Below are 56075 nucleotides of genomic sequence, written 5' to 3'. Positions count from 1 at the left end.
CCCGGGCCGAGCTGGACGCCGCCACGGCGGCCATGAACAGCCGCTTTAGCTAATGGCCTCAGCCGCGGCCACTTGCCTATCTGTGGTAAGTGGCCGCGGCTACTGGTACTAGGTCGGCATCAAGGCTCCAATGCACCGGCCAGGCTGCTGGTGGCCGCTTCGGGCGCCGACTCCGTGCGCGTTTTGGGCAGGCACTCGGGGTAGTGCTGCTGCACGAAGGCCACCAGTTTTTCGCGCACTTCGCAGCGCAGCTCCCACAGGTTGCCGGAGTTGGCGGCGCTGACGAGGGCCCGCAGTTCCAGTGTGCGCTCCTTCGAGTCGGTGACGTGCAGCACGCACACGCGCTTGTCCCAGTACTTGGAGGCCTCGGCAATGCGCTGCAGTTCCTGCCGTACGGCGTCGACGGGGATGGTATAATCGGTGTAAATCAGGGCCGTGCCCAGCAGCTGCGAGGTGGTGCGCGTCCAGTTCTGGAAGGGCTTCTCGATGAAGTAGTTCAGGGGCAGCACCAGGCGCCGCTCGTCCCAGAGGCGCAGCACCACGTAGGTGAAGGTAATTTCCTCCACGCGGCCCCATTCGCCCTCCACCACCAGCACGTCGTCGATGCGGATGGGCTGGGTAAAGGCTAGTTGAAAGCCAGCCAGCAGGTTGCTGATGGAGCGCTGCGCGGCAAAGCCCACGATGACGCTCACAATGCCGGCCGAGGTAAGCAGCCCGGTGCCGATTTTGCGCACCGTGGCAAAGCCCATCAGAATAAGCGCTCCGGCCAGGAAAATGATCAGCGATACGACGAACTTGCGCACGAACTGCAGCTGCGTGTACAGCTTGCGCACCCGCAGGTTGTCGGCTTCGGTGAGCTGGTAATGCTGCCGAATGAGGTCTTCCGCCACGTTGACGACCCGCACCAGGCACCAGGCAAACGTGCTGATGAGCGCCGCTTCCGTTATCCGCCGCAGCACCTCGAAGGGCTTCGGGGCCAGCGGGGCCAGCGGCAGCATAAACGAAAGCACCAGCACGGGCAGGAAGTACGTGCTCGGCTGGCTCAGCCAGCGCGCCACCGAGGCCGTCACCAGCGACTCGGTGTGGCGGCTGTGCACGCGCAGCAGCGCAAAGACGAGCCACTTCAGAAGCAGGCCCACTGCGAGGCCGCCCAGCACCACGCCGGCCGTTTCGAGGGCAATGGAAAGTTGGTAGGGGAGGTCCAGGCCAAGGTCGGACATAGCAATGCAGCGCCGGCAGCCCTGTGCCCGGCCGCCTGCCTCCTCTACCCCGGGCCGCGGGCAAAGGTTGTATCCGGCGCCGTGCCAGCTGGCCGTGTGCCGGCGCCGGGCTGGTTCGCATGGCTATGTGGCTGGATAATGACTGGTTCTCACATCAACATGTGAATCAACGCGTTTGGTATACGCGGTACCTTTGCACAGTTGATGCGGCGTGCGGCTAATGGCCTGGCGTTGCGCCCTTTTGCTTACTGCCATTCGCGTTATGCCCTATCCCGGACAAGCCCTCGAAAACCCCGTAACGGGTCAAACCATTTACTTCATGACCACCGCCCGGCAAAGTGCCGGCACCGAGCTGGTGCTGGAATCGAGTTACCGGGCCTGGGGGCCGGAGCCGCTGCCGCACTTTCACCCGCAGCAGGAGGAGCTGTTTGAGGTGCTGCAGGGCGAGCTGATGGTGCGCCTCGACGGGCAGCTGCGCACGCTGCAGCGCGGCGAGCGGCTGCGCATCGGGCCAGGACAGGTACACGCCATGTGGAACGGCAGCCCGACCCGCGCCGTGGTGCGCTGGAGTACGCGCCCGGCCCTGCGCACCGAGGAGTTTCTGGAAACGCTGTTTTCGCTGGCGCAATCCGGCCTGGTCACGGCGGAGGGCACGCCGGGCTGGCTGCAAACCTCGCTGCTGCTGCACGAGTACGCGGCCGAATTTCGGTTGGCAAAACCTCCGCGCTGGCTGCAGCAAACCATATTTGCCTTCCTGCGTCCGCTGGCCCGGCTCATCGGGCTGAAGGCCGTGTACGGCCCCCGAATGCAGCCCGCGCCGCTAGCTGCGACAAGACGCCGTTAGCGGCTCAGCACCTGCTGGCTGTGCACCACGTGGCCGCCGTGCGCGGCCAGGTCGGCCTTGGCCTGCTCGAAGCCCTCGGGCGAAATGGCCCGGGTAGCATCCTCGATCAGGTAGGTATCGAAGCCTTCCTGCTGGGCGTCTTTGGCCGTGAAGTACACGCAGTAGTCGGCGGCCAGGCCGGCCACGTACACCTGCGTCACGCCGCGGCCGCGCAGGTAGTCGGCTAGGCCGGTGGCTTTGCGGTGGCCGTTGTCGAAGAGGCCGCTGTAGCTGTCGATGTCGGGGCTGGTGCCCTTGCGGAACACCGCTTCGATGCGGTGCTGATCAAGGGCTGGGTGCAGCTCGGCGCCGGGTGTGCCCTGCACGCAGTGGTCGGGCCAGAGTACCTGGTCGAGGCCTTCCAGATCAATGTGCTCGAACAGCTGACGGCCGGGGTGGCTGCTGGCAAAGCTCAGGTGGCCGGCCGGGTGCCAGTCCTGGGTAGCCACCACCAGATCGAACTGCGGCTGCAGGCGGTTGACCAGCGCAATGATCTGGTCGCCCTCGGGCACTGCCAGCGCCCCGCCCGGGACAAAGTCGTTTTGGATATCAATCAGCAGCAGCGCTTTCATTAGGAGCAGTTGGTAGGTGGTAGTGGGTAGGAGGTGAGCCGGGGCAAAAGTAACGTCCGGGGCACCGTGGGGCTTTAGGAGTTGGTGCCAAACGGAAAGGTGCGCAGCAGCTCCCAGGGGCCACCGCAGTAGGCCCACAGCCGCAGGCCCGTGCCCGTGGCCGCAAACGGCACAAATTCGGCCTGGAGCTGCTGGTGTAGCGCCCGGGCCTGTTCGGGGGATACTTTGTTTTGCACCGTTACGTGCGGGCGGCGGCGCTGCTGGTCCTGCGGCGTGAGGTGCGGCAGCCAGTGGGCCTGCAACTCGCGGTGCAGCGCTTCGGTGGCGGGGCTGCTGAGGGCGTAGGCCACGCCGCGGCCCAGAAACTGCAGGCCCGTGACGTCCAGCGGTATGGGTGCCTGCGCGCGGCTGCGGGCCGTCAGGTAAGCCTCAATGTCGTCCAGCTCAGCCCCCGGCAAGTGGTGAAACAGCGTGAGGTGCGCGGCGAGGTAGTTGCGCTCGGGCGGAAAATGCGCCTGCCGCAAAGCGTCGAAAAAAGCCTGCGCCGCGTCGTCGAGCTGCAGGGTAAGAATCAAAGGGGCCTCGATGCCGGGCATAGGGCAGCTGGGGAGCGGAGGAAGCGGCGCGGCCACCCGCGGCCGGCACCCGTCGCGCTTTCAGTACTGCCAAGGGGCCGCTAATGTTTTCGCCCGTGGCCGGCCGGCTCAGGGCGCCGCCGGCTGAAAAGCTGGTTTACGGGGCTGGGTTAAACACTTCGGCCAGCAGCTGCCAGCCGGTTTTGCCGCGCTGCCACAGGTGCACGTAGCTGCCACGGGCGGCTGCGGCGTCGGTGTTCTGGTAGGTGCCGTAGGTGTAAGCCAACTCGCCCGAGCGGGCCACGCGGCCCCCGGCGGGCAGAAAGCGGCGCGGGGCTTCCGCGCTCAGCTGTTGCCGAATGGCCTCGGCCGTGGTCAGCGGCAGCGCGCCTTCGCGCAGCAGGCGGGCCTGCGGGTGCAGCCGCGCCGCATAAGCGCCGGGCAGGCCTTGGGCTGTGGCGTCGGCCGTGAGCTGTTCATCCAGGGCGGTGGCGGCCGGTGCGGCTACCTTGCTCACCACGCCCGCGGCGGGGTAAACAACCTGCGCGGGTGGCTCGACCACGGCCGGCAGGGGGTGGCTGATGCCGTTATCGAGCAGCCAGCGGTAGCGGCCGTCGGGCTGCCGGGCCCAGATGGTAAAAAACTGCCCGTACGCTACGCGTTTGCCCTCGGGCGTCTGAATAAACCACGGCCCGGTGCTGTAGCCCAGCTCGCCCGAGGCGGCTGCACCGGCCACGGCCGGGCCCCAGTGCAGGGCCGGTTCGGCGGCAGTGGGGGCCGGCCGGGCGCTCCACACGGTGTGCGCCAGCGCCGGCTGGGCCTGGCTGAACACAATGGCTGAATCGGCCATGGTGGCCAAAAAAGCAGCTTTGGTGCCCTGCATAAGCGCTGCCTGGGCAAACGCCCGCTCGGCCGCCACAATGGCTTCGACGGCCGCGCGGGGTGCCGGGGAGGAAGTGCGCTGGGCAAAAGCGCCGGCAGTCAGCGCGCAAAGCGAAACGGTCAGAAGGCGGGTAGCGGGCAGGAACATAAGCTGGCTGGTAGTCATCTGGGTAAGCGGGGAACGAGGGCTGGAGCCCGCGCTACAGAGGGCCTCAAGGTGCGGATTTGGCACTCCGGATACAACGACATGATGATGTGAGTAAGTCTGTGTTTAGCTCTGATTAGCTAGGAGTTATATGGTTGATTGTCAGTGGTAAATAATCCAGTAAATAAGCTTCGGTAAGGACCTTGCAGCGTGCGGCGGGTGTTATCAACCCGATGACCGACCAGCTGTTATTGCCCATCCTGAATAGCCCGACAATCACTGCGCCCGATGCGCCGCGCACGCACGCTGCCAAGCTGTGGCTGCCCAAACGGGTGGTCTTCACGCCCGATGCGCTGGACGAGCCTTTCGGCCAGCAGATTCTGGAGCGCGTGACGGCCCACGACCTGGAGGTGGAAATCCTGAAAAGCAACCGCCTCACCGGCCTGCGCGGCGACGATGCCCGCGACACTTACCGCCGCGCCAAAAGCACGCTGGCCGTGGTGAAAGCCCCGCCGAGCGCGCTACGCCTGCAGCCCACCCCACCTTCGGCCGACTGGCAGATGAACCTCGCCGAGGGCTGCCCGGCTCACTGCCAGTACTGCTACCTGGCCGGCTCGCTCAGCGGCCCGCCCGTGGTGAAAGTATTTGCCAACCTGCCTACGCTGCTGCAGAACACGGCCGCCTACGAGCAGCCCGGCCGGCTCACCTCGTTTGAGGTCAGCTGCTACACCGATGTGCTCGGCATCGAGCACCTGACGGGCAGCCTGGCCGAGTGCATCCGCTACTTCGGCGAGCAGGAAGGGGCGCGGCTGCGTTTCGTCTCCAAGTACAACCACGTCGATTCGCTGCTGGCCTTGCCGCACCAGGGACACACCCGTGCCCGCGTCAGCCTCAATGCCGAGCCCGTCGCCCGCAAGCTCGAAGCCGGTACGGCCTCCATCGAAGCCCGGCTGCAGGCGCTGCGCCAGTTGGCGCTGCCCGTGGCGCAGGGTGGGGGCGGCTACCCCGTGGGCGTGGTGCTGGCGCCCATCATGCCCATCCCCGGCTGGCAGCAGGAGTACCGCACGCTGCTCGACCGCGTGCAGGCCGCGCTGGACTTTCCTTGTGACCTCACGGTGGAATTCATCAGTCACCGCTTCACGCCCGGCTCCAAGGACGTGCTGCTGCAGTGGTACCCCAATACCTCGCTCGACCTCGACGAGGCGGCCCGCGCCGTGAAGCGCAATAAGTTCGGCGGCCTGAAGTACGTATACCCGCCCGATGAAATGCGCGCGATGAAGCAGTTCTTCTACGCCGAGTGGCAGCAGCGCTTTCCGCAGGCGCCGATTCTGTATTGGACGTAAGCCGGAGTAGCATCAGCCAGCGCCGGTTTCGCTCCTGGCGAAGTGAAACCGGCGCCCGGAATCGGGCCGGCTTGCAGCCCGCGTAACTTGCTGAGTAGGCAGTAACGGATGCAGTTTGGCAACCTGCTTTATTTTCGGTGCCAATTTAGCCGCAGGCGCGACCGGCGCCAGCTTCTTCTTCCATGCAAGCCATCATCTTCTGCGGCATTCAGGCCACGGGCAAGTCCACCTTTTACAAGGAGCGCCTGTTCAATTCCCACATCCGCATCAGCCTTGATCTGCTCAAGACCCGCAACCGTGAGCAGCGCCTGTTGCAACTCTGCCTTGACACCCAGGCTAAATTCGCCGTCGACAACACCAACCCCACGGCCGCCGAGCGGGCCCGCTACATTGCCGCGGCCAAGTCGGCGGGCTACGAGGTGGTGGGCTATTACTTCCAGTCGGTGCCGCGGGCGGCGCTGCTGCGCAACCGGCAGCGGCCCGTGGCCGAGCAGGTGCCCGACAAAGGCATTTTTGGCGCGGCTGGGCGGCTGGAGCTGCCGCGCTACGCCGAGGGCTTCGATCAGCTGTACTACGTGCGCATCGGCGAGGGCGGAGAATTCAGCGTGGAGCCGTGGCAGGACGAGCAGCCGAGCCCGCCGCCCGCTTCACCGGTTTCCAGCGCAGACTAAGCCGCACCGCTGCGTAGCTTGCCGGCATGAAATTCAACGACCTGGATGCCCGCCTGCGGGTGTTCGAAACGGCACACGACCACTGCGCCCTGCCGGGCCTGTACCTGGTGGCCCGGCTGGATGGCCGCGGCTTCACCCGCCTGACCAAGGAAGTGTATTCCTTCGAAGCGCCGTTTGACGAGCGGGTGCGCGACATGATGGTGGCCACCGTGCGCCACCTGATGCATTGCGGCTTCCGGGTACGGTACGGCTACACCCAGAGCGACGAAATTTCTTTGCTGCTGGACCTGACTGAAGATGCCTTCGGCCGGAAGCTGCGCAAGCTGATTTCGGTGCTGGCGGGCGAGGCCTCGGCCGCCTTTTCGCTGCAGCTCGGCGGCGTGGCCTGCTTCGACTGCCGCATCGCGCAGCTGCCTGGCCCCGACTACGTGGTGGACTACTTCCGGTGGCGGCAGGAAGATGCCCACCGCAATTCGCTCAACGCCCACTGCTACTGGTTGCTGCGCCGCGCAGGCGTAGCGCCGGCGGCAGCGCACGCTCAGATCAAACACCTGAGCACCGGGGCCAAACACGAGCTGCTGATGCAGCGCGGCATCAACTACCACGACTTGCCCGCGTGGCAAAAGCGCGGCACTGGCGTGTACTGGGGCCAGGAAGTACGCACCGGTTACGACCCCATTCGGCAGCAGGCGGTGCAAGCCACGCGGCGGGACCTGCAGGTGGATTATGAGCTGCCGTTGGGGGCGGAGTACGAGGCCCTGGTGCGGCAGTGGCTACAGCCCACGGGCACCACGAGCTAGCGACGCGGCCGTGTATTTTGCAGTATGAAATCCGTCGTCGACAAACTCCAGATCAAGCCTGGCGCCGTAGTCGGCCTGCTGGGCCTGCCCGCCGATTTGCAGCCCGTCTTGGCCGAGCTGTGGGAACGGGCCACCGTGGAAGCTGCCCTGGCCCCCGCAGTACCCGTTACCACCGTACTGGCCTTTGCTACCAGGCAGCAGGAAATAGCTGATGTGGCCGCGCAGCTTGGCCACGCCCCCGGCGACGTAGCCGTGTGGGTGGCTTATCCCAAAGGCTCCTCGAAGAAATACCGCTGCGAGTTCAACCGCGACACCGGCTGGGCTGCGCTGGGCGCAGCCGGCTTCGAGCCCGTTAGTCAGGTCGCCATCGACGAAGACTGGTCGGCGCTGCGCTTTCGGCGCGTGGAATACATCAAGAAGATGACGCGCAAAGGCGCTATTTCAGCCGGCGGGCAGGCGCGCATTGCACCGGAATGATTGGTAAAGGATTATGCAGGACTACCAGGAAGTAACAGACGTACGAGAGTTCTTCAGCCCTTATCCTTACTGGAGTTGCAGCGTGTTCGGATTCGAATACCGACCTACTGAGCAAGTTTTTCAGCTTGTGGGCACGCTGTTGGATTTCAACGTAGAGCGTGGCTGTCGGAAGTTTGTTGATATCCAATTTACCGGTGTAGAATGCTTTCACAAGTCAGTGCCTAAGGGCTACCACAGCCCCTATGCAGCCTCGCCTCACCGCTATGAGCAGCAGCCAGATGAGCGCATGGTGGAAGTGCACGACGCCAGTACCACGACTCAGAAGGGAAAATTCAAGACCGTACTTGAAATGACGTACCTGATGGGCAACATCACTCTGGTGTACGAGCGTGTATTCATCAAAGTCAAAATCGGGCGGGGTGTGAAGACGCAGCCAGACCAGTGGGATTATTTCGATGTGGCTACCGGGCAGCGGTTTGATTTCTACCGGCCCTTCGCCGGGTAACGGGCGGAAGAGGTCAGACGCGTATTTTCGGCCCACCATCCACCCGTTTTGCCCGCCTATGGCCCAGCCGTACTCCCTGCTCTTCTGCCATGCCGCCCAGGTGCTCACCCTGGCCGGCGGCCCCACCGACCGCCCCCTGCGCGGGGTTGACCTCACTGAGTGGCAGGTCATCGAGCACGGCTACGTGGCCTGCCTTGGCGAGACCATCGTGGCCGTGGGGCCCATGAGCGAACTGGACGCCGGCCGCATCGGGCCCGCCACGCGGGTGGTGGATGTATCGGGGCGGGTGCTGATGCCGGGCCTGGTGGAGTGCCACACGCACCTGGTGTTCGGCGGCAACCGTGCCGACGAGTTCCAGCGCAAGCTACAGGGCGAGTCCTACCTCGATATTCTGGCCTCGGGCGGCGGCATTCTGAGCACCGTGCGCCGCACCCGCGCCGCCTCCGACGACGAGCTGCTCGCCAGTGCCCTGCACCACCTGGAGGGCTTCCGCCGCTACGGCGTCACCACCCTCGAAGCCAAGAGCGGCTACGGTCTCGACGCCGCCACCGAGCTGCGGCTGCTGCGCATAGCCCGGCAGGCCGGCGAGCAACAGGCCGTGCGGGTGGTGCCCACCTTCCTCGGCGCGCACGTGCCCGGCCCTGAGTACAAAGGCCGGCCCGCGGAGTACCTGCAGATGCTGGCCGCGGAAGTGCTGCCGGCGCTCAACCCCGCGGAAGTACCGTTCGTGGATATTTTCTGCGAGGAAGGGGCGTTTTCAGTCGAGGAGTCGCGAGGCTACCTGCAACGGGCGCACGAAAGGGGCTTCGGGCTGAAAATTCACGCCGAGCAGCTCCACGACCTGGGCGGCTGCCGGATGGCCGCCGAGCTGGGGGCCCTCAGCGTCGACCATTGTGACTACCTCACGCCCGAGGGCGCGGCTGCGGTGGCCCAGGCCAGTGGGGGGCGTACGGTGGCCGTGCTGCTGCCGCTGGTGCCACTGTTTCTGCGCCAGGAGAAATACGCCCCCGGCCGCGCCTTCATCGAGGCTGGCCTGCCCGTGGCCTTGAGCACGGACTTCAACCCCGGTTCGTGCCCCAGCAAAAACCTGTGGCTGGCCCTACAGGTGGCTTGTCTGAAAATGGGCCTTACACCCCGCGAGGCGCTGGCCGCCGTCACGCTCAATGCCGCTTGGGCCATCGGCCAGCAAGCTACCTGTGGCTCGCTGGAGCCCGGCAAGCGCGCCGACGTACTGGTGCTGCAAGTGCCGGACTACTGCCAGCTGCCTTACTGGCTCGGCGAAAACCCCGTGGCGCAGGTCTTCATCGGTGGAGCTGAGCAGCCAGCTTAGAGCCTATCCGGCAAGTGGCACCGACTGCAACAGGCGGTCAGGTCGAGCTGGTCGTGGCATATCGCGTGTTTATTCAGATAGTAATCAACCCGTTCAACGAACAGCAGAGCCCCCGAGCGAGATGTCTCGATAAGCTCGACATGACGTTCTGCACATGTCGAATAGGCGCTTAGAGCGTGTTGAGAATTTTTAGTTTAGGTCATGCTGAGCTTGCCGAAGCATGACGTTCTGGAGGTAGTTTCAGCAAAATCCAAATACGCTCTTAGACAAAAAAGAACCGGCCAGCCCCGAGGTGGAGCTGGCCGGTACTGCTAATGCTGTACGATAAGCGGAATAGCTATAAACCACGGATGTCGGCTACGATATCGGCCTCGTTGGCCTCCGTCGGGGTAAGCGTAAGAGTTTGGTTCTGAGCAATGGTCAGGCTCTGCTTGCCGTAGTACAGGCGGCCGTTGTCGGTGCGCAGCGTCAGCACTTTGACGCGCGCGCCCACCGGGACCCGGGCGGCCGTGAACGTGCTGCTGCCATTGACGCCGCAGACTTTCATCACCGCGTTCAGGTCCTCGAACACGATAAAAACCCCCGTGTTGTCGATGGTCACGTTGCTGCCCGCCACCGTCACCGCCAGTGGCGTGGCCGTTTGAATGGTGGCAAACCGGTCGCAGTTGATCCAGCCCTCGCCCGAGTTTAGCAGGGTGCCGGGCACGGAGCCCGCAAACCCTTGCTGGCCGTTGGAGCTGAGGGTGGAGGAAGGCACCGGTACCCAGCCAAAGCAGGCCGTGCCGCTGCCGCCCCCCACGAATAGCTGCATGCCCTGCGCGCTGTTGAGCATGGCCGGCGGCACCGTTGAAAACGTCACGCGGGTGGTGTCGTTGATGCGCAGCGGCACGTTGTCCTGCGTGGCCAGCAGCTGAAACTCACCCGCCGATTCGAGCAGTTGCCCGTTGGTGTCGACGGTGGGCATGGCGCTCAGCACCATGTCGCCCTTGCCCATGATTTCGCGGACGGCCATTTTAATCGGGCTGGTCGACAAGGGGCGGTTGTCGGAGCGCACGAAGTTGCTCGGGGTAAAGGCAAACCGGTTGCCCTTGGCCGTCGTGACGGTCTGCCCCGAGCCCGGCGTCAGGCTGAATTGCTGGCTGATGGCGCCGTATTGGGTAGCAAAAGCGGTTAGCGTGGCGGGCGGAGGCGTGACGGTGCCACCGCCGTCGGGCGTGCACACAACCAGATCAGCTTTGCAGCCCAGCAGGCTAACGGCAAGTAAAGCAGGTAGAAAATACTTCTTCATGATGGGAGCTGAGCGTTACCGTTTGGCACTGGCCGCGCCTGGGCGCGGCTTGTCTTTCAGGTTGAAGGAGAGGCCCGTCTGCAGCCCTACCGACCAGGGGCGGCGCTCCACCAGCCCGGCAGCCGGGTCGGTGAGCGAGTTGAGCTGGTACTGCAGCGTGGGGCGGAGCAGCAGGCGCACATCCGGGTTGAGGTAGTACTCCAGGTAGCCGCCAGCCGTGGCCGCCACCGCCCAGGTGCGGTAGCCTTCGTCGGATGCCGGGGCGTCGCTCTGCAGGCAGTTGCAGGCCGTGCCCGTGGTGGTACGGCCCCCGGCGTAGGCGCCCAGCGAGGCGCCGGCCAGCCAGCCCACCGAGTAGCGGTGATTGGCCGCCAGCTGGTACTGCACCTGCACAGGCATGGTGATGAAGCGGTACACGTCGCGCTGATCCACTTTCACCACGCCGTCGCCTTTCTGCACCTGGTAGAGGTAGCGGGTGGCGTAGTCGGTGTAGCCCAGGCCCAGCGACACTTTCAGGCGCTTGTTCAGGGCGTAGGCCAGCCCCACATGCGCGGAGTAGCCCAGGGCAGGGCGTTCCAGGCTGGCCAGCTGCCGCTGCGCCAGCGTGCCCCCGCCCGACAGCTGCCGGTAGGAGAGGGCCGACCCGACCAGCACGTTAGCCGTCAGGTTTTTGAGGATGCGGGCCCGCCGCGTGGGGCGCGGGGCGCGGTTGCGCTTGGACCGGCGCACCTCCGGCTCTTCGGGCTCGGGGCGGGCCACGGCCGGCGCTACGGGCTCCAGCGCTTCGCCGGAGGGCCTGATGCGGCCGGCGCGTGCTGCGCGGCCCGTGCGGCTCCAGGCCGCCGTTGCTTCGCCGTCGGCCGAGGCCGCGCTGGCTGCTACCGCGCCACGGAGCATCTGCCGGCGGCTGCGGCGCAGGCCCGAGCGGGACTCGGCCGCATCGGCCGCAGCTGTAGCGGCCAGCGCCGAGCGGCTGGCGCGGCGCTTAGCCCGCGCCGAGGCGGAAGTGGCTTTCGACAACGAGCCTGCGCTTGCGCGGGCTGCTCCGGAGAGGGAAGCCGCATCCGCTGCCGAGTGCATAGCCGCCGTGCTGTTGTGCGAGCGGCCCGAGCGAGCCGCGAGGCGCCGCAGGCGAGCCGCCGACGAACCCGACCTGGCAGCGGCCGTGCGGCTAACCGCCGTGGATGCGTTTGCGGTCCGTGTGAATTCGGCCCGTCCGTAAGCTGATTCCTTGGTAGTAGCGCGGCGACCAGCAGTTGCAGCTGAAGCTGTGCTGGTAGCGACGTCACTTCCCCCGGCGGCGGTTGCGCCGCTCCGCCTGGCAGCATCAGCCGCTGAGGTGCCAGCGGCACTGCCGGTGCCGGCGGAGCTACCGAAGCCAGCGCGGCCCGCGGCGGACGCCCCGCCAGCGTTGCGGCTGGTGCCAGACAGACCGTGAGCTGCCAGCCCGGCGCCCGGCTGCGACGTCGGGCGCAGGTAGAGCCAGCTGCCGAGGCTCAGCACGCCCAGCAGGAGTACTGCCGCGGCCGCGCTCAGGTAAAAAAGCGGGCGACGGTCCTTTTTTTGCTGCGGCAGCTGACGCTGAATGTTGGCCCAGGCGTCGTCGGGCGGTGCCGCGCCAAAGTCGTGGAGCTTGTTGTGCAGCTCGCGCAGAAAGTCGTCGGAGTCGAAATCAGTCATGGTCGTTAGGCTATTTTGTTAGTGGCCATCAACCGCTCCCCCAGCAGGTGGCGGGCGCGGGACAACTGGGATTTGCTGGTGCCCTCGGAGATGCCCAGCAGGTCGGCTATTTCGGCGTGGGAGTAGCCTTCCACGGCGTACAGGTTCAGCACGGTGCGGTAGCCCAGCGGCAGCGTCTGCATCAGGCTCACCACGTCGTTGGCCGAAAGCTGGTCGAGCGGCGTGCCGTCGGGATGGGCCTGCTCGGTGGCTTCCTCATAGTCCACATGCGGGCCGCGCAGGCGGCGCTGGTGGTAGGCGTTGATGGCGGTGGTCACGGCAATGCGTCGCGCCCAGGCCTCAAAAGGGCCCTGCCCCGCGTATTGGTGCAGGTTGGTGAAGATCTTCACGAAGGCGTTCTGCAGCGCGTCTTCGGCTTCGTCCCGGGTCGGGCAATAACGCAGGCATACCCCCATCAGTCGGTAAGACAGATGCTCGTATAGTTGGCGTTGGGCCGCCGGCTGGCCGCGGCGGCAGCCGGCTAATATCTCGTCGAGTTGCGGCATAGCGTACTAATTAGACGGCGAGGGGAAAGCGTACACTCCGGAATAAAACAGCCTTCTGCACCCATGACCGGGCGGCCCCGGGGTGGGTTGCGCGGGGTATAAAAAATAGTGTGAAGTTGTCCGCGGGTCGGCCTTGAGCACACCTTTGACCCCGAAACATGCGGCGAAAATCACGAAATACCTAGCTTCGCTGCGCCAGCTTTTGGTGCCGGCCGTTTACCCTGCTTTTTCCATGACGCTACCCATCTACCAGGTCGACGCCTTTACCGATAAAGTATTTGCCGGCAACCCCGCCGCCGTGTGCCCGCTGGCCGAGTGGCTGCCTGCCGACACCATGCAGGCCATTGCTGCCGAAAATAATCTTGCCGAAACCGCCTTCTTCGTGCCCCGCGCCGGCACCGCGGCCGAGTACGAGTTGCGCTGGTTTACGCCCGCCGTGGAGGTGGCCCTGTGCGGGCACGCCACGCTGGCCACCGCCCACGTGTTGTTTCGCCACCTGGGCGCCACGGTCGAGGTGCTCACATTTCACTCGCAAAGCGGCCCGCTGCACGTGCGGCAGCAGCCCGGTGGCCTGCTCACCCTCGACTTTCCGGCCCAGCCGCCGCAGCCGCTCACCCAGCACCCCGACGGCCTGCTCGACGGCCTGCGCGCTACGCCCCTGAGCATCCTGGCCGGCCCTGATCTGGTGGCCGTATTCGATACCGAAGCCGAAGTACTGGCTCTTCGTCCCAGCATGACGCACCTGGCCAAGGTGGAATACCGCGGCGTCATTGCCACGGCGCCCGGCGCGGGCGGCGTCGATTTTGTGTCGCGCTGGTTCGGGCCCCGCGTGGGCGTGCCCGAAGACCCGGTTACCGGCTCGGGCCACACGCAACTGGTGCCGTACTGGGCCGCGCGCCTCGGCAAAACGCAGCTGCATGCCCGTCAGGTATCGGCCCGCGGCGGCGACTTGTGGTGCGAGCTGCACGGCGAGCGGGTGCTCATCAGCGGCTACGCCGTAACCTACCTGCGCGGCGAAATAGAGCTGCCCTCCTGGAACTGACGCGCTTCCTGGTGCTGGAGCCGCAGGGCCCGCGGGCCGAAAAGTACCTGCCGCGCCTGGACCGGCTCATGCAGGCCGGTACCGAAAAACCGGCGAGAAAAACATCAACATCAGCCGACAGACGCTGGACGACGCCAAAAAAGGCAAGGGCGCCGACAACTTCGCCCAGACCCAGATGCTGCTCTCGATGATGGCCGCCCTGGACTACGACGACAAAAACAAGGACAAAACGCCCACGGCCCGCATGGCCGAAAAGTTTAACGACCTCATCGGCAGCCTTGCCGAGCAGGGCAGCGGCAGCCACAAAGGCTTCGTGTGGGAGTATTACGTGCCCTACTTCCTCGAAATGAAGCGCAAGGATTTCGTGCCCGCCTTCACCTATCTCATCCGCGCGGCCCACACCGATCAGCCCGACGTGCAGCGGTGGCTGCAGGCGCACACGGCGCAGGTGGAGGGGTTTCAGGAGTGGTCGAAGAATTACGCGTGGCCTAAATAGCACTGTTCGATGGAGTCAGCACAAAGTCAGGAGAATACGGAGGGCATTGTGCCCGAACACAAGGGCGACGAGCAGGCTGTGAAAAACCTGCGCCACGCCACGGAAGCACAGATTCTGGCAAACCGCGACGAATTGTTATCCTGGACCCAGGACGGCAACTGGCCCGTCGCCTACGGGGTAGGGAAGGCGCTGGCAAAGCACCTGCCTGCTATCAGGGAGGATGTTCTTCGCATTCTGCGTGGGTCCGATGGTCTCTGGAAATACTTTTTCATGGGGCTCGTCATCGGCAGGGCCCGCGTAAGCAGCATTGACGAGGAAATACGGCAGGAGCTGCGCCGCATTGCCCGGCAACCCACGCCCAACGAGCAGGCCGAAGAAGCCGACCAACGGGCGCAAAGCTTATTGGAAGAGTTAGGGTTCTGAAGCAGCCGTGAGGCCGCTTACGCGGCCGGCTTCTTGCGGGCGGCTACGGCCTTTTTGCCGGCCACCGGCGCAGCCATCTTATCGGGGTTGTCGGCCAGGAACTTGCCCCAGCTCTTGCCGCCGGCTTTCACGTTGTTGCCCTTCTGGTGGTGGTGGCACATGGCCACGGCCAGGGCATCGGTGGCGTCGAAAAACTTGGGGGCGTCCTCCGCGGGCAGGTTCAGCGTCTGGCGCAGCATGCTGGCTACTTGTTCCTTGGAGGCCGCGCCGGTGCCCGTCACCGACTGCTTTACCTTCGTCGGGGCGTATTCCACGTAGGGAATCTGGCGCGAAAGGCAGGCGGCAATGGCCACGCCCTGCGCCCGGCCGAGCTTGAGCATGCTCTGCACGTTGGCCCCGTAAAAGGGTGCTTCGATGGCCAGCTCGTCGGGGAGGAACTCCTCGATGAGCTCGATCATGCGGTCGAAGATCTTCTTTAATTTTACCGCGTGATTGGACCCAAACGCCTTGAGATTGATGACGTCGTAGCGCAGCACCTGCACGCGCTGCCCGGTGACCTCAATAACGGCGTAGCCCATGATCTGGGTGCCGGGGTCGACGCCCATGATAATCTTGGGCAGGTCCAGGGAAGCGGGGGAGGGGAAAACGGCCATCTACCACAAAGTTACGCAACGAAACCCCGGCACGCCCCAAAAACTCGGCGGCGCGACCTGCGCCCCTGGGTCGTGCTGGGCAAAGTGGCTGTCACGCTGCTCACGCTGGCTTTGCTCTGGCAATCGGTAGTAGCCGATGCCGCCACGGCCGCCGCCTGGCGCGGGCTCATCACCGATGCTGAGCGCACGCCGGCCTTGCTGGCCCTGCTGCTCGTGCCCGTAAACTGGGCTCTGGAAGCGGCCAAGTGGTGGCGCCTGGCGCGGCACCTGGAGCCCGTGTCGTTCGGCCGCAGCTTTCGGGCGGTGCTCACCGGCCTCACGCTCGGCTTCGTGACGCCCAACCGCGTGGGCGACTACGCCGGGCGGCTGCTGGAGCTGAAAAACCGCCGACCCGAAGCCTTAGGCGCCGTATTTTTGGGCCGTTACTGCCAGCTGGTTATTACCCTGCTGGCCGGGTCGGCCGGGGTGCTGTACTTCGTGACGCGCTACCTCGGGCCGCAGTATCCGCTGGTGGCCGCCGGCCTGGGCCTGACGGCCGTGCTCGGCAACCTATTGCTGCTCCTGCCGCTCTACCGCAGCCGCTACCTGCTGGCGGCCGTGCTGCAGTGGCGGCCGTTGCGGCGTTTTCAGCGCTACACCGCCAACCTGCCCCACTACCCGGCTTCGGTGCTGACGCAGGTGCTACTGCTCTCGGGGCTGCGCTACGGGGTCTTCACGGCGCAGTTTGGTCTGCTGCTGTGGGCCTACGGTGCCCACGCGCCGCTGGGGGCCGCGCTGGCCGCCATTGCGGGTACCTTCCTGCTGAAGTCCTTGGTGCCTTCGCTCAATGCCCTCACCGATGTCGGGGCCCGGGAGCTGTCGGCTACGCACCTGTTCGGGCTGCTGGGGCTGCCGGTGCTGCCGGTGCTGTCGGCCAGCCTGAGTTTGTGGGTGCTCAATATTGCCCTGCCCAGCGCCGCGGGGCTGCTGTTCGTGCTGCGCCTGAAGGTGCTGCGGCGCGGGCGTAAGCGCAAACAGGCCGCATGAGTGCAGCTGGCTGGCTGGCGGCCGTTGCGTGCGTACCGGCGCTGATCTACGCAGTGATATTCACGCGCTACGCCCAGGCCTGGCGGCGGCTCCCGGCCGCATCGGGAAGGCCCGGTCAGCCAACGCTGCCGGGCAATGCGCCGCAGGTTGCCGTGCTGATTGCGGCCCGCAACGAAGCCGCCACGCTGCCGCAGCTGCTGGCCGATTTGCAGCGGCAGAGCTGGCTGCAAACGGGTGGGCAGTTCGAGGTTATCGTCGTGGATGATCATTCCACGGATGCTACGCCCGAGCTGGTGCGCACCGCTGCCCAGAGTAGCTCTTACCCGCTGCGTCTGCTGCCGTTGGTCGAGCTGCCGGGGCAGCGCACCGGCAAAAAAGCCGCTATCGAGGCCGCCCTGGCCGCTACGCAGGCGCCGTGGGTAGTCTGCACCGATGCTGATTGCCGGGTGGCCGAAGGTTGGCTGGCGGCCTACAGTGCTTATCTGAATCAGCCCGACGTGCACTTTATCAGCGGGCCGGTGCTGCTGACGGGCACCGGGTTGCTGGCCGAACTGCAAAGTTTGGAGTTGGCCGCCCTGGTGGGAACCGGCGCGGCCAGCATTGCGCTGCGGATTCCCACCATGTGCAACGGTGCCAACCTGGCCTACCGCCGCGCCACTTTTGCCGCCGTGGGTGGTTTCCAGGGCAATGCGCACGTACCCAGCGGCGACGACGAGTTTCTGCTCCACAAAATAGCGGCGCGGCACCCCGGCGGCATCCGGTTTCTGTGCGAAGCCGCCGCCGTGGTGCAAACAGCTGCGCAGCCTACCCTTGGGGCTTTGCTGCAGCAGCGGGTGCGCTGGGCCAGCAAGTGGCGACACTACCAAAGCCCGGCTTCGCGCCGCCTGGCCCTGGTGGTACTCGGTGCCAACGTGGCCTTGTGGTTACTGATGCTGATACTTCTTTGGCAGCCGGTCCTGTGGCCGTGGGCTGCGGCTGGGTGGGCGCTGAAGCTCGGCGCCGATGTGCTGTTTCTGGCGCCGGTACTACGGTTTTTTCGGCGCCGCCGGTGGCTGATGTGGGTGCCGCTGCTACAACTGGTGTACCCGCCGTACGCCCTGGCAGTGGGGCTGCTGGGCCTGCGCGGCAGTTACCGCTGGAAGGACCGCCAAGTAGTGCAAAAACCGCAGAATTAGCTTGGCTCATAACGGCGCGAGGGGTACTTTTTGGCCGATTTCATTAGTGCCATTCAATCCCGCTTCGCCATGTCCCGTAATGCCCTGACGCTGGTATTTCCAGCTGCTGTTGCCCTGCTCGTCTGCAGCCTTGTCGTCTTGTTCCTGACGGCTACCGGCCTTGAGTCGGGGCCAGTAGTAGCCGCTGAACAAGAGCCCGTCCCGAGTGAACAGTTGCTCGATTCGACCCAGCTGGCCCACTCGCCGCAAGCCGATTCGTTGCACCTGGCTTCTCTGAACCTGACGCCCGCCGATGCGGAAGCCGTTGCGGCCGGCGACGCCCTGTTCAAAAGCAACTGCGCCCAGTGCCACGCCGTCAACGACGTAGTGATAGGGCCGGCCTTGGCGGGCCTTGAGAAGCGCCGCCCGCTGCCGTGGATTATCAAGTGGGTGAAGAACTCCAGCAAAGTGGTAGCCAGCGGCGACGAGTACGCGGTGAAGCTCTTCAACCAGTATCAGAAGCAGCAGATGCCCAGCTTCGCGCTCAGCGACCAGGAAATTGAGAGCATCGTCCAATACGTCCGCGCGCAGGAAGGGCGTCCTGACGGACCAGCTATGTACGCGCCGGCCGTAGCCGCTGCGGATTAAACCCGCCGGGGGATGGTAAAGGGCTTCGCATTCCTGCCCCGCCGATGATACCTTTGCCCATCATCCGCTGAGCCTTCCGCCGTGACCGACGCCGAATTCGATATCCTCGACGAACTGTACTTCGTCACTTCCTTCCCCGACCTGCAGCAGCGCACCGGCCTGACGGCCCCCGAGCTGGAGCAACAGCTGCGCGGCCTGCTGGAGCAGGGCCTCGTGCGCTGCTTCTGGCCCGACCCCGACACGGAGCTGGCTTACGAGCCCACCTCGTTCGGCGCCCTGCGCCAGGACTGCTTTTTCCTGGCCACGAAGGAAGGCCTGTTGCAACACAACACGCGCTAATGGCCGCGCCCACCGTTGCGGCCGCACCCACTGCGGCGCCCGTGCGCACCCCCGGCTACTACGTGCGCCGGCGGCTGCTGCGCAACCAGCCCGCCATGGCCGGGGCGCTGTTTATTGCCCTGTGCGCCCTGGTAGCCATTCTGGGCTACCTCGTGCTGCCCGACAGCACCCCCGATGCCAACAACAGCCTGGTGCAGTTGCAGAAGCAGCCGCCGGGCTTTCGGGCCACCATTCTGCGCCTCGCTATGCCCGACTCGGCGGGCGAAGAAGCCGGCAACCTGGGCCGCCGCTGGTTGGGCGGTAGCCCGGCGCAGTTTGCCGAAGTGCCCATCGGGGGCTGGCACGTGGTGGGGGATACGCTCGTGGCGCAGCCCTTTCAGGCCCCCGGCGCCCTGCCCGAGGCCGAGCGGCGCTACGCATTGTCGCAGGTAACGGGGCACGCCGGCCCGGCCGCCGCGCTGCGCGCCGAAATCGAGCAAAACCACCTCGTGCAGCGCACCTACTGGCTGGGCACCGACAAAGCCGGCCGCGACGAGCTGAGCCGTCTGCTGCTGGGCACCCGCATTTCCCTCGGCATTGGCCTGGTCGCGGTGCTCATCTCGCTGGCCATCGGCGTGGCCGTGGGGGCTATAGCGGGCTACGCCGGTGGCTGGCTCGACTCCCTGCTGCTGGGCGTGATGACGGTAGTATGGAGTATTCCGGGCATTATGCTGGTCATTGCTATTTCGCTGGCATTCGGCTCCAAAGGCGTGTGGACCAGCTTCGTAGCCGTGGGCCTGACTATGTGGGTCGACGTAGCGCGGGTGGTGCGCGGGCAACTGCTGAGCCTGCGGGAGAAAACCTTCGTGGAGGCCGGCCGCGTATTGGGCTTACCGACGAGCCGCTTGCTGGTGCGCCACCTGCTCCCCAATCTGCTCGGTCCGCTCATTGTCATTGCCACCAGCAACTTCGCCGCCGCCATCCTGCTCGAAGCCGGCCTGAGCTTCCTCGGGCTGGGCGTGCAGCCGCCGGCTCCCTCGTGGGGCCTGATGGTGAACGAAGGGTTCCAACTTCTGGGCACCCAGGCCGGTTTGTGGCTTACGCTGCTGCCGGGCGCGGCTATTAGCCTGCTGGTGCTTAGCTTTAACCTGCTCGGCAACGGCCTGCGCGACGCTTACGACCCTAAAACGCCCCTTCAGTGAGGTCAGTTGAGGAGTTAGTGAGGGAGGAGTTTATGAGTTACGTTCTGCCTCAGAAACCTCCTTTTCAATAACTCTTAAACTTCTGCCCTCGCTAACTCAGACCCTGCCCCTATGGCCCATTCGCTGCCCCCGCTCACCCAAGAGGAGCACCTTCTGCTGAAGCTGAAGGAGCGGGAGCTTGCCGCCTTGCTGGAAATTACCCAGTCCATCAACGGCGAGCCCAGTGACGAGAACCTCTACAAGATTTTCCAGTTTACCCTGCTCGGGCAGCTCGGCGTGCGGCAGCTGGCCGTGTACGTGGCCGAAGACGGCCAATGGCGCTGCCCAGTAGCTTTCGGGCCCGGCATGCCCGATTTCCGCGGCATCACCCTGCCCGAGCAACTGCAACGCTTCCCCCCGGAGCACCCCGTCGACGTGGCCGACCTGGAGCTGGGCAGCCCCTGGCAGCACTTTGCCTCGGTGCTGCCCGTGCGCCAGAGCGACCAGCTGCTCGGCCTCGTGTTCATCGGGTTGCCGCACCAGAACTACACCGGCACCATGGAGGCCCGCCGCGAAGCCGTCACGTTCATCGAGTCGCTGAGCCAGATTCTGCTCGGCGCGGTGTCGTCGCGGCGGCTGGTGCGCCAGCAGGTGCAGGCCGCCGCCGTGCGCAAGGAGATTGAAATTGCCCAGGAAGTGCAGGCCATGCTCTTCCCCAACAAGCTGCCCAACGACGCGCACGTGGCCGTGCACGCCACCTACGTGCCGCACACGGCCGTCGGCGGCGACTTCTACGACGTGGTGGCCATCGATAAGGAACGCTTCCTGTTCTGCGTGGCCGACGTATCGGGCAAGGGCGTGGGCGCCTCGCTGCTCATGTCGAACTTCCAGGCCGGGCTGCGCACGCTGCTGCGCCAACAGGCCAACTTGGCCACGGTGGTAAGCGAGCTGAACAACCTCATCTTCCGCAACTCCGGCGGCGACCGGTTTATCACGGCTTTCTTCGGCGTGTACGACCGCAGCACCCGGCAGCTGGAGTACGTCAACGCCGGCCACAACGACCCGCTGCTGCTTCCTGACGTGGGGCAGGGCCCGGTGCAGGCCCTCAAAACGGGTACCATCATGCTCGGCGTGATGGAAGATCTGCCCATGCTGAAAGTGGGCCGCCTGGAAGTGCCCGCCCACAGCCTGCTGCTCAACTACACTGACGGCCTGACGGAAGTGTTCAACGAAGCCGGCGACGAGTTTGGCGAGGAAGGCGTGCTGCGCACGATGCAGGAACAGCGCTATCTGCCGCTGCCCAAGCTGCACGAGGAGTTGCTGCGCCGCATCACGGCCTTCAACGTCAAAGGCACGCACTACGCCGACGACATCACCATCCTGACCTGCCGCTTCCGGTGAAAAAACGCGTGGTGCTGGCCTGTGGCTTGCTGGGCTGTGCGCTATCTGGCCAGGCGCAGGAGCCTGGCGGGCCCATGCCCGGCATGGCGGCTTTCGACAGCGCTTATCAGGTAGGAGGCATCCGCTTCGGTACGGAACCAGCGCCGAACCGGGGGCTACGGCCCACCGGCTCGGGGGTGGGCAAGCGCTGGAAAACCACCAAGCTCTACCAACAGGGCCAAGACACGCTGATAGCCGGCGCCCCTACGCGGCCCACGTACTGGGTGCGCAACGGCCGCTTTATCGGCATCACCTGCGACTACGACCGCCGCATCAGCCCCGAACTGCTCCTGGCGGCTCTCACAAAGCAGTTTGGTCCGCCGCGCGCCGGGGATGGGGCGGGCAGCTACTATTGGCTGGGCCGGCGCACGTACGTGCTCCTCGAGCCTCTGTATCCCAAAGGCTCCGCGGTGCACATGGCCAGCCTCGATATGCTCAACGAGCAGGTTATGGAAACGCGCGTGCGGCAGGAAGCCCGGACTACCCTGGGCTGGAAACCCGATGCTACTGGTCTGCCACGGCAACTACCAACGCAGCACTAGCAGCAACTACTGACGGAAACGGCGCAGCAGCTTACCGCGCTGGGTGTAGATGGCGTCTACTTGGAAATAGGGAATAGCCTCGCAGGAGTACATCAAGCCTCGCTCACCCACGTTCACGTCGTCGCCGAAGTGGCCGCGCACCACAATGGTATCCTCCGCCGGGAGGCCCAGGCGTGAGTAGTAGCGGTGAAAGGCCACGGTGTCGTTGTAGCGGCCGACAGGGTAGGGCACCAGCAGTGTTTCGCCCTTGAACAGCCAACGCGCCAGCGCGTTAGGGTGCTCGATACGGTGCATCTGGTACGCCTCGTAGAATTCGTCGCAGCCCCACTGCGAAGGCCAGCTGATGGTCACGCGCGTGCCGGCCGTTACACGGGCTTGCACGGCATCTACCGCGGCCTGGCCTAGCCCGAACAGTACCACTAGCAGGAGCAAAATCAACGGTATAGCCAGCAGGCACCCGAAGGCTTTCAACAGGCGCTTGGAAAGCTCGAGTAGGCGGGCCATAAGCATACCAGCTTGAGATTGGCAAGGCGGCCTTTAAGCCGCCACCAAAGGCACCCCGGCCTGCGGAGCGGGAGCAGCTTCGTCGAGCCAGTCCTTGCACCGGATCAGCACTGCCAGCCCAATGAAGAAGAACGAGCCGATTTTGTCGACTTCGATGAGCTCGTTCAGCGTCAGGTGAAAGATGATGACCACCAACGACAGCGTGACGGCCAGCACCACCCGGCGAATACGGGGCTGGGCCGCGGACCGGTGGTAGAGCCGCTCGGCCACCAGCAGGGTCACGCAGACCAACAGCGCAAACAAGGCAAAACCCGGCACGCCCTGCTCGGCCAGCTGCAGCAGGAAATAATTGTGGGTGGTGGAGTGCTCCGGATTATCCGATACGTAGGTGCGGAAACTCTTGACGGTGTAGCGCTTATACTCCGGATAGAAGGTGGAAGGGCCGCTGCCCGTCACGGGTTTGTCGGCCAGCATGCGGGCGGCGGCTACCCAGCGGTACACCCGCTCCATACCCGACAGATCCTCCAGCTTGTAGGTGGCCTCCAGGTGCTTTTCGAAGTTCTCCCCGTTCCAGATGGTCTTCTCGAAGTCAGGGGCGTAGAGCATGTAGTTGTTTTGCTGCACGAAGTACAGCGCGCCGCTAAAAGCGCCCAGAAACGCGCCCAGCAGCACCCAGCGCGTGAGGCGCAGGCGCATCACCCAGTAGAAAATACCCGCTATCGGAATGGAGAGGATGGAGGCGCGGGTATAGGAGAGAAGCAACCCAAACGTGAGCACCACCATGGCCACGCGCCACGCCCAGCGCCCAAGGCCGCGGCTGGCCTGGGCCGCGTAAAACGCGTAGGGCAGCAGCAGGGCCATCACCGTGGCGTAGATGACGTGGTTGATGTAAAACGGCTGAATGGCCCAGTTGACGTCGGCGAAGCTAAAGCCCCGGGTGGCGTGGCGGGCGGCCGCGTAACACACTGTGAGGCACGCCGCAGCCGCGTGGCAGGCCGCTATGCGCCATACATCGGCGGGGCGCTTCACCAGCAGCAGCGTGACGAGCAGAAACGGACCGAGGTACCAGGTCTTGGCCAGCAGGTACTTGATGGACTTGGTCGTGTCGACGGAAAACACGCTGGACACGCTGGCCCAGAGCAGCATCAGGGTCAGAATGACTACGAAAGGGTGCAGCAGCTGGTGGCGGGTAAGCCCGCTGCGGCCGCTCAGCACGGCTGCGCCGAGGCAGCCCAGCAGCACCAGCATCAACGGCTCGGAGGGCACGTCCAGGCTTAGGCCGCCGGGCAGGGCCACTTCGCGCGAAAAGGCCAAGGTGCTAAGCAGCAGGTAGTACACCCAGCGCCAGTCCACCACCAGCACGCCCACGCCCACCACGGCCAGGGCGGGCAGCAGGCCCCATGGCGACTGCGCCAGCAAGCCCACGGCCCCGCCGCCTACCAGCAGCAGTACAAACGCGACGAAAATCCGCTCGGGAGTGTCGCGCGGCCGCAGGCGGCTCAACAGCGCGCTCATGACACGGCCACGGCCTCGGGCTGAGGCCTGGTGGTGCGCCGGTACAGCTCCAGCAACGAAATGACGATAACCGACAGCACGAACGTGATAAACACCGACGAAGCCACGATCAGCCAGCGGATGGGCTTGGCCTTGCGCGCGGCAGGGTAGGCCTTTTGCACCACGTACAAGGACGAAATCTTGCCTTTCAGGGCCAGGTCGGCGTTTTCGTAGGCCGAGCGGGCGTTGATCAGGCGCGTCTGCAGGTCGTTGAAGCGGGCGTAGAGGGTGTTCATCGAGTCGGTGCCGGCCACGTAGCTTTCCAGGTTCACCACGTTGCCGCCGTCGGCGCGGGTGAGGCCGCGCAGGGCGCGCCGCAGGCCGGCGGCTTTGCCGTTGTCGCCTTCGCCCTCGGCCCGGCGCAGCGCCGCTTCGGTTTCGATGATTTCCTTGGCCAGGTAGCGCGACTCCATTTCCAGGCCGTGGATGCCGTAGTGGCGGCGGCCAGCCAGCAGGGCCAGGCGGGTGCGGTCGTACTCGCGCTGCACGAAGGTGAAGCGCGTGCGGTAAAGGTCGAGTACGCTGCGGCGGTTTTCCAGCGTCAGCTGCTGGTTAAAGGAGTCCACGACGCTGACCAGCTCGTTGGCAATGCGGGCGGCCAGGTGCTTGTCCTGGTCCTGAAAAGTCAGCTCGATGGCGTCGCGCTCGGTGTGCACGATGCTCAGGTTGGAGTTGAATTCCTCCAGCGTGGCCTGGTCGGCCATTTCGTCGCCGGGCGTGCCGAACTGGTAGTGCTGGTGCAGGCGAAACTTGCGGATGATGTGCTCGGCCACCGGCTGCGAGGTGCCGATGGTGATGACGCGGTCCAGGTCTTCGTTGCGGCTGCGCACCTCCAGCTTGTTGCCCTCGGGGGTCACAAAGCGGTCCGGATCGGTCGATTCGGGGTTGGTGGGGTAGAAAACGGCCGTCGACTTGAAAATATTCGGCAGCAGCAGCGCCACCACGATGCTCACCACTGCGGCCAGCGTCACGGCGCCCAGCACCAGGTATTTCCAACGGTTGACAATCGGCCAAAGGCCCAATAATGAGTACGGGCGTGCGGACATGTAGCGCAACTAGGGAAGAAGACGGCCGGGCCGCGAGCCCTCAGGGCCACGGGCGGACTTGGCAAAGCTACCACAAAAACCGGGTACGCGCGGCTTTTTGGTAGCTTTGCGGCCCTACCCTTTTTGCCGGTCCCATCAAACGCTTTTTCGGAAATATCAGCCTCGCCGTTCTGCTCAACCTGCTCGTGAAGCCAGGCTGGGTGGTGGCCGAAAACGTGGTGCAGGACCGCATCGGCCACGCTGCGTTCGGCACGTTTGCCGCCCTGCTGAACTTCACGCTGGTGCTGGCCTCGGTGTCGGACCTGGGCATCACCCAGCACACCACCAAGCGCGTGGCGGCCGAGCCGGGCTTTCTACCGGAGTACTTTCCCACGGTGCTGCCGCTGCGCGGGGCACTGGGGTTGCTGTTTCTGGGCATCATGGTGGCCGGCGGCTGGCTGATCGGCTACCGCGGCCACACGCTGTACCTGCTGGCCCTCATCGGTGGCGGGCTGCTGCTGACGCAGTACGCGCAGTTTTTGCGCGGCGCGGTGCAGGCCCACCAGCACTTCAATACCGACGCTTGGCTCTCGGTGCTGGAAAAGGCGCTGATGCTTGGCCTGGTGCTGGCCCTGCTGCCCATCGGCATCACCCTGGACCGTTACGTGACGGTGCGCACGGCGGCGGCGGTATTTACCTTTGTGCTGCTCTACGCGCTGGTAGCCAGGCTCTTCGGGCGGGTACCATGGCGCCCCAACCGCGCCCAGGCCGGCGAGCTGCTGCGCGGCAGCCTGCCTTTTGCCCTCATCACTCTGCTCTATGGCATGAATGAGCGCATCGACATGCTGATGATCGAGCGGCTGGCCTCGCCCCGGGAGGCGGGCTACTACGCCGGGGCCTACCGCTGGGTGGATGCCGTGATGATGTACCTGTGGACGGTGCTGCCGCTGTTCTTCGCCAAGTTTGCTCACGCCCTGCGCAACCGCGATGAGCAGCGTCAGTTGCTGTGGTTTGGGCAGCGCGTGGCCACGGTGCCGTTGCTGTTTATCTGCGCGTTCGTGCTGTTTCGCGGCGAGCTGCTGTTCTTTCAGTTCAGCCGCAGCTCCCCGGCCGAGCTGGCCCGCATGACGCTGTGCGCCCAGCTGCTGTTTCTGAACGTGCTGGTGCACGCCTTCTTCGCCATCTACAGCACCCTGCTCACCAGCACCTCGCACGAGCGGCCCGTGAGCTGGCTCGTAGCCCTGAGCATTGCCCTCAATATTGGCCTGAATGTGCTGCTGCTGCCGCGCTACGGGGCCGTAGCCGGCGCGCTGAACACGCTTATCTGCGCCGTGCTGGTGTCGGGGGGGTACGTGGCGCTGGTGCAACTGCGGGCTGGCGTGCCCGTGCCGTGGGGGCTGCTGGGGCGCCTGGGCGGTACTTTCATGGGCCTGTGCGCGGTGTGGTACGGCTTGCAGCAGCTCACGGACCTGCACTGGATAGCCGAAAGCGTAGTGGCTGGGCTGGTGTTCGTGGCGTTGCTGTTTGGCAGCGGCGTGCTGCGGGTAGGGGAGTTGCGGGCGGCGCTGAAATCAAAGGTTTGATAATTAACCCAAGTTGCGGAGCTAGCTTTAGCTTCTAGCTCGGGCCCCGCTCCGCAACTTGGGTTAATTAGATACTTATTCCTGAAGTGAGCCCGCCAAAGACGCCGCGCCCGACCATTAGCATATCAGCACATTTTCCACATTAGCACCTTGAATATCGCCGTCAACACCCGCTTCCTGCTGCCCGGCGACCAGCTCGAGGGCATTGGGCGCTTCACCTACGAGACGCTGCGCCGCTTGGTGCAGCAGCACCCGGAGCATACTTTCCACTTCCTCTTTGATCGGGCCTACGACCCGCGTTACGTGTTCGGGCCCAACGTGGTAGCCCACGTGCTGGCGCCGCCGGCCCGCCATCCGTTTTTGTTTGTGGCGTGGTTTGAGGGCGCGGTAGCCGCGTGGCTGCGCCGGCACCGGCCGGCCGTGTTTCTGAGCACCGACGGCTTCACCACGCTCACTACCAGCGTGCCGCGCCTGACGGTGGTGCACGATTTGGCCTTCGAGCATTTTCCGCAGGACGTGAGCTGGCTGGTGCGCCAGTACTACCACTTTTTCTTCCCGCGCTTCGTGCGGGCGTCGCGGCGCCTCGTGGCCGTATCGGAAGCTACGCGGCAGGACATCGTGCAGACCTACGGCACCGAGCCGGCCCGCATCGATGTGGTGTACAACGCCGCCGACGCCCATTTCCAGCCCTTGCCCGATGCAGAGCAGGCCGCTGTGCGGCAGCGCTTCAGCGGCGGCCGGCCCTACATCCTCTTTGTTGGGGCGCTGCAGCCGCGCAAAAACCTGGTAAATCTGCTGCGCGCTTTCGAGCAGTTCAAAGCCCAGACCAGCTCCGACACCCAGCTGCTTATCGTGGGGCGTAAGGCCTGGAAAGCCGGCCCCATCTTCGACGTGTACCAGCAGATGCAGCACCAGGCGGCGGTGCACCTCACCGGGCGCGTCTCGGATGAAGAGCTGGTGCAGCTGTACGGCGCGGCCCGTGCCTGCGCCTACGTGCCTTATTTCGAGGGCTTTGGCATCCCCATCGTGGAGGCCCAGCAAAGCGGCTGCCCCGTGCTGACCTCCGATCGGAGCTCCATGCCCGAAGTGGCCGGCCCCGGCGGTGCGCTGCTAGCCAACCCCTTTTCGGTGGACGAGCTGACGGCCGCGCTAAGCCGCCTCGACGCCGACGAAGCCCTACGCGCGCAACTGCGGGAGCAAGGGCTGCAAAACGTCAAACGGTTTAGCTGGGACGAAAGCGCCCGGCGGCTGTGGGGCAGCATCGAGGCTGTAGTAGCTGGGAAGTAAACAAGGATACTTTATTAGTAACCAGGTTTATTACCTAAGAGCGTGTTTGGATTTTGCTCAAAAGCGAAAATTAGGGCCTCATGCTGAGCGCAGCCGAACCATCTCGCGTGCTTCGTTGAAAAACGAAACAGAACGTCATGTCGAGCTTGTCGAGGCCTCTCGCGTGCTGACTCCTGATTGTAATCTTATCCATTCGACGAAAAGGATACTATCTAGCGAGATGTCTCGACAAGCTCGACATGACGTGCCAAGAACTTCCTGAATAGCTTCTTGGAGTCGCCGCGCGGTGCCCAGTCAACGTGCTCTTTTTCGTCAGCGGATTGATCAGGCCGCGCCGCGGCGGGAGAAAGGCGGCCGGAGCCGAATATAAGCGGAAGCACGCCCGGGCCGGTCTGCGGTGCCCGTCTTACCTTCGCGCTTCCTCGTTATCTGAACTCTACTGCCCATGCACCTGCACCGCCTGCCGGGCCTTATGCAACGCTGGCTACCCGGCGCCATCTGGCAGGGGCCCGCCGCTGCGCAGCCCACGGTGTACCTCACCTTCGACGACGGCCCCATCCCCGAAGAAACTCCTTGGGTGCTGGAGCAGCTCGCGGCATACGAGGCTAAGGGTACATTTTTCTGCGTGGGCGAAAACCTGGAGCGGCACGCCGCCGTGGCCCGGCAGGTGCTGGCCGCCGGGCATCGGCTGGCCAACCATACGCACCGGCACCTCAGCGGCTGGACGACCTCCCGCGAGGAGTACTTGCAGGATATTGCCCGCTGCCAACAGGCCCTGGACGAGCTGCAGCCCGGTGCCCCCCGTTTCTTCCGCCCGCCTTACGGCCGCATTACACCGGGGCTGCAGCGCGCCTTGCAGCCCGGCTACCGCGTGGTCATGTGGGACCTGCTCACCTGCGACTACGACCGCGCCTACGCTCCCGAGCAGTGCCTGCGCGACGCCCTGCGCCTGACCCGGCCCGGCGCCGTGGTGGTGTTCCACGACAGCCTGAAAGCCAGCCCCAACCTGCGCTACGTGCTGCCGCGCTACCTGCAGGCGCTGGCCGAGCGGGGCTACCAATTTGGGGCGCTGTGAGCCGCCAATTTTTCTTCTGCCCGTGAGTGTCGTTCTGAGTGTCTTTTTCATCGGTTGGTTTGCCTTGCTGCTGGGGGCGTGGGTGCTGTTTAGCCGCCGCCGGGCGCCGCAGGCGCAGCCGCTGCCCAGTCCGCCCCCGCGGGTGAGCATCCTCATTGCGGCCCGCAACGAAGAAGCCGCCATCGGCCGCTGCCTGCGCAGCGTGCGGGCCCTCCGTTACCCGCCCGAGTGCCTGGAAGTGCTACTCGGCGACGACGCCAGCTCCGACCGCACCGCGGCCGTGGCCGCCGAGGCTATGGCCGGCTTCGCGGGCTCGTTTCGCATCATTCCCATCACCGATACCCTGGGCGCGGCCCGGGGCAAAGCCAACGTGCTGGCTCACCTGGCCCGCGCCGCTACCACCGAGTACTTCCTCATCACCGACGCCGACATCAGCCTGCCCGCTACCTGGGTGCAGGGCCTGGTGGGCCACCTGCGGCCCGGCATGGCCACCGTCACGGGCCTTACGGTGGTGAGCGGCCCGCGTCTGTTCGACCGGGTGCAGGGGCTGGACTGGCTGATGTCCTTGGCTCTGGTGCAGATGGTATCAGACCGCGGGCAGCCCGTTACGGCCATGGGCAACAACATGCTCATCACCCGCGCCGCCTACGAGGCCGTGGGCGGCTACGAGACCCTGCCGTTTTCGGTCACCGAAGACTATGAGCTGTTCCAGGCCATCCTGCGCCGCGGCTACAGCTGGCTGAACGTGTTCGAGCCGGCCGTGCTGGCCGAGTCGCTGCCCATGCCCTCCTGGCGCGGACTGCTGCACCAGCGGCGGCGCTGGCTGCGTGGGGTGGAGGGCCTGCCGCGGCACATTCAGCTCGGGCTGATCTACTACGCGGGCTTCTACCCGGCGCTGCTGGTGGCAGGCTGGCTGTGGGGCGGCGCGGCGGGGCTGGGCATCCTCGGCGCCAAACTGCTGGCGCAGGCACTACTGGCCGGCAGCGCCTACGGCAAGGTGGGCCGCCGGGCTCCGCTGCATTTGCTGCCCTTGTTTGAGCTGTACACGCTGGCCGTCACGGCAGGCCTCACCGGCTTTCGGTTCAGCCGCCGCCCCTTCGAGTGGAAAGGCCGGCAGTACCGCGAGTAGCGCCGGGCCGGGCCACCCCGCAGGCTGCCCGGCGCCGCATTACGTCCCAGCTGACTAGTTTTGCCGTACCCTCCCAAACGTTCACAACCGGAGGTCAGCGGAGCTAAAATCCGTGCAATCCGGTTAATCCGCCCTGATCCGTGATTCTGACTGATTCCCACGCCCACATCTACGCCGAGCAGTTCAAGCCCGACCGCGACGACGCCCTTGAGCGTGCCTACGCCGCCGGCGTCAGCACCATCCTGATGCCCAACATCGACCACACCAGCATCGACGCCATGCTGGAAACCGAGGCGCGGCACCCCGAGCACTGCTTCGCCATGATGGGCCTGCACCCCTGCCACGTGCTCAAGGACTTCGAGCGGGAGCTGTACCGGGTGGAAGACTGGCTCACCAAGCGCCCCTTCGCCGGAGTAGGGGAGTGCGGCATCGACCTGTACTGGGACAAAACCACCCTGGCCTGGCAGCAGGAAGCGCTGAAAGTGCAGCTGGATTTGGCGAAAAAGTACCAGCTGCCCATCGTGCTGCACACCCGCGAGGCTTTCCAGGAAACCGCCGAGCTGGTGGAAGCCGCCCAGGACGGCACGCTCACCGGCGTGTTTCACTGCTTCTCGGGCACGCGTGAGGAGGCCGAGCGCGCCATCAAGCTGGGCTTCAAGCTCGGCATTGGTGGGGTGGCCACGTTCAAAAACGGCGGCCTCGATCAGGTGCTGCCCCACATTGGGCTGGAGCACCTGCTGCTCGAAACCGACTGCCCCTACCTGGCGCCGGTGCCCCACCGCGGCAAGCGCAACGAGCCCAGCTACCTGCCGCTGGTAGCCCGCCGCGTGGCCGAACTGCTGAAGAAGGACGTGGAGGAAGTGGCCGAAGCCACGACCACCAACGCCCGTAACCTCTTCAAGCTCTAGCGCCGTGGCCGAACAACTGCAGCCCTCCGTCATCGTCGATGCCGCGGCGGGCGCCACTGCGCCCCGGGCCTCGGTGCTGGTGATATACACCGGCGGCACGGTGGGCATGTCCGTAAACAAGCGCGGCGAGCTGGTGCCGATGAAGTTTGGGCAGATTCAGAAAAAGATGCCCGAGCTGCGCCAGCTGGGCATGCAAGTGTCGGTGCTGAGCCTGCCCGAGCCCATCGATAGCAGCAACGTGACGCCGACCGAGTGGCTGCAGCTGGCCGCCATCCTGCAGCAGCACTACGATGCCTACGACGGCTTCGTGGTGCTGCACGGCACCGATACCATGGCCTACTCGGCGGCCGCCCTGAGCTACCTGCTCGAAAACCTGGGCAAGCCCGTCATCTTCACCGGGGCGCAGGTGCCCGTCGGCCGCATCCGCACCGATGCGCGCCGCAACCTCGTCACGGCCCTGGAAATTGCGGCGGCTCGCCACCCCCGCGCCGGCACCGTGCGCGTGCCCGAGGTGTGCGTGTTCTTCAACGACGTACTGATTCGCGGCACCCGGGCCAAGAAGGTGGAGAGCCAGCATTACTCCGCCTTCAGGAGCGAGAACTATCCGCCGCTGGCGCGCGCCGGCATCGAGCTGGAGTTCGACGACAACCTGCTGCGCCTGTTGCCCGCCGGCCCGCTGCGCGTGCACCCGCACCTGGAGGACCGCGTGGTGGTGCTCAAGCTCTTCCCGGGCATCACCGAGCATATGGTGCGCGCCATCCTCGGCGCCGCCGACCTGCGCGGCTGCGTGCTCGAAACCTACGGCTCGGGCAATGCCCCCACCAGCCCGTGGTTTTTGCAATGCCTGCGCGAAGCCACCGAGCGCGGCGTGTACGTGCTCAACGTGAGCCAGTGCGAGGAAGGACGCGTCATCCAGGGCCGCTACGAAACCAGTGCCCACCTTACCGAGCTCGGCGTTATCGGCGGCGAGGACATTACCACCGAGGCGGCCATCACCAAGCTCATGTACGTGCTGGGTTTGGGCCGCGACGCCGAAACCACGCGCCGCCTGCTACTGAGCGACTTGCGCGGCGAAATCTCGGTCAGCCAGGCCGCCGGCACCAGTATCCGCTTTTAGCGGCTTGCGTATGTGCGAAATGCCGCGTTACTTTGCGCAGCTTTCCGCTACCTAGAGAGGTGTCCGAGTGGTCGAAGGAGCACGCCTGGAAAGTGTGTATGGCCCAAAAGGTCATCGTGGGTTCGAATCCCATCCTCTCTGCTGAAAAGCCCGTTCCTGATGCAGGGACGGGCTTTTTGCTTTTCGGCAGCAGGTGCGTTGGTGGCAGTATTGTACTTGATGGCACATCCGCGCATTTTGGGCGCAGGCGGCCTTGGAGGGAGGTTATTGGGCTGCGGCGCGGGGTGGCTATATTCTAAGTAATTAAGGCTGTGTCGGAAAGCTCCAGAACGGTCATGCCTGATCTGGCGTCCGCGCGGTTGAAGGTCGTCGGGCTTCGTTGGGCCTCACCCCCCGGCCCCCTCTCCGTGGGAGAGGGGTAGCCTGACGGCGCATGATGTTTAATAAGCTCAGAACGAGTATTCGGACACAACTGGGTTGGTAATGCCTAATCTGGCGTCGGCGCGGTAGGGGTGCCCTTCGACTGCGCGGACGCCGGATCAGGCAGGACGGGCTTGCTTATGCTGCGTACGCGCCCTCGGCGGTGGCGCGGAGCAGGCTGAGAGCGGTAAGCGTATCCAGCAGCGGCTGCACTTTCTCCGGCTTGGTGCGCTTGAAGCGGGTGGCTACCTGAGCCGCCGTAAGGGCCTGGCCGGCCTGCTGCACGGCGTCCCGTACGGCCTGCATCTGCTGGGCCAGCTCGGCGGGCCAGGGCTGGGGGCCGGTGGCCTCCGTGGCGGCGGCCGTAGCGGCAGCGGCCTGGGCGGCGGGCAGCGCCAGCGTGGCCTGCTGCAGCTCCGGCGCCTGGTAGGCGGGGCGCAGGTACCGCACGTGGCCGGCCTGCTCTTCGCGGGCGCGTTCGTGGTTGAGACGCACCAGGCGGGTCAGGATTTCGGCGTCGGGCAGGTCGGTGGGCCAGCCGTAGGCGGCGGCCACGGCGGCGTCGAGCTGCTGGTGCAGGCTGAGCACCACGGAGGCCAGGCCCTGCTCATTGATGGTTTTCTCCTTGGCGGTGCTCAGGGGCTGGCCGGCGCGCAGCTTCTCCACCACGTTGTAGAGGTCGGTCAGCGTTAGCGCGGGGTGGGCCGCCTGTTGGCGCTTGCGGTGTGCGTCCAGATGTTCGGCCAGCTCCCGGATGCGGGCCTGCTGTTCGGGCGTGGCGTCGGGGAAGGGGAACGGGTCGAACCCCTTGCTCTTTACATACACAGGCCGATCCTCTAGTGTACTGCCCGTGCCGCTAGCCCAAAGTAAATGGATACGGCTAGAAAGAACACCTAAATAGAAGGCATCATCCAGCGCAATAGCAACCAGCTTGTTATCCGGCATAACGTCAGCACTCACGAATTGGAAGATCCTGTGCTTCGCAGTTTCTACGGTAGCAATAAACCGGGATAATCCTTTCAAAGCAGGCCGGAAATTTCCCCTCGGCTCACCAAAGAACCACCAATTGTTCCGGTAAGAAGCACGGTTGTTTTGGTCGCGTTCAGGCTTGACATTTTCAAGCAGATGCTGATATGCTGCCGGATATTGCGCTAACACTTCTTCGGCTTTTAAGCCGAAAAAATCAATAACCATCACTCCACGCGGTTTATCTGTTAAGTCGCGTCCATTACGGTAAGGCCGGATATGGTTCTCCAAGCCTGCTACAGTATGCAAGCCCATTTTTTTCGCTTGCTCAGGAGTAACTATAAAACCTGCCCCCATCAACTGAACACCTCGGTTGCCCAACCCTTCATTTGCCTTTAAAGCAGTGGCACTGTCCAAAGCCGCCCCGATCGACAAGTCGGGAAGAATTTGACCTTGTTGTTCTGAAAAAGTCACTTCGGCAGCTTCCTCACCTTGAGGAACTGCTTCCGTCTTTATCGTCAATAACTGGCCTAATACTAGCGCCTTCGAAGTACGTTCAGCTACAGTCATAGCAATACGCACAGCGGCTCCATCAGCACTATCCACCCAAGGATGGTCAGGTATAGCAAAGGTGAGCGTAAGCGGGGCCGGGTCGCCTTCCAAGAAAGGCTGCATTACCCGGCGGTTAAAGGTTTGTTTGAGGCTGTTAGTCGTAATGAATCCCAGCCGTTCGGCGTCGCCTCGTTGCACGGCAGCAGCAGCATTGTACCACCAGTACATTACCAGGTCAGCCGAATCAGGCACTTTGCCTTTATAGGCTTTACGCAGGGCTTCGGTATACCCGTCGCCTAGTGCGTCACGCATTCGGGCCGGGCCCACAAACGGCGGATTGCCGACAATAAAATCCGCTTTGGGCCACTCGGCTGACTGCGGATTCGGGTAGTCATACACGGGCGTCCGGGCGCTTTCATCGGGCACGGGCTGGCCGGTGACGGGGTGCGGCTTGGTGGTGCCGTCCCAGCGCGTCACGGGGTTGCCCTGGGCGTCGAGGCGGGGCACGGGCGGGCCGTGCTGCAGGGCGGCGTCCTGCTGGCGAATGTTCTGGTATTCATCCAGCAGCGGCTCCCGTAGCTCGGAGGGGCCGTAGGTGCGCAGGTGCCACTGCAGGTAGCCGATGCGCAGCACCACGTCGGCAATGGCGGCGGCGCGCGGGTTCAGCTCCAGGCCCAGCAGCTGGTGCGGGCTCACGGTGGTACCGCCGCCCAGGTCGAGCAGGCCGGTGTGCCCGTAGCTGTTGATAGCGGCCAGTACTTCGCCTTCCAGGCGTTTGAGGTGTTCCAGCGTCACGTACAGGAAGTTGCCGGAGCCGCAGGCGGGGTCGAGGATGCGGATGGAAGTCAGGCGCGACAGGAAGCGTACCAGCTCGGCGCGGGCTTCCTTGCTTTGGCCTTCCTCCAGGCGGCGGCCTGCGCGGCAGCCCACTCCCGGCGCAGCGGCTCCAGCACGGTGGGCAGCACCAGCCGCTCCACGTAGCGGCGCGGGGTGTAGTGCGCGCCCAGGCTGTGCCGCTCTTTGGGGTCGAGGGCCCGCTCCAGCAGCGTACCAAAAATGGCCGGCTCTACTTCCGTCCAGTCGGCCTTGGCCGACTGCAGCAGCAGCTCGGCCTGGTCGGCGTTGAGGGGCAGGGCGGTGGTGTCGTGGAACAGCTTGCCGTTGAAGCGCTTGATCCGGGCCTTCAGCTCCGAGGAGAAGCCGCCGGTATCCATGGTGCGCCACAGGTTGCTGAGCACGTCGGGCAGGAAGGGCAGCAGCTCGGGGGTACGGTACTCCGTCAGCACGCCCGTAAACGAGGTTTTGGGTATCAGCCCGGTATCCTCGGCAAACATGGTAAAGAGGCAGCGCATCAGGAATTGCGCTACCACGTCGGTATGGTGGCCGGCCTGCTCCAGCTGCGCCGACAGGCGGGCCAGCCGCCCGGCCAGCTCCCGCGTGACGCGGGCGGCGCGGCGGCTGGGGTCGAGGGCCTTGGGGTCGAGGAAGATTTGGCGCAGCAGCGCGCGGGTGCTGTCCTCGGCCAGCTGGGGCAGCAGCAGCCGAAACCGGATTTGGTCGGGGAAGGGCACAAACGAATCCCCAACCCCGGCGAAGTTGCTGTACACGTCGATGCAGTAGCCCACATCCACCACCAGCACAAACAGGGGGCGCGGTTCGTCGGCGGGCAGGGCGCGCACGTAGCCCAGCGCCTGCTGGCGGGCGGCCTGCATCATTTCGGCCCACTTGGCGGAGCCGCGCACGGCGTGGCCCTTGCGGCGCTTGTTGGCTTCCAGGCCCAGTTCGGCGCGCTGGGCCTTCTGCTGCTGGTCGGGCGTGTCGGTGCCCTGTTTGGTTTCCAGCACAAAGCAGCCACGCTTGTAGAGGTCGATGCGGCCGGTGCTTTTCCTGGGGCCGTCGTTGAACTGCACGGCCCGCTCCAGTACGTAGGCATCCTGGGCGGGGTCGTCGGTGGTGGGGTCGGGCCGGGGCACGCCCAGCAGGTCGCAGAGGTCTTGCAGGAACAGGCCGTAGTTGGCCCGTTCGGCACCGCCGGCAGGTTTCCAGCGGGCTTCAAAATCAGCGTAAGTCACGGGTACGGATAGCGGGTAAGCGAAGGGGCCCGGAAGATAGGTAGCTGGGCCGTTATTTGCCGTACTTATCGGCAGCTGAGTACCGGCCCAGCTTGCTTTAGCCCCATTTGCTCCATTACCAGGATGGGCACAGACCGGCCGTTTTCGTCCTGCTGGTACACGGGCACTTCTGCCTTACCCAGGACTGCGAATATGGTGCGCGGGTTGAAGGCCGTTTGGTGCTCCACGGCCAGCGTATAGCGGTGAAAGTCAATCGGGCTGCTGGTACCGATGTAGTTCCCGTGGCTTTCGGGGGCGCGCAAGAAGCGGCAAACGGCGGCAGCGCGTCGGGACTGAACCTTTGGCCAGTATCCTACTGCTCCTGCACCCAGATGTTGCGGAAGCTGATCGGCTCGCTGGGGTCGCCGTGCGCCTGCAGCTTGATGGGCGACGGGCCGTGCGCCTGGTAGTGCGGCTGGCCGATGTAGAGCGTGGGGCCGGCCAGGGCAACGTTGTTCTGGACCACTACGCCGTTGAACTTTACCGTCACGCGGGCGGGCGTTTGCAGCGCGCCGTCGGGCTTGAACGTGGGTGCCGTCCACTGCACGTCGTACGACTGCCACTCGCCGGGCTTGCGCGCGGGGTTGGCCCGCGGAATCAGCTGCTTGTAAATGCTGCCCGCCATGCCGTTGACGTAGGTCGGGTTCTGATACGAATCCAGTACTTGCAGCTCGTAGCCCACGTCGCCGGGCCCCAGCGAAGCCAGAAATACGCCGCTGTTGCCCCGGGCCTGGGCCTTGCCGGTGATGCCGGCCGGTACCCGCCACTCCAGGTGCAGCCGGTAATTGGTGAAGGTGCGCCTGGTTTCGATGTTGCCCACCGTTTTGTCCACCGTGAGCAAGCCGTCGGCGACCTGCCAGCGGGCCGGCTGCGTGCGGTCAGCGGCCGATACCCACTCGCGCAGGTCCTGGCCACTGAACAGGACGATGGCTCCCTTAGGCGGCGGCGTGGCTTGCAGCTTGCCTGCCACCGTTTTCGGCACCGGCTGCCACACTTCGGTGTCCTCCGGTTTGGCTGCTTGTTGCGCGTGGGCCGTCATGGCAAAACCTACAAGTAAAGGAGCAAAGACAAGGAAGGGCAGCTTCATCAAGGCAAATCTAGTCGGGAAAGAGGGTAGGGGCGGCTCACACGTCGCAGAGCTGCACGGCGCGGCGCAGGGAAGCCAGCTTATCGGGCTGCTGGGGCATGAACTCCTGGGCTACGTAGCCCTGAAAGCCGGTGGCCTTGATGGCCCGCATGATGGCTGGGTAGTTCAGCTCCTGCGCGTCTTCGATTTCGTGGCGGCCGGGCACGCCGGCGGTGTGGTAGTGGGCAATGTAGGGGTGGTACTCGGTGAGGGTGCGGATGACGTCGCCCTCGTTGATCTGCATGTGGTAGATGTCGTAGAGCAGCTTAAAGTGCTCCGAATCGAGCCGCTTAGCTAGCTCCACGCCCCAGCGCGTCTGGTCGCATTGGTAATCGTGGTGGTCGATTTTGCTGTTGAGCAGCTCCATCACCAGCACCACCTTGTGCCGCTCCGCCAGGGCCAGCAGGGGCTGCAGGCCCCGCACGCAGTTGGCCCAGCCAGCTTCATCCGACATGCCGCGCCGGCTGCCGCTAAAGCAGATCAGGTTGGTGTAGCCCGCCTTGGCCACCAGCGGAATCATCTCGCGGTACTGTTTCTGCAGCTGCGCGTGAAACCGTGAGTCGTTGAAGCCGTCGGTCAGGTTGATTTCGGCCCCGTTGCACATGGGCGAGTCCAGCCCGTACTTTTTGAGCGTCGGCCAGTCTTTCGGTCCCACCAGGTCGATGCCGCTGATGCCGATTTGCTTCGCGGCGGCGCAGAGTTGCTCCAGCGGCATATCCTGAAAGCACCACCGGCACACCGAGTGGCGCAGGTTGTTCTTCAGGTTCGCGGCGGCAGCTGGCTTGTCATCGGCGCGGCAGGCCCCGGCCAGGCCGGCCGTGCCCACGGTAGCCGCGCCGGCCAGCAGGCCTTTCAGGGCAGCACGACGGTTCCAGGCAGCAGCCATAACGCGGGCTAGCTAGCGGTGGTGAGCTGCGGCGCCGGTTCAGCTCCGACGGCCGGCGTAGCTGCTACCGTGCCCCGCTCGCGGAACAAGAGCAGAAACACGACCAGCACCGCCCCGGCAATGGCGGCCGGAATCAGCCAGATCATGCGCCAGTCGTGGCTGCCGGCGGAGCTTTGGTACGCGTCGAAGATGCGGCCCGAGAGCAGCGTGCCGATCAGCATGCCCACGCCGTAAGTGGCCAGGGTGATGAAGCCCTGCGCCGAGCTTTTGAACTGCTCGCCCGCCAGGTTGTCGGTGTAAATCTGCCCCGTCACGAAGAAGAAGTCGTAGCAGATGCCGTGCAGCACGATGCCGGCAATGAGCATCCAGTAGCCGCCTTCCACGTTGCCGTAGGCGAAGCACACGTAGCGCAGCACCCAGGCCGCCATGCCGATGGCCAGCATTTTCTTCACGCCCAGCCGGCTGAAAAACAACGGAATGGCCAGCATAAACAGCAGCTCCGACACCTGGCCCAGGCTCTGCACCCCGGCGGCGCTTTTCATGCCCACTTCGTTCAGGAAGGGGTTGGTGAAGCCGTAGTAGAAGGCCAGCGGAATACAGATGGCGACCGATGCCAGGAAAAAAATCAGGTAGGAGCGGTTGCGCAGCAGGCCGATGGCGTCGAGGCCGAGCAGGTCGCCGACAGAGCTGGACTGGCCGCGCTTGACGGGCGGCGTGGCCGGCAAGGTGAAGCTGAACAAACCCAGCAGCGCCGAGGCCGCCGCGGCCATGGTAAACGTGGCCTGCAGGTTGTCGCGCTGTTCCCAGTTCAGCCAGCCGATGGTCAGCCCCGCCACAATCCAGCCCAGCGTGCCCAGCACCCGGATGGGCGCAAACTCCTTCTGCGGGTTCTGCATCTGCCGGAAGGCAATGGAGTTGACCAGCGCCAGCGTGGGCATGTAGAGCACCATGTAAGTTAGGATGCTCGGGTAGAACGCGCCGAAGTCGGGAGCCACGGAGGCGCGCCAGAGCAGGCCGGCGCCGAGCAGGTGCAGCACGCCCAGGATTTTCTGGGCCGAGAAAAACCGGTCGGCAATCAGCCCGATGATGAACGGCGCCACGATGGCCCCGATGGATTGCGTCAGGAACGCCACGCCCACCTGCGTGCCGGTGGCGTGCAGGTTGCGCAGCAGGTAGGTGCCCAGCGTCACGAACCACGCGCCCCAGATGAAAAACTCCAGGAACATCATGATGGACAGCTTAATCCGGATGGTGGCAGTCATAATCGGGAGGGGAATGCGGTGAGAAGGAGCAGAGTGGGCGGTTTACTTCAGGCTGAGAATGTAGCGGACCATTTCCTCGGCCTGGGCCTTGGGCAGATCGGGGTGCGGGGTCATGGCAATGTCGCCCCAGTTGCCCTTGCCGCCGCTGATGATTTTGTTGGCCAGCATGGTCACGTTGGCCTCGTTGGCGGGGTATTTCTGGGCCACGGCCTGGTAGGCGGGGCCCAGCAGCTTGTCGTTTTCGCGGTGGCAGCCGGTGCAGTCGGAGCCGGCAATGAGCTTGGCGCCCGCGCCGACTGCCCCGCCGGTGGGCGCCGTGCCGATTTTGGTGACGCTGGTATCTACCTGCGGCTGGTGAGCCACGGCGCTGACGTTGGCGCCGGTGGTGCTGTCGGCCGCCGCCATCGGGTCGGGCTGATCGGCCAGCGTGTAGGATTCCTGGGCGGCGGATTTATCTGGCTCGGAGCTGCAGGCGGTGAACAAGGCGCAGCAACTGAGGAGGAGTAAGGCTTTTTTCATGGGTGGCAAGCGGGATTAAAGGCCTAGCAAGGCTTGGTTGCGGGCCGCATCGGTACCTGCGGCGGCAAAATCGTCGAAGGTTTTGTCCGTCACGCGGATGATGTGGTCTTGGATGAAGGTCGCGCCTTCGCGGGCGCCGTCTTCGGGGTGCTTCAGGGCGCACTCCCACTCCAGCACGGCCCAACCGGGGTAGTCGTATTGGGCGAGCTTGCTGAAAATGGCCTTGAAGTCGACCTGCCCGTCGCCCAGGGAGCGGAAGCGGCCGGCGCGGTCGACCCAGCTCTGGTAGCCGCCGTACACGCCCTGGCGGCCGGTGGGGTTGAACTCGGCGTCCTTCACGTGGAAGGCCCGGATTCGCTCGTGGTAGATGTCGATGTACTCCAGGTAGTTGAGGCACTGCAGCACGAAGTGCGAGGGGTCGTAGAGCAGGCAGGCGCGCGGGTGCTGGCCGACCTGCTCCAGGAACATTTCGTAGGTCACGCCGTCGTGCAGGTCCTCGCCGGGGTGGATTTCGTAGCACACGTCCACGCCGCAACGGTCAAACTCGTCCAGAATAGGCCGCCAGCGCCGCCCCAGCTCCGCGAAGCCCGTCTCCACGAGTCCGGCTGGGCGCTGGGGCCAGGGGTACACGTAGGGCCAGAGCAGGGCCCCGCTGAAGGTGGCATGGGCCGTCAGCCCAAGCCGCTGCGAGGCCTGGGCGGCGTACTTGAGCTGCTGCACGGCCCACTGCTGCCGGGCGGCAGGGTTGCCGCGCACCGCCTCGGGCGCGAAGCCGTCGAACAAGGCGTCGTAGGCCGGGTTCACGGCTACCAGCTGGCCCTGCAGGTGCGTCGACAGCTCGGTGATTTGCAGGCCGGCTGCTTGCACGGTGCCGCGCAGCTCGTCGGCGTAGGTCTGGCTTTCGGCCGCCAGCTGCAGGTCGATAAAGCGGCTATCCGTAGTGGGCAGCTGCACGCCGTGGTAGCCCAGGCCGCGGGCCCACTCGCACATAGCGGGCAGGCTGTTGAAGGGCGCCTGCTCGCCGATAAACTGGGCCAGGAAAATGCCGGGTCCTTTGATGGTCTTCATACGCGGCTACACACTCAGCTCGGTCCACTTCGCAGCGGAGCGGCCCGAGGCAATTACGGTTTCGATAAACGCCATGCCACGCACGCCTTCCTCGATGCCGGGAAAGTCCAGGGCTTCGGGCGCGGGCGGCTGCCCAGCCAGCTCGGCTTGCAGGGTTAGGGCGAAGTTGCGGTAGATGTTGGCAAAGGCTTCGAGGTAGCCCTCGGGGTGGCCGGCGGGGGTGCGGGCGTTGTGGCGGGCGGCGGTGCTGAGGTAGGCGGCGCCGGTACGGCGAATTTCGGCGGGGCGGTCGGGCCATTTCACCAGCAGGGTGTTGGCGTCGGCCTGCTGCCAGTCGAGGCCGCCCAGCTCCCCGTACACCCGCAGGCGCAGGTTGTTTTCCTCGCCGGCGGCTACCTGGGTAGCCACCAGCACGCCACTGGCGGCACCGCTGAGGCGCAGCAGCACCGCGCCGTCGTCGTCGAGGAGCCGGCCCGGCACCACGGTGTGGATATCGGCGCAGAGCTGCTCCACCTGCAGGCCGGTGACGTACTCCAGCAGGTTGAAAGCGTGGGTGCCGATGTCGCCCATGGCGCCGGCCACGCCGCTGCGGGCCGGGTCAGTGCGCCAGGCGGCCTGCTTGTTTTCCGAGCCTTCCTCTAGGCGGCTCAGCCAGCCCTGCGGGTACTCCACGTACACTTTGCGGATGCGGCCCAGCTGCCCCGATGCTACCAGCGCCCGGGCTTCTTTCACCATGGGGTAGCCGGTGTAAGTGTGCGTGAGGCAGAGTCGGCGGCCCGTAGCGGCTACCACGGCCGCCAGCTCGCGGGCTTCGGCCAGCGAGAAAGTCAGGGGCTTGTCCAGCACCACGTCGAAGCCGCTTTCCAGGGCGAGCCTGGCCGGGGCGAAGTGCACGTGGTTGGGCGTCACGATGCTGATGACCTGCACCCGTTCGGCTTCGGGCCGGGCCTGCTCCTGTGCCAGCATTTCCTGGTAGGAGCCGTACACGCGCCCGGGCGCCAGGCCCAGCAGCTGCCCGCTGGCTCGGGACGTTTCCGCGTTGCTGCTGAAGGCGCCGGCTACCAGTTCGTACTGCCCATCCAGCGCGGCCGCTAGCCGGTGCACCGCCCCGATGAACGCGCCCTGGCCGCCGCCAATCATTCCCAATCGTAGTTTCATGCAGAGTTGTTGAGAAAGTCAGTTTTGCACGTCATGCCGAGCTTGTCGAGGCCTCTCGCGTGCTGACTTCCACCGATAATATCGTTGTTCAACAATGACTTTACTATCCAACGTCAGCACGCGAGATACCTCGACAAGCTCGGTATGACGTTCTAGAAGTTTTCTGAATTGCTTTGCTGCTGCAACGCCCCACTCAAGTAGTAGCCCAGGCCCGGTCTCCTTTTTTGTAGGGCACGTCGCCGTCGTACTTGCCGGACACGGGCAGGTAGCGCAGGGCCTGGGTGGCGCCGGGCTCGGAAGTGAAGAAGCCGAGCAGCGTCAGCTCCTTGATCATGCGGAAGTAGTGGTTGGGTTGCTCGGGCGTCTTGGTCTTGGCGTAGGCTTTCTGCTCGGCGTCGAGGCTGGTGAGCAGGGCCGTGCGCTGCGCGGGCGTGCTGTCCAGGAAGCCTTTGCCGTTCAGCTTCTGGCTGGCCGTTTCCAGCTGATCCAAGCCCTTCAGGAAGGTCTGCTGGTCTTCCGGCTTGTAACAGTCGCGCACCATTACGGCCATGAAGCTGCCAACCTGCGCGGCCTTGGCGCCGGGCGTTTTGGTGGCGGGTAGAATCGTGTCGCCCACTTCGTCGAGGTAGGCTTGCTGCTTGGCGTCGAGCAGCTCTTTGGGCTTGGCGGGGGCCTGCGCCCGACCCTGGGGTTTCTCCTTTTCGGAAGCGGCCGGGCCGCAGCCGGTCAGGAAATAGTCGGCTCCGATGACGGCGCCGCCCATCAGCAGGGCTACGCGGGCCAGGGCATCTCGTCTGTTCATAACGGTGAAATGGTGAGGTGGTGAAATGGTGAGTTTGGTGCTTTGACGGCGCCCAGGTTCACCATTTTTCCAGTCCGGTTTCTCAAACGTTCTGCTTTTTCAGCTCGCCCACGGCGTGGTCCACGGCACGGGCCGTGAGGGCCATGTAGGTCAGCGAGGGATTCTGGCACGCGGCCGAGGTCATGCAGGCCCCGTCGGTGACGTACACGTTGGGGGCGTCCCACACCTGGTTGTGCTGGTTGAGCACCGAGGTTTTCGGGTCGCGGCCCATGCGGGCGGTGCCCATCTCGTGGATGCCACCGCCCATGTTGTAGCCGTTGTTGTAGGTCTTCACGTTCTTCAGGCCCGCTTTTTCCAGCATTTCCTGCGCGTCCTGCATCATATCGATGCGCATTTTCTGCTCGTTGTCACGGATGGTCGCGTCGATGGCCAGCACAGGCAGGCCCCACTTGTCCTTCTTGGTTTTGTCGAGGCTGACGCGGTTGTCGTGGTAGGGCAGAATTTCGCCGAAGCCGGTCATGCCCATGGTCCACTGCCCGGGCTCGGTCAGCGCGTCCTTGAAGTCGCCACCGATGCTCATTTCGGCCACGTCGCGGCTCCAGCCTTCCCGGCCGGCGCCGCCTTGGTAGCCGAAGCCGCGGATATAGTCGCGCTTCTCCCCAAACATGTTGCGGAAGCGCGGCACGTAAATGCCGTTGGCGCGCCGGCCGTACACGTACTTGTCCTCGTAGCCCGGCATTTCGCCGTGGGCCCCGGCGCGGAAATGGTGGTCCATCAGGTTGTGGCCCAACTCCCCGCTGCTGCTGCCCAGGCCCTCGGGCCACACGTCGGTAGCCGAGTTCATCAGCACCCAGGCCGTGTTCAGCGTCGAGGCATTCAGGAAGACAATCTTGGCGTAGTACTCGTAGGTCTGGTTGGTTTCGGCGTCGAGCACTTCCACGCCCGTGGCGCGCTTGGTGTCCTTGTCGTAGAGGATGCGCGTGACGATGGAAAAGGGCCGTAGCGTGAGGTTGCCGGTGGCCACGGCCGCTGGCAGCGTGGCCGACTGCGTGCTGAAGTAAGCCCCGAACGGGCAGCCCAGCCAGCACTTGTTGCGGTACTGGCAGTTCACGCGGTTGTGGTGGGGCTGGGTGATGTTGGCCGTGCGCCCAATCACCATGTGCCGCTTGCCGCCGTACTGCTTTTTGATGCGCGCGGCCACGTCCTTCTCCACGCAGTTCATGTCCATGGGCGGCATAAACTCGCCGTCGGGCAGGTGGGCAATACCGTCGCGGTTGCCGCTGATGCCCGCAAACTTCTCCGCGTGGCTGTACCAGGGCGCCAGGTCCTTGTAGCGGATGGGCCAGTCCACGGCAATGCCGTCCTTGGCGTTGGCCTCGAAGTCCAGGTCGCTCCAGCGGTACGACTGCCGTCCCCACATCAGGGAGCGGCCGCCTACCTGGTAGCCCCGAAACCAGTCGAAGGGCTTGACCTCCACGTAGGGGCTTTCCTTCTCATTGACCCAGAAGTCGAGGTTGCTTTCGTTGAGCGTGTAGTCGCGCCGGAGTACGGGGTAATCGGCCTTCATCTGCTCCGTGACGCCGCCGCGGTGGGGCAACTCCCAGGGATTCTTGTTGGCGTTGACGTAGCCCTTGATGTGCTCTACGTTGCGGCCGCGCTCCAGCAGGAGGGTTTTTAGGCCTTTTTCGGTCAGCTCCTTGGCGGCCATGCCGCCGGAAATGCCGGACCCGATGACGATGGCGTCATAGGTATTCTGTGCCATAACTGTGGGTGGGATGGGAAGGCAGTAAAAAGATCGGGGCAGCGGAGCCGGCTATACCAGGTTCCGCTTGATGTGCGTGATGCTCTGCTGAATGCTGTCGAAGGGTGAGCCGGGCGTTTGGTCCTGCTCCACGAAGAAATACTTCAGCCCGGCCTGCTGGGCCTGAGCGAAGATGCGCTTGAAGTCGATGCTGCCGTTGCCGACTTCGGTGAAGCCGCGCTGGGGCGTCTTGTCCATGTCCTTGACGTGCCAGAGCGGGAAGCGGCCGGGGTGCTGCTTGAACAGCGCCACCGGGTCGTGGCCGGCCTTGGTGGCCCAGTACAGATCCAGCTCCATCTGCACCAGGTTCTTGTCGGTTTGCTGCAGCAGCACGTCGAAGGGCAGCTTGCCGTCCAGGGCCGCAAACTCAAAGTCGTGGTTGTGGTAGCAGAGCTGAATGCCGGCCTTCTTGCACCGCTCCCCGGCCTTGTTCAGGCGCTCGGCCAGCAGCTTGTAGTGGTCTAGGTTGCCGCGCTCGGCTTCCGAGAGGTAGGCGCACACCATGTATTTGACGCCGGCCTGGGCGGCATCGTCCACGGCCTGGTCCCAGCCGTGCAGCATGGTGCCCTGCACCGGCTGACCCTTTTCCTGCTCTTCGCCCAGGCGGTAGTGGCTGCTGGGCATGATCAGCCCGTGCTGCTTGAGCAGCTTGGCGAAGGCGGCCGGGTCCAGACCGTAAAACTTCTGGCTGCCGGTGTAAGTCGCGCCTTCCACCGAGTTGTAGCCCAGTTGCGCCACCTTGGCCAGAGTGCCGGCAGGGTCTTTGGCCATGGCCTCGCGCAGCGTGTAGAGCTGCAGGCCGATGTATTTGGTAGGAGCCGCCAGCAGGGACGGGCTAAGCAGGGCGCCGGCCGAAAGCAGCGCGGCGGACTTTACAAACGCGCGACGGGAATGCATGAAACGAGCGAGAAAGAGTGGATGGGAGAGTAAAGCTCCGTAGCTCTTTCTTCAGGCTTATGCAGAAATTAACTCACACGTGTTCAAAGTGGTAAATAAATGTAAGATGCTGTTTTTGTGCGTGATAAATGCGTTAACTGCCCTCTGGGTAAAGCTCGGCTATCAATTTTTGTACGGCTGGTGCACAATCCCTCAAGCCGATGACGCCAGGCATTGGGCCCGGAATTCGGAAGGTGACACCTGGTAGCGGGCCTTGAAGCTGCTGGAAAAGTAGGAGTGAGAGGTGTAGCCCACTTCGTAGGCGACGGCCGTGACCGTGAGAGGCGTGTTGAGCAGCAGCTCCCGGGCTTTGCGCAGGCGTACGTGCTGGAGGTAATCAGTGACGCTGGTGCCGAGCACGGCTTTCACCTTGCGGTAGAGCTGCGTGCGGGTAAGGTGCAACTGCTGGGCCACCTCCTCCACGGTAAGGCTGGTTTGGGTGAGGTGCGCCTCGATGATGTCCGTCAGGTCGGTGATGAACTGCTGGTTGGGGTCGTGTGCGGGCGCTTCGCCCACGGGCTGATCGGCCAGGAGCTGCCGCCGGGTATGCTCGCGTTGGTAGGCGCGGTTGGCCAGCAGCGTCCGCACGCTTTCCAGCAGCAGGGCCGGGCTGAAAGGCTTGGTCAGGTAGAGGTCGGCTCCCACTTGCACGCCTTCCACCTGCTGCTCCGGGGCAATGCGCGCCGTGAGCAGAATGACGGGGATGTGCGAGGTACGCCAGTCGGCCCGCAGGCGGCTTACCACCTCCAGCCCGCTCAGGCCGGGCATCATCACGTCGCACACAATCAGGTCGGGCAGCAGCTCCGTGGCCAGTTGCAGGCCCGCCGCGCCATCGGCCGCCGTTCGTACCCGGTAATGCGGACGCAGCTTGCGGGCCACAAAGTCGTTTACGTCCGGGTTGTCTTCGATGACCACTACCAGCGGCGTGGCCTCGGAAGCTTCTGCGGAGTCTGCTTCCGCTGACGGCAGCACAGGTTCCTCCAGAGCCGGCCTTTCGATGGTGACGATAGGCGCAGCGGTGCTGCGCAGCACCGCAGGCAGCTCACGCGGCAGTACCACGGTGAACGTGCTGCCCTGCCCGGGCAGGCTGGTGCACGACAACTCGCCCTGGTGCAGGCGCACTAGGCCCTGCGCCAACGCCAGCCCCATGCCCGAGCCTTTGGCCCCCGTGGCCTGCTCGCCCTGGTAAAACCATTCGAAGATGTGCGGGCTATCCTGCGCCCGGATGCCGCACCCGGTATCGGTGACCTGCACCTGCACCCGGCCGTGGTCCAGCGCCTGCATAGCCACGCTAATGCGTCCGCCGGCGGGCGTGTATTTAAGCGCGTTGGAAAGCAGGTTCAGAAAGACTTTGTCCAACACGTTGCGGTCAAACCAGCCCGGTAGCGTCGGCTCGGTCGGTTCAAATGACAACGTCAGGTGCTGCACCCGGGCGGCCGGCTCAAAGGTCTCCACCAGCTCCCGCACGAAGGCCACGAAGTCGTCGGGGTGGGCCTGCACGGCCATTTTGCCCCCTTGCATCTTCCGGAAGTCGAGCAGCTGATTGACCAGCTGCAGCAGGCGTTGCGTATTGCGGCGCACCAGGCCCAGGTCGTGGCGCTGCGCGGGCAGCAGGGCGGCACTGGTATCGGGCCGCAGCAGCTCTTCTACCGGGCCTAGGATGAGGGTCAGCGGCGTGCGCAGTTCGTGCGAGAAGTTGGTGAAGAAGCGCAGCTTGGCCTCGTTTTGCGCCTGGGCCTGCTCGGCCATGGCCGCAATCTGATTGCGCTGGGCGCGGATTTCTTCGTTCTGGCGGCTCAGCTGCCGGTTGGTTTGCCGGTTGGCCCGGGCGGCGCGCCAGGCGCTTACGCCCAGCACGATGGCCGCGAGCAACGTCGCCAGCAGCCCGTAGAGCACGGTGCGCTGGCTGGCGTAGGTGGCTTGCAGGGTGCCTAGCAGTAGTTGCTGCTGCTCGATGCCTTGCTGCTGACTGGCCAGCTTGGCCTCCTGTTGCAGCATGGTGAGCACGTTCGTCGAATCGATGACGATGGAGCCGAGGATATTTTCCCGCTCGAAGGGTTGGTGGCGCAGCAGCTTCAGCGCCACCCGAACGGCTTCCTCGCCGCCCGGTGGGTAAAACAGCGAAGCCGTGCTGCGCCCTTGCTGCACCATTTCCATGCCGTTGCCCGGGCCCGCCAGCCCATCGACGCCGATGATGCGCACGTGTGTCATGCCCAAGCGCCGGCACACCTCTGAGGCGCCCTGCGCCATCAGGTCGCTGTGCGCAAAGATGAGCTGGGCCTGGGGGTGCGCTTGCAGCAGGGCGGTCAGGTCGGGTTGCAGCGAATACGGCTGCCAGTCGCCGGTAACCTGCCCGACCACCTGCATGCCCGGGTAGGCCCGCAGCGCCTGCACGAACCCCTGATGCCGCTCCTCCGAAACGGGCGAGGGGGACGAACCTACTATTTCGACCACCTGCCCACGCTGGTGCAGCAACTGCGCCGCATACCGCGCCGCCGAAGCGCCCACGGTGGTGTTGTCGCCGCCCACGTAGGCTGTGTAGGGCACCGTGCTGGTGCGGTGGTCGAGCAGGATGACGGGAATGCCGCGGCGGTGCGCCTCGGTCAAGGCCGGGGCCAGGGCTGCTTCTTCGCTGGGCGCTACGATCAGTACATCAACGCCCGCCTGCAGCAATTCCTGGATGTGTTGTTGCTGCTGCTGGCTGCTGCCCTGCGCATCACGCAGCAGCAGTTGAATCTCGGGGTGAAACGTCAATTCGCGCTTAATCCCCGCGAGCATGGCCTGCCGCCACCCATCCTGGCCAACGCTCTGCGAAAACCCGATGCGTTGGGTGGTGCCCGGCCCAGGCGCGCAAGCCGTCAGGAAAACCGCCAGGCTAAGCAATAAGCACTTGACCAGAAGGGTGGAAAAACGCATCAGGGTGATTTACGAGGGGCTGTCCTGCGGTATCGAACGCATTCAGGCTGTAAGGTTACTACAGCAGGAATGGATTTAATTACTCACTTCAATATAACCCAATAAATTTGGTCAACGCCGTATGGAAACGCTTTTGGCAAGTGGTTTAGAGCGGTTTCTGAATTCAGAACAGGCTGTGGCCGAAAGTCATTCGACAGGCGCAGCAGGACCTAATACGAAAATCCCGAACACGCTTTTAATCCTGGGTTCAGCGGCCGAGGGATAACAGGCAACTATAGCTGATAGTCAGTGCGGTAAGTCGAGGTGGGAGCCTGCCGCCCAGCCAAGCTCGGCATTATGCCGTATGAGGAAGACTGCCGAGCCGCTGTGCGCAGCAGCGGCATGTTTCCTTCATCCTTACCTGACTTTCCATGGCTACCACACCCCAATCGTCCGATACGCCGCGGCAGGACGCCGCTAACGAACCGAAACGCCCGACCCACTCCAACAGCGGTGCCAACGATAACCCGGACGAGTTCAGCGAGTTCCGCAAGCCCGACGCGCCGCCCACCGAAAACTACGCCCAGGAAAGCCAGCAGACCGACCCGGCGCAGCAGCCCGGCCACGTAGAGCAAAACCAGAACCCCGCGGCCGTAGCCGCCACCCAAAACGCCGGTAACGACGCCCAACGCGCCGCCTGGAAGGACGACGACCCGCGCTACGGCAGCGGCCCCCGCCCCGAGCCCACCGATGGCCAGTAACGGCACCCGAAAACCGTAAAAGCCGCGTTCCTGAAGCAGGAGCGCGGCTTTTTTGTGGGCACAGCGCAAATTGTTATTCCGTGCGCAGGCTCTTGACGGGGTTGGCGCGGGCCACGCTCACCGTTTGCGACACGATGGTGGCCAGGGCAATGAGCCCGGCGGCCAGCCCGGCCAAGGGAAATACCCACCACGGCATGCTGATGCGGTAAGCAAAGTCGGCCAGCCAGTTGTGCATCACGTACCACGAGAGCGGGAAGGCCAGCAGCGCGGCCACGCCCACCAGCTTCATGAAGTCGCTGGAGAGCAGCAGCACGATGGCCGAGGTACTGGCCCCGAGCACCTTGCGCACCCCGATTTCCTTCACGCGCTGAGTAATGGCAAACGAGGACAGGCCGAACAAGCCCAGGCAGGCAATGAAGATGGCAATGCCGGCGAAGATGGCGAAGAGCGTGCTCTGCCGCTGCTCGCCCTGGTAGAGCTTGGCGTAGCTGTCGTCCAGGAAAGTGTAGGTGAAGGGCTCGTCGGGCAGAAACTCCTTCCAGGTGCGCTCCAGGTGCTGCAACGAGCCGGCGACGTCGGCCCCGGATAGCTTCACCGACATGTAGTTGTAGGACGAACCATTCGTGACGGGGCTTAGACACATCACTAGCGGCACGATGGGCTGGTGCAAGGATTCGAAGTGGTAGTCTTCGGTCACGCCCAGCACCCGGCCCATCACCCCGCCGTAGCGAAACGCCTGGCCCACTGCCTCGGCGGGCGACTTCCAGCCGATCAGGCGCACGGCGGTGACGTTCAGGATAAAGCCCACAGTATCGGTGGGGAAGGCCTTGCGGTCGAAGTTGCGCCCGGCGACCAGCTTGATGCCGTAGGTCGGCAGGAAGCCTTCGTCGATGCCGAGGTACTTCACGCTGGACGAGGTGGGCCGCAGCGAGTCGCCGATGCTGGCGGCGGCGTCGCTGGCGTCGAGCAGGCGGCCGGTGGGGATGCGTGAGGAGCGGCTCAGAGCCTGCACGCTGGCCTGCTGCTGCAGGGCGTGGCGGAAGGCTTCGTACTGGGGCCGGAGGCTCAGCGGGTAGTCCAGCGTGACAATCTGCGCCCGGTCGTAGCCCAGCGGGGTCTGCTGCAGGTAGCGCATCTGCAAGCCTACCACCGCGGTGCTGACCAGCAGCCCGATGCTCACCACAAACTGCACCACCACCAGCATCCGCCGAAACGCTAGGCCGCCGCTGACTTTCATAAAACCCTTCAGAATCTGTTGGGGCTGAAACGAAGACATAAACAAGGCCGGGTACAGCCCAGACACCACGCCCACCACCAGCGGCAACACCGCGAGGCCCAGCAGCACCGGCGGCTGCCACAGCAGCTGCGGCGGCAGGGCCGTGCCGGCCAGCCGGCTCAGCCAGGGCAGGGCCAGCACTGTGCAGGCCACCGCCAGCAGCGTGGCCACGGCCGTGATGAACACCGACTCGCCCAGAAACTGCAAGATGATTTCGGAGCGTTGGGCGCCCACCACCTTGCGCACGCCCACTTCCTTGGCCCGCAGCACCGCCCGTGCCGTGCTTAGGTTCATGTAGTTGATGCAGGCAATCAGCAGCACGAACAGGGCAATGATGCCGAAGATGTACACCCGGTTCACGTCGCCGTTGGGCTCCAGCTCATCGGCACGGTTGGAGTGCAGGTGAATGTCGGGCAGGCGCTGCAGGGCCAGCTTGCTCATCTTGGAGGGGCGCACGTAGTCGGTAGCCCGCTCGGGCTGGGGCAGGTGGCGGTCGAGGAAGGCCGGAAACTGGGCTTCGAGCTGGGCCGCGTCGGAGCCGGGGGCCAGGCGCATGTAGGTGTGGAAGGCGTTATTGCTCCAGCTGGTGCGCAGGTTTCGCTCCCCGTAGATGGTAGAGTCGTTCAGGGTGCTGAACGACACGAGCACGGCCGGGTGCAGGTGGCTGTTTTCGGGCAGGGCCTGGTACACGCCGGTGACCTTGCACAAAATGCGCGATTGAATTTTCAGCTCCTGGTTCAGTGGGTCCTGGTCGCCGAAGTACTTGCGGGCCGCGCTTTGCTCCAGTATCACGGAGCGCGGTTCCGACAGGGCGGTGCGGGCGTCGCCGCGCAGCATGCGTACCCCCAACAGCTCTAGAAACGCCGGTTCGGCGAAAAACAGGCTGTCCTCGGTCAGGATACGGTCTTCGTGGCGCACCACCACGGGGCTCAACAGAATCATCCGGCTCAGCTGCTCGATCTGCGGGAAGTCGTTCTGCAGCAGCGGGCCGAAGGGCGGGGCCACTGAGCTGAGCTGCAGGGTGCTGGCGCCGTCGGGGTTGAAAAACTCCCGGGTGACGCGGTAAGTGCGGTCGGCATGGGGCGCGCTGCGGTCGTAGCTGGTTTCGTGCAGGATGTAGGCCAGAATCAGCAGGCAGCAGGTCAGGCCCACGGTGAGGCCAAAGAGATTGATGGCGGAAATCAGCTTGTGCTTGATCAGGTTCCGCAGCGTGACGGTAATGTAATGACGGAGCATGGCGGGAAGGGCAGGGGGTGAAGCGCTACGTCAGGATGTTTTCGGCCACAGTCTGCCCGTCGAGCATGCGCACGATGCGGTGGCTGTAGCGGGCGTCGTGCTCGGAGTGGGTCACCATCACGATGGTCGTGCCCTGCTCGTTGAGCTCCGAAAGCAGCTCCATCACCTCGTTGCCGTTGCTGGAATCGAGGTTGCCGGTAGGTTCGTCGGCCAGGATGAGGCGCGGGCGGTTGACCACGGCGCGGGCCACGGCCACGCGCTGCTGCTGCCCGCCCGAGAGCTGCTGCGGGTAGTGGTTGCGCCGGTGCATAATGCGCATCTTGTCCAGCACCTCTTCCACCCGCTTTTTGCGTTCGGCGGCCGGCACGCCAGTATACACCAGCGGCAGCTCCACGTTTTCGTACACCGTCAGCTCGTCGATCAGGTTGAAGCTTTGAAACACGAAGCCGATGGCGTGCTTGCGCAGCTCGGCGCGGCGGCGCTCCGAGAAGCCCACTGTCTCGGTGCCGTCGAACACGAAGGAGCCCGCGTTGGGGTCGTCGAGCAGGCCCAGGATGTTGAGCAGCGTGGACTTGCCGCAGCCCGAGGGGCCCATCACGGCCACAAACTCGCCTTCCTGCACCTGCAGGTTCAGCTCGTGCAGCACTACCGTTTCCACGTCTTCCGTGCGGTAGATTTTTTCCAGGTTGGTAATCTTGATCATCGGGTAGGGGCTGAGAGAGCAGTTGAGCGGAAAAAGGAGGCAGCGCCACGCGCGAAGCCGCCCCGCCGGGGGCAGGACCATGCACTCACCACAGCTGGGGACCCACCATTCTCCGGGTCCGGCCGGGCAGCTTCGGCGCGCTTTGCTTGCAGATGCGGGTAGAAGTAGGCTATTGCTTGAGCACCAGCTCCTGCATGGTGCCGTAGGTGTCGTAGCCGGAGGTGATGACCCGGTCGCCGGGCTGCAGGCCGCCGAGTACTTCGTAGTAGTCCGGGTTTTGGCGGCCCAGGCGCACGTCGGCGCGGTAGGCGGTGCGCCCGTCCGGGGTGAGCTTGTACACCCAGGTGCCGCCGGTTTGCTGGTAGAAGCCGCCCTTGGCCAGCAGCACGGCCCGGGTTTCGTCGCCCAGCGCCAGCCGAATCTGCAGCGTCTGCCCGCGGCGGATGGCTTTGGGCGCCTGCTCCACGAAGGTCATGTCGACCTGGAAGTGGCCGCCCGTCACCTGCGTGTACACCTTGCGCACCTGCAGCGCATAAGGTTTGCCGCCGATGGTGCATTCGCCCTGCAGGCCGGGAAACACGCGCGAGATGTAGTGCTCGTCGATGTCGGCGCGCACCTTGTGGCCGCTCACCGCGTCGAGCTGGCCCAGGCGCTGGCCCTTGTTGATGCTCTGCCCGATTTCGGCGTCGAGCGAGGTCAGCTGCCCGTCGATGGGGGCGCGCACCACTAGGTCGCCCACCTTGCGGCGCATCAGCGTGAGGGCGTTCTGCATGCGGGCGTAGGAGCGGCCGGCCTGGCCTTGTTCCTGGCGGGTGGCGGTGGAGTCCTGGTGCAGCATGGTGCGGCTCAGGCGGCGGCGCTTCTGCTGGTAGTGGTAGGCGTTTTCGGCCTGCTTGTAGTCCTGTAGGGCAATGACTTTCTGCTCGTACAGGGTCTTTTGCAGCTTGTACACGCGCTCGGCTTCCTGGTAGGCGTTGTCGGCGTCGGCCAGCTGGTTGAGGCGGGAGTTGGTGTTCTGCTGGGCCGCGTTGCGCGAAATCTGCATCTGCGTGAGCAGGTTCAGCACCGAGGTTTCCTGGTTGACGAGCGTTAGCTCCAGGTCAGCGTTGGAGAGGCGCAGCACCGGCTGGCCTTTCTTCATTAGGGCGCCATCCTCCACGTATTTTTCCTCCACCCGGCCACCTTCCAGCGCGTCGAGGTAGATGGTGGTTTCGGGCAGCACGGCCCCGCTCACGGGGATAAACTCCTGGAAGCTGCCCTGCCGCACCTGGCTCACCGTCAGGCGGGCCGGGTCCACGTTCAGCTGGCTGGGTCCCGCGCCGTAGTAGTAACTGGCCCCAGCCAGCAGCAGCGCCAGCGGCAGGCCGCCGGCCAGCAGCACTTTGCGGGTTGTCCACTTCTTGGGGGTAATAGCTCGGTCCACGGCAGTTGAGAGTTTTTTTGCGGTCGGCCGAAAAAATTATGGCCCTTCCTGCCATGGTTCGTCGCCATCGGCGTGCCGGAAATCCAAATGGCTAATTTTCAAACGTTTAATAATTAGCTGTTTCCGGACAGTGTTCGGTTTTGATACAATCGGTGTGCGGTGCTGATACAGCCGCACACCGGCCGGCACCAGCAGCCTAATTGAACCGCGCCGATTGGGCCGCGGCGGTACTTGATTTTGCCCTCAAAAATTACCGTGCTTTGTCGGAGGCTACCGGTTTTGGAAGCTGCTCAACAGCTGATTGGCTTGGTCGTTTTGGTGAGCTGATCAAAGCATTACTACTTCTTCGCCAGCTTCTCTTGCTCGTCATGTCGAGCGAAGTCGAGACATCTCGCGCGCTGATGCTGGATAGTAAGATCATGTGCAACGAGAGGAATACTATCCGGCGAGATGTCTCGACTTCGCTCGACATGACGTTCTTTTTATGCTGTTTAGCCAAAACAGTAGAGCTGCTTGCTTAACGGCGACCTTCGGTTCGACTGCGCTCCGCATGATGTGCTAAACTAAATCGTGCCCTTTGCTCATTACCCTGCCATGAACCTGCGTTCCGCCTCCGTACTCGTCCTCGACGACGACCCCGACATCCTGACGGCGGTGCGGCTGCTGCTGCGCCCACAGGTGCGCGAAGTGGTGGTGGAACGGCGTCCCGAAGCCCTGCCCACGCTGCTGGCCGCCCGCGCCTTCGACGTGATTCTGCTGGACATGAACTACCACAGCGCCGTGAACACCGGCAACGAGGGCTTCTTCTGGCTGCGGCGCATCAAGGAGTCGGGTTCCCAGGCGGCCGTCATCATGATTACCGCCTACGCCGACATCGAGCTGGCCGTGCGCGCCCTCAAGGAAGGTGCCGCCGACTTCGTGGTGAAGCCCTGGCACAACGACAAGCTGCTGCAAACCATCGGCGACGCCCTGCGCAAGGACGATGCGGCCGCGCCCGCTGCCCGGCCCAACGCGGCGCCTGGGCTGCTGGGCGCCGCGCCGGCCATGCAGCACATCTTTCGCACCATCGAGAAAGTGGCGCCCACCGACGCCAACGTGCTGGTGCTCGGCGAAAACGGCACCGGCAAGGATCTGGTGGCCCAGGCCGTGCACCGCGCCTCGCGCCGCGCCGCCGGTCCCTTCGTGAAGGTCGACGCGGGGGCGCTGACGGAGTCGTTGTTTGAGTCGGAACTGTTCGGGCACAAGAAGGGCGCCTTCACCGATGCGCGCGAAGACCGCGCCGGCCGCTTCGAGGCGGCCAACGGCGGCACGTTGTTTCTCGACGAAATCGGTAACCTGGGGCTGGGCCAGCAGGCCAAGCTGCTCACGGCCCTGCAAAACCGGCAGGTGACGCGCCTGGGCTCCAATCAGCCCATACCGGTGGATATCCGCCTGATCTGCGCCACCAACGTCCCCTTGGCCGAGCTGGCCGACGAGCGGCGCTTCCGCAAGGATTTGCTCTACCGCATCAACACGGTGGAGCTGCTGGTGCCCCCGCTGCGCAGCCGCCCGGCCGATATCGGGCAGCTGGCCCGCCACTTCGCCGCGCAGTATGCCGCCAAGTACCACCGCCCCGAGCCCACGCTCAGCCCAGCCGCCCTGCGCAAGCTGGAGCAGTACCCGTTTCCCGGCAACGTGCGCGAGCTGCAGTACACCATCGAGCGGGCCGTCATCATGGCCGAAACGCCCGTGCTGCAGGCCGAGGACCTGCTGTTTTCGCAGCTCGCCTCGGCGCCGAATGCCGCCGAGGCGAGTAGCAGCCTAAACCTGAACGAGGTGGAAAAGAGCACCATTCTGCGCGTGATTGAAAAGCACGGCGGCAACATCACCCGGGCGGCGCAGGAGCTGGGCCTCACGCGCACGGCCCTGTACCGCCGCCTCAACAAGCATGCGCTCTAGTTACCGCCGGCGCCTGGGCGCTACCGTGTTGGGGCTGGCCGCCGGCGTGGGCGGAGCCGGGTGGCTGAGCGCGCACGGCTACGGCGCCTGGGCCGCGCTGCCGCTGCTGCTGTCCGTGTGGGCCGTACTGGACCTGTACCGCAGCCACGTGCGCTTGCAGGACGAATTGACCGAGTTTGCCGCCGCCATCCGCTACCGCGACTTTACGCGGCAGT

55 protein-coding genes and 1 tRNA gene (2 of these 56 cut by a window edge) are annotated in these 56075 nt (G+C 64.7%); 29 read left to right on the top strand and 27 right to left on the bottom strand.

Features of this window, described 5'->3' with window-relative positions; translation table 11 throughout:
- Positions 1-53 carry the 3' end of an SDR family oxidoreductase gene (locus tag B0919_RS19905; protein ID WP_078014040.1) on the top strand. The gene continues 688 nt to the left of window position 1, outside the view, so only the last 53 of its 741 coding nucleotides appear in the window; its start codon lies beyond the left edge, outside the window; its stop codon occupies positions 51-53.
- A gap of 66 nt (positions 54-119) precedes the next feature.
- Here B0919_RS19905 and B0919_RS19900 read toward each other — a convergent pair whose 3' ends face one another.
- Positions 120-1220 carry a mechanosensitive ion channel family protein gene (locus tag B0919_RS19900; RefSeq protein WP_078014039.1) on the bottom strand — a complete coding sequence of 367 codons (1101 nt, stop codon included), beginning with the start codon at positions 1218-1220 and terminating at the stop codon, positions 120-122.
- 262 nt (positions 1221-1482) lie between these two features.
- Here B0919_RS19900 and B0919_RS19895 point away from each other — a divergent pair, with 262 nt between their 5' ends.
- Positions 1483-2064, top strand: coding sequence for a cupin domain-containing protein (locus tag B0919_RS19895; RefSeq protein ID WP_176133148.1), 582 nt, complete (start codon positions 1483-1485; stop codon positions 2062-2064).
- On the opposite strand, the gene pncA is transcribed toward B0919_RS19895, so the two are convergent.
- From pncA to B0919_RS19880, 3 genes are all read right to left on the bottom strand, one after another.
- Positions 2061-2675 (bottom strand): bifunctional nicotinamidase/pyrazinamidase, encoded by a 615-nt coding sequence (gene pncA, locus B0919_RS19890; protein WP_078014037.1) that lies wholly within the window; start codon positions 2673-2675, stop codon positions 2061-2063. The two genes, B0919_RS19895 and pncA, sit on opposite strands and share 4 nt — an antisense overlap.
- 74 nt (positions 2676-2749) lie before the next feature.
- Complete coding sequence (locus B0919_RS19885) at positions 2750-3271, bottom strand: 2'-5' RNA ligase family protein (protein ID WP_078014036.1); 522 nt, start codon at positions 3269-3271, stop codon at positions 2750-2752.
- A gap of 136 nt (positions 3272-3407) precedes the next feature.
- The gene (locus B0919_RS19880; RefSeq protein ID WP_078014035.1) at positions 3408-4298 is read right to left on the bottom strand and encodes a hypothetical protein; all 891 of its coding nucleotides are present in this window, start codon (positions 4296-4298) and stop codon (positions 3408-3410) included.
- 299 nt (positions 4299-4597) lie between these two features.
- Between B0919_RS19880 and B0919_RS19875 the strand changes: the two genes are divergently transcribed.
- The 6 genes from B0919_RS19875 to hutI all read left to right on the top strand — a co-directional run bounded on the left by B0919_RS19875 (position 4598) and on the right by hutI (position 9403).
- Positions 4598-5620 (top strand): spore photoproduct lyase family protein, encoded by a 1023-nt coding sequence (locus tag B0919_RS19875; RefSeq protein WP_078014077.1) that lies wholly within the window; start codon positions 4598-4600, stop codon positions 5618-5620.
- 182 nt (positions 5621-5802) lie between these two features.
- Positions 5803-6291, top strand: coding sequence for an AAA family ATPase (locus B0919_RS19870; protein ID WP_078014034.1), 489 nt, complete (start codon positions 5803-5805; stop codon positions 6289-6291).
- A gap of 26 nt (positions 6292-6317) precedes the next feature.
- Entirely contained in the window at positions 6318-7091 is a 774-nt protein-coding gene (locus B0919_RS19865; RefSeq protein WP_078014033.1) for a tRNA(His) guanylyltransferase Thg1 family protein, read from the top strand.
- Between the two features lie 24 nt (positions 7092-7115).
- Positions 7116-7568: a hypothetical protein gene (locus tag B0919_RS19860; RefSeq protein WP_078014032.1), complete on the top strand. Its 453-nt coding sequence runs from the start codon at positions 7116-7118 to the stop codon at positions 7566-7568.
- A gap of 13 nt (positions 7569-7581) precedes the next feature.
- Positions 7582-8073, top strand: coding sequence for a hypothetical protein (locus tag B0919_RS19855; RefSeq protein WP_078014031.1), 492 nt, complete (start codon positions 7582-7584; stop codon positions 8071-8073).
- Positions 8074-8131: 58 nt separating this feature from the next.
- Complete coding sequence (hutI, locus tag B0919_RS19850) at positions 8132-9403, top strand: imidazolonepropionase (protein ID WP_176133147.1); 1272 nt, start codon at positions 8132-8134, stop codon at positions 9401-9403.
- Positions 9404-9740: 337 nt separating this feature from the next.
- Here hutI and B0919_RS19845 read toward each other — a convergent pair whose 3' ends face one another.
- From B0919_RS19845 to B0919_RS19835, 3 genes are read right to left on the bottom strand one after another with little or no spacing between them, the layout of a single operon-like run.
- Positions 9741-10691 carry a hypothetical protein gene (locus B0919_RS19845; RefSeq protein ID WP_078014029.1) on the bottom strand — a complete coding sequence of 317 codons (951 nt, stop codon included), beginning with the start codon at positions 10689-10691 and terminating at the stop codon, positions 9741-9743.
- A gap of 15 nt (positions 10692-10706) precedes the next feature.
- The gene (locus B0919_RS19840) at positions 10707-12371 is read right to left on the bottom strand and encodes an outer membrane beta-barrel protein (protein WP_078014028.1); all 1665 of its coding nucleotides are present in this window, start codon (positions 12369-12371) and stop codon (positions 10707-10709) included.
- Positions 12372-12376: 5 nt separating this feature from the next.
- On the bottom strand, positions 12377-12916 hold the full coding sequence (locus tag B0919_RS19835) for an RNA polymerase sigma factor (RefSeq protein ID WP_078014027.1): 540 nt from the start codon (positions 12914-12916) through the stop codon (positions 12377-12379).
- Positions 12917-13148: 232 nt separating this feature from the next.
- Between B0919_RS19835 and B0919_RS19830 the strand changes: the two genes are divergently transcribed.
- The 3 genes from B0919_RS19830 (at position 13149) to B0919_RS19820 (ending at position 14877) form a co-directional block, all read left to right on the top strand.
- The gene (locus B0919_RS19830; protein ID WP_078014026.1) at positions 13149-13958 is read left to right on the top strand and encodes a PhzF family phenazine biosynthesis protein; all 810 of its coding nucleotides are present in this window, start codon (positions 13149-13151) and stop codon (positions 13956-13958) included.
- 175 nt (positions 13959-14133) lie between these two features.
- Entirely contained in the window at positions 14134-14454 is a 321-nt protein-coding gene (locus B0919_RS19825) for a hypothetical protein (protein WP_139362272.1), read from the top strand.
- Between the two features lie 9 nt (positions 14455-14463).
- Positions 14464-14877 (top strand): DUF5071 domain-containing protein, encoded by a 414-nt coding sequence (locus B0919_RS19820; protein WP_078014024.1) that lies wholly within the window; start codon positions 14464-14466, stop codon positions 14875-14877.
- Positions 14878-14894: 17 nt separating this feature from the next.
- Here the strand turns inward: B0919_RS19820 and ruvC are convergent, their stop codons facing one another.
- Positions 14895-15530, bottom strand: coding sequence for a crossover junction endodeoxyribonuclease RuvC (gene ruvC, locus B0919_RS19815; protein ID WP_078014076.1), 636 nt, complete (start codon positions 15528-15530; stop codon positions 14895-14897).
- A 72-nt stretch (positions 15531-15602) separates the two neighbouring features.
- Between ruvC and B0919_RS19810 the strand changes: the two genes are divergently transcribed.
- From B0919_RS19810 to B0919_RS19780, 7 genes are all read left to right on the top strand, one after another.
- Positions 15603-16556: a lysylphosphatidylglycerol synthase domain-containing protein gene (locus B0919_RS19810; protein ID WP_176133146.1), complete on the top strand. Its 954-nt coding sequence runs from the start codon at positions 15603-15605 to the stop codon at positions 16554-16556.
- Positions 16557-16708: 152 nt separating this feature from the next.
- Positions 16709-17731 carry a glycosyltransferase gene (locus B0919_RS19805; RefSeq protein WP_176133145.1) on the top strand — a complete coding sequence of 341 codons (1023 nt, stop codon included), beginning with the start codon at positions 16709-16711 and terminating at the stop codon, positions 17729-17731.
- A gap of 69 nt (positions 17732-17800) precedes the next feature.
- Entirely contained in the window at positions 17801-18358 is a 558-nt protein-coding gene (locus B0919_RS19800; RefSeq protein WP_078014075.1) for a c-type cytochrome, read from the top strand.
- Between the two features lie 81 nt (positions 18359-18439).
- Positions 18440-18697, top strand: a complete 258-nt coding sequence (locus B0919_RS19795; protein WP_078014021.1) for a MarR family transcriptional regulator — start codon at positions 18440-18442, stop codon at positions 18695-18697.
- Positions 18697-19878 (top strand): ABC transporter permease, encoded by a 1182-nt coding sequence (locus B0919_RS19790; protein ID WP_078014020.1) that lies wholly within the window; start codon positions 18697-18699, stop codon positions 19876-19878. The genes B0919_RS19795 and B0919_RS19790 overlap by 1 nt, the downstream gene beginning before the upstream one ends.
- A gap of 111 nt (positions 19879-19989) precedes the next feature.
- Positions 19990-21258 carry a PP2C family protein-serine/threonine phosphatase gene (locus B0919_RS19785; protein WP_139362271.1) on the top strand — a complete coding sequence of 423 codons (1269 nt, stop codon included), beginning with the start codon at positions 19990-19992 and terminating at the stop codon, positions 21256-21258.
- On the top strand, positions 21255-21839 hold the full coding sequence (locus B0919_RS19780) for a hypothetical protein (protein ID WP_078014019.1): 585 nt from the start codon (positions 21255-21257) through the stop codon (positions 21837-21839). The genes B0919_RS19785 and B0919_RS19780 overlap by 4 nt, the downstream gene beginning before the upstream one ends.
- A gap of 6 nt (positions 21840-21845) precedes the next feature.
- On the opposite strand, the gene B0919_RS19775 is transcribed toward B0919_RS19780, so the two are convergent.
- The 3 genes from B0919_RS19775 to B0919_RS19765 are packed head-to-tail and all read right to left on the bottom strand — an operon-like array spanning position 21846 to position 24943.
- Positions 21846-22343: a hypothetical protein gene (locus B0919_RS19775; RefSeq protein WP_078014018.1), complete on the bottom strand. Its 498-nt coding sequence runs from the start codon at positions 22341-22343 to the stop codon at positions 21846-21848.
- 33 nt (positions 22344-22376) lie between these two features.
- Complete coding sequence (locus tag B0919_RS19770) at positions 22377-23858, bottom strand: O-antigen ligase family protein (RefSeq protein WP_078014017.1); 1482 nt, start codon at positions 23856-23858, stop codon at positions 22377-22379.
- A complete protein-coding gene (locus B0919_RS19765; protein WP_078014016.1) occupies positions 23855-24943 on the bottom strand; it encodes a hypothetical protein in 1089 nt (362 codons plus the stop codon). The genes B0919_RS19770 and B0919_RS19765 overlap by 4 nt, the downstream gene beginning before the upstream one ends.
- A 185-nt stretch (positions 24944-25128) precedes the next feature.
- Here B0919_RS19765 and B0919_RS19760 point away from each other — a divergent pair, with 185 nt between their 5' ends.
- The 7 genes from B0919_RS19760 (at position 25129) to B0919_RS19730 (ending at position 32162) form a co-directional block, all read left to right on the top strand.
- Entirely contained in the window at positions 25129-26505 is a 1377-nt protein-coding gene (locus B0919_RS19760; protein WP_078014015.1) for an oligosaccharide flippase family protein, read from the top strand.
- A gap of 150 nt (positions 26506-26655) precedes the next feature.
- Entirely contained in the window at positions 26656-27792 is a 1137-nt protein-coding gene (locus B0919_RS19755; protein WP_078014014.1) for a glycosyltransferase family 4 protein, read from the top strand.
- A gap of 445 nt (positions 27793-28237) precedes the next feature.
- Entirely contained in the window at positions 28238-28867 is a 630-nt protein-coding gene (locus tag B0919_RS19750; protein ID WP_176133144.1) for a polysaccharide deacetylase family protein, read from the top strand.
- 22 nt (positions 28868-28889) lie between these two features.
- The gene (locus B0919_RS19745) at positions 28890-29996 is read left to right on the top strand and encodes a glycosyltransferase (protein ID WP_176133143.1); all 1107 of its coding nucleotides are present in this window, start codon (positions 28890-28892) and stop codon (positions 29994-29996) included.
- A 140-nt stretch (positions 29997-30136) separates the two neighbouring features.
- The gene (locus B0919_RS19740; RefSeq protein WP_078014012.1) at positions 30137-30904 is read left to right on the top strand and encodes a TatD family hydrolase; all 768 of its coding nucleotides are present in this window, start codon (positions 30137-30139) and stop codon (positions 30902-30904) included.
- 4 nt (positions 30905-30908) lie between these two features.
- Positions 30909-32021: an asparaginase gene (locus B0919_RS19735; RefSeq protein ID WP_078014011.1), complete on the top strand. Its 1113-nt coding sequence runs from the start codon at positions 30909-30911 to the stop codon at positions 32019-32021.
- A 53-nt stretch (positions 32022-32074) separates the two neighbouring features.
- Positions 32075-32162: transfer RNA gene (locus tag B0919_RS19730), tRNA-Ser, on the top strand.
- A gap of 417 nt (positions 32163-32579) precedes the next feature.
- On the opposite strand, the gene B0919_RS19725 is transcribed toward B0919_RS19730, so the two are convergent.
- The 13 genes from B0919_RS19725 to B0919_RS19670 all read right to left on the bottom strand — a co-directional run bounded on the left by B0919_RS19725 (position 32580) and on the right by B0919_RS19670 (position 48544).
- Positions 32580-34889 (bottom strand): class I SAM-dependent DNA methyltransferase, encoded by a 2310-nt coding sequence (locus B0919_RS19725; RefSeq protein ID WP_254846630.1) that lies wholly within the window; start codon positions 34887-34889, stop codon positions 32580-32582.
- Complete coding sequence (locus B0919_RS25765) at positions 34805-36031, bottom strand: type IIL restriction-modification enzyme MmeI (protein WP_254846629.1); 1227 nt, start codon at positions 36029-36031, stop codon at positions 34805-34807. The genes B0919_RS19725 and B0919_RS25765 overlap by 85 nt, the downstream gene beginning before the upstream one ends.
- Positions 36032-36096: 65 nt before the next feature.
- On the bottom strand, positions 36097-36333 hold the full coding sequence (locus B0919_RS19720; protein WP_078014010.1) for a hypothetical protein: 237 nt from the start codon (positions 36331-36333) through the stop codon (positions 36097-36099).
- A 50-nt stretch (positions 36334-36383) separates the two neighbouring features.
- Positions 36384-37157: a DUF1080 domain-containing protein gene (locus B0919_RS19715; protein ID WP_078014009.1), complete on the bottom strand. Its 774-nt coding sequence runs from the start codon at positions 37155-37157 to the stop codon at positions 36384-36386.
- 37 nt (positions 37158-37194) lie between these two features.
- Positions 37195-38082, bottom strand: a complete 888-nt coding sequence (locus tag B0919_RS19710) for a hydroxypyruvate isomerase family protein (protein WP_078014008.1) — start codon at positions 38080-38082, stop codon at positions 37195-37197.
- A gap of 8 nt (positions 38083-38090) precedes the next feature.
- The gene (locus B0919_RS19705; protein WP_078014007.1) at positions 38091-39344 is read right to left on the bottom strand and encodes a nucleoside permease; all 1254 of its coding nucleotides are present in this window, start codon (positions 39342-39344) and stop codon (positions 38091-38093) included.
- A gap of 42 nt (positions 39345-39386) precedes the next feature.
- The gene (locus tag B0919_RS19700) at positions 39387-39863 is read right to left on the bottom strand and encodes a c-type cytochrome (protein WP_078014006.1); all 477 of its coding nucleotides are present in this window, start codon (positions 39861-39863) and stop codon (positions 39387-39389) included.
- A 15-nt stretch (positions 39864-39878) separates the two neighbouring features.
- A complete protein-coding gene (locus B0919_RS19695) occupies positions 39879-40931 on the bottom strand; it encodes a sugar phosphate isomerase/epimerase family protein (RefSeq protein ID WP_078014005.1) in 1053 nt (350 codons plus the stop codon).
- Between the two features lie 6 nt (positions 40932-40937).
- Positions 40938-42089: a Gfo/Idh/MocA family protein gene (locus B0919_RS19690; protein ID WP_217701049.1), complete on the bottom strand. Its 1152-nt coding sequence runs from the start codon at positions 42087-42089 to the stop codon at positions 40938-40940.
- A 193-nt stretch (positions 42090-42282) separates the two neighbouring features.
- Positions 42283-42891: a gluconate 2-dehydrogenase subunit 3 family protein gene (locus tag B0919_RS19685; protein WP_078014003.1), complete on the bottom strand. Its 609-nt coding sequence runs from the start codon at positions 42889-42891 to the stop codon at positions 42283-42285.
- An 82-nt stretch (positions 42892-42973) separates the two neighbouring features.
- On the bottom strand, positions 42974-44653 hold the full coding sequence (locus B0919_RS19680; RefSeq protein ID WP_078014002.1) for a GMC oxidoreductase: 1680 nt from the start codon (positions 44651-44653) through the stop codon (positions 42974-42976).
- A 51-nt stretch (positions 44654-44704) separates the two neighbouring features.
- Positions 44705-45589 (bottom strand): sugar phosphate isomerase/epimerase family protein, encoded by an 885-nt coding sequence (locus B0919_RS19675; protein WP_078014001.1) that lies wholly within the window; start codon positions 45587-45589, stop codon positions 44705-44707.
- A 192-nt stretch (positions 45590-45781) separates the two neighbouring features.
- Positions 45782-48544 (bottom strand): substrate-binding domain-containing protein, encoded by a 2763-nt coding sequence (locus B0919_RS19670; RefSeq protein WP_078014000.1) that lies wholly within the window; start codon positions 48542-48544, stop codon positions 45782-45784.
- A 410-nt stretch (positions 48545-48954) separates the two neighbouring features.
- Here B0919_RS19670 and B0919_RS19665 point away from each other — a divergent pair, with 410 nt between their 5' ends.
- Positions 48955-49284 (top strand): hypothetical protein, encoded by a 330-nt coding sequence (locus B0919_RS19665; protein ID WP_078013999.1) that lies wholly within the window; start codon positions 48955-48957, stop codon positions 49282-49284.
- A gap of 73 nt (positions 49285-49357) precedes the next feature.
- Here B0919_RS19665 and B0919_RS19660 read toward each other — a convergent pair whose 3' ends face one another.
- From B0919_RS19660 to B0919_RS19650, 3 genes are all read right to left on the bottom strand, one after another.
- Positions 49358-51796 (bottom strand): ABC transporter permease, encoded by a 2439-nt coding sequence (locus B0919_RS19660; RefSeq protein WP_078013998.1) that lies wholly within the window; start codon positions 51794-51796, stop codon positions 49358-49360.
- A gap of 25 nt (positions 51797-51821) precedes the next feature.
- Positions 51822-52499, bottom strand: coding sequence for an ABC transporter ATP-binding protein (locus tag B0919_RS19655; protein WP_078013997.1), 678 nt, complete (start codon positions 52497-52499; stop codon positions 51822-51824).
- Between the two features lie 169 nt (positions 52500-52668).
- Positions 52669-53922 carry an efflux RND transporter periplasmic adaptor subunit gene (locus B0919_RS19650; RefSeq protein WP_078013996.1) on the bottom strand — a complete coding sequence of 418 codons (1254 nt, stop codon included), beginning with the start codon at positions 53920-53922 and terminating at the stop codon, positions 52669-52671.
- A gap of 200 nt (positions 53923-54122) precedes the next feature.
- On the opposite strand from B0919_RS19650, the gene B0919_RS19645 reads away from it, so the two are divergent.
- From B0919_RS19645 to B0919_RS19635, 3 genes are all read left to right on the top strand, one after another.
- Positions 54123-54443, top strand: coding sequence for a hypothetical protein (locus B0919_RS19645; RefSeq protein ID WP_139362270.1), 321 nt, complete (start codon positions 54123-54125; stop codon positions 54441-54443).
- Positions 54444-54516: 73 nt separating this feature from the next.
- Positions 54517-55860: a sigma-54-dependent transcriptional regulator gene (locus tag B0919_RS19640; RefSeq protein ID WP_078013994.1), complete on the top strand. Its 1344-nt coding sequence runs from the start codon at positions 54517-54519 to the stop codon at positions 55858-55860.
- Positions 55850-56075, top strand: partial view of a sensor histidine kinase gene (locus tag B0919_RS19635; protein ID WP_078013993.1) — the 5' end (the start) only. The gene runs 1112 nt beyond the window's last position; the window shows 226 of its 1338 coding nt (coding positions 1-226); it begins with the start codon at positions 55850-55852; the stop codon falls past the right edge of the window. Before B0919_RS19640 ends, B0919_RS19635 begins: the two co-directional genes overlap by 11 nt.

The sequence above is a fragment of the Hymenobacter sp. CRA2 genome (assembly GCF_002007105.1).
Classification (GTDB): domain Bacteria; phylum Bacteroidota; class Bacteroidia; order Cytophagales; family Hymenobacteraceae; genus Solirubrum.
This window is presented reverse-complemented; position numbering and strand designations above follow the sequence as displayed.

Bases quoted from the DNA above. Each gene is read 5' to 3' on its own strand.
- pncA (WP_078014037.1), bottom strand. From the start codon at position 2,675: ATGAAAGCGCTGCTGCTGATTGATATCCAAAACGACTTTGTCCCGGGC.
- B0919_RS19775 (WP_078014018.1), bottom strand. From the start codon at position 22,343: ATGGCCCGCCTACTCGAGCTTTCCAAGCGCCTGTTGAAAGCCTTCGGG.
- B0919_RS19765 (WP_078014016.1), bottom strand. From the start codon at position 24,943: ATGTCCGCACGCCCGTACTCATTATTGGGCCTTTGGCCGATTGTCAAC.
- B0919_RS19830 (WP_078014026.1), top strand. From the start codon at position 13,149: ATGACGCTACCCATCTACCAGGTCGACGCCTTTACCGATAAAGTATTT.
- B0919_RS19900 (WP_078014039.1), bottom strand. From the start codon at position 1,220: ATGTCCGACCTTGGCCTGGACCTCCCCTACCAACTTTCCATTGCCCTC.
- B0919_RS19825 (WP_139362272.1), top strand. From the start codon at position 14,134: ATGCTGCTCTCGATGATGGCCGCCCTGGACTACGACGACAAAAACAAG.
- B0919_RS19800 (WP_078014075.1), top strand. From the start codon at position 17,801: ATGTCCCGTAATGCCCTGACGCTGGTATTTCCAGCTGCTGTTGCCCTG.
- ruvC (WP_078014076.1), bottom strand. From the start codon at position 15,530: ATGGCCGTTTTCCCCTCCCCCGCTTCCCTGGACCTGCCCAAGATTATC.
- B0919_RS19660 (WP_078013998.1), bottom strand. From the start codon at position 51,796: ATGCTCCGTCATTACATTACCGTCACGCTGCGGAACCTGATCAAGCAC.
- B0919_RS19790 (WP_078014020.1), top strand. From the start codon at position 18,697: ATGGCCGCGCCCACCGTTGCGGCCGCACCCACTGCGGCGCCCGTGCGC.
- B0919_RS19640 (WP_078013994.1), top strand. From the start codon at position 54,517: ATGAACCTGCGTTCCGCCTCCGTACTCGTCCTCGACGACGACCCCGAC.
- B0919_RS19700 (WP_078014006.1), bottom strand. From the start codon at position 39,863: ATGAAAAAAGCCTTACTCCTCCTCAGTTGCTGCGCCTTGTTCACCGCC.
- B0919_RS19785 (WP_139362271.1), top strand. From the start codon at position 19,990: ATGGCCCATTCGCTGCCCCCGCTCACCCAAGAGGAGCACCTTCTGCTG.
- B0919_RS19895 (WP_176133148.1), top strand. From the start codon at position 1,483: ATGCCCTATCCCGGACAAGCCCTCGAAAACCCCGTAACGGGTCAAACC.
- B0919_RS19690 (WP_217701049.1), bottom strand. From the start codon at position 42,089: ATGAAACTACGATTGGGAATGATTGGCGGCGGCCAGGGCGCGTTCATC.
- B0919_RS19880 (WP_078014035.1), bottom strand. From the start codon at position 4,298: ATGACTACCAGCCAGCTTATGTTCCTGCCCGCTACCCGCCTTCTGACC.
- B0919_RS19695 (WP_078014005.1), bottom strand. From the start codon at position 40,931: ATGAAGACCATCAAAGGACCCGGCATTTTCCTGGCCCAGTTTATCGGC.
- B0919_RS19670 (WP_078014000.1), bottom strand. From the start codon at position 48,544: ATGCGTTTTTCCACCCTTCTGGTCAAGTGCTTATTGCTTAGCCTGGCG.
- B0919_RS19655 (WP_078013997.1), bottom strand. From the start codon at position 52,499: ATGATCAAGATTACCAACCTGGAAAAAATCTACCGCACGGAAGACGTG.
- B0919_RS19715 (WP_078014009.1), bottom strand. From the start codon at position 37,157: ATGAAGCTGCCCTTCCTTGTCTTTGCTCCTTTACTTGTAGGTTTTGCC.
- B0919_RS19835 (WP_078014027.1), bottom strand. From the start codon at position 12,916: ATGCCGCAACTCGACGAGATATTAGCCGGCTGCCGCCGCGGCCAGCCG.
- B0919_RS19770 (WP_078014017.1), bottom strand. From the start codon at position 23,858: ATGAGCGCGCTGTTGAGCCGCCTGCGGCCGCGCGACACTCCCGAGCGG.
- B0919_RS19845 (WP_078014029.1), bottom strand. From the start codon at position 10,691: ATGAAGAAGTATTTTCTACCTGCTTTACTTGCCGTTAGCCTGCTGGGC.
- B0919_RS19675 (WP_078014001.1), bottom strand. From the start codon at position 45,589: ATGCATTCCCGTCGCGCGTTTGTAAAGTCCGCCGCGCTGCTTTCGGCC.
- B0919_RS19820 (WP_078014024.1), top strand. From the start codon at position 14,464: ATGGAGTCAGCACAAAGTCAGGAGAATACGGAGGGCATTGTGCCCGAA.
- hutI (WP_176133147.1), top strand. From the start codon at position 8,132: ATGGCCCAGCCGTACTCCCTGCTCTTCTGCCATGCCGCCCAGGTGCTC.
- B0919_RS19750 (WP_176133144.1), top strand. From the start codon at position 28,238: ATGCACCTGCACCGCCTGCCGGGCCTTATGCAACGCTGGCTACCCGGC.
- B0919_RS19840 (WP_078014028.1), bottom strand. From the start codon at position 12,371: ATGACTGATTTCGACTCCGACGACTTTCTGCGCGAGCTGCACAACAAG.
- B0919_RS19865 (WP_078014033.1), top strand. From the start codon at position 6,318: ATGAAATTCAACGACCTGGATGCCCGCCTGCGGGTGTTCGAAACGGCA.
- B0919_RS19685 (WP_078014003.1), bottom strand. From the start codon at position 42,891: ATGAACAGACGAGATGCCCTGGCCCGCGTAGCCCTGCTGATGGGCGGC.
- B0919_RS19665 (WP_078013999.1), top strand. From the start codon at position 48,955: ATGGCTACCACACCCCAATCGTCCGATACGCCGCGGCAGGACGCCGCT.
- B0919_RS19710 (WP_078014008.1), bottom strand. From the start codon at position 38,082: ATGGCTGCTGCCTGGAACCGTCGTGCTGCCCTGAAAGGCCTGCTGGCC.
- B0919_RS19855 (WP_078014031.1), top strand. From the start codon at position 7,582: ATGCAGGACTACCAGGAAGTAACAGACGTACGAGAGTTCTTCAGCCCT.
- B0919_RS19680 (WP_078014002.1), bottom strand. From the start codon at position 44,653: ATGGCACAGAATACCTATGACGCCATCGTCATCGGGTCCGGCATTTCC.
- B0919_RS19705 (WP_078014007.1), bottom strand. From the start codon at position 39,344: ATGACTGCCACCATCCGGATTAAGCTGTCCATCATGATGTTCCTGGAG.
- B0919_RS19860 (WP_078014032.1), top strand. From the start codon at position 7,116: ATGAAATCCGTCGTCGACAAACTCCAGATCAAGCCTGGCGCCGTAGTC.
- B0919_RS19870 (WP_078014034.1), top strand. From the start codon at position 5,803: ATGCAAGCCATCATCTTCTGCGGCATTCAGGCCACGGGCAAGTCCACC.
- B0919_RS19885 (WP_078014036.1), bottom strand. From the start codon at position 3,271: ATGCCCGGCATCGAGGCCCCTTTGATTCTTACCCTGCAGCTCGACGAC.